Origin of the sequence: Methylophilus sp. 'Pure River' (genome assembly GCF_046765995.1) — a bacterium.
Classification (GTDB): domain Bacteria; phylum Pseudomonadota; class Gammaproteobacteria; order Burkholderiales; family Methylophilaceae; genus Methylophilus.
The window spans coordinates 392,892-450,562 of the sequence record NZ_JBKOUE010000001.1; the positions used below are offsets into that span (position 1 = coordinate 392,892).

Genomic DNA, 57,671 nt, shown 5'->3' on the forward strand with positions numbered 1-57,671 from the left:
TTTAAGGAATCGTCATGACTCAAATCATCATCGACCATAACCCATCAGAAGAGAAGTTGAAAGAACTGGGCGTAAAAAGCTGGAACACATGGGATTGCGCACCTTCAAAATTCCCTTTGGATTTCACAGCAACTGAAAAAGCCTACGTGTTAGAAGGCGAATTCAAAGTGACTCCACAAGGTGGCGACACTGTAACGATCAAGGCTGGTGACTATGTTGAGTTTCCAAAAGGCCTGAAATCCCAGTGGGAAGTGGTTAAACAATTGAAAAAACACTACAAACATTTCTAATTGATTTGTTGTAGCCAGTATTCAATAAAAAACCCTGCAATGCAGGGTTTTTTGTTTTTAGAACACTGGGATTTAAAGCTGGAATCATTAAACTTTGCAAATTGTGCTTTAAATTCAAACATCATTCAACATCGCTCTCTAGCCAAGTTGTTGATATTAAAATACAATCTCACCCTGATTGAAAAATCAAAACGCCTTGGGGTGGCTACCGCCTGAGATCTCGCGCAAGTGAGAAACCCAATGAACCTGACCCAGATAATGCTGGCGTAGGGACAGGCAGAGCCTCTACAACGCAAATGTTTTTGGTTTGTTGTTTCATCAACACACCTACTCACGTCATTGTCACTCTCACCCTGTCCTTTTTATGTTTCTTATAGAAAGGATTACCTTGAAACCGATTACAAAGCCATTACCCCTCATCGGGCTGTTACTGGCCATGCCTGCGCTTGGCGCAGAAGAAGAAAACAAAACAGTCGAGCTCTCTGAAGTTGTTGTCAGTGCTGACTATCGACCAAAAACAGCACAAAAAACCGCTGTCAGTTTGACTGAAATTGACAAAGACACCATCGAAGCACGTGGTGCGCAACACTTGGAAGAAGTGCTTAACTTGGCACCTAACGTTAGTTTTGCCAGTGGTGCTTCTCGGGGGCAGTTTTTTCAAATACGCGGCATGGGTGAAGACAGTCAGTATTCATCTCCAATAAATCCTTCAGTTGGCCTCATTATCGATGGAATAGACTTTAGTCGTATTGGCGGTGCCGCAACGCTGTTTGATATTGACTCGGTAGAGATTTTACGTGGTCCACAGGGAACCAAGTTTGGTAACAATGGCTTAGCAGGCACTATTAATTTGCGTAGTAAAGAGCCCACCAAAGACTTTAAGATGCACTTTGAGTCTGCCGCAGGTAACTATGATACGCAAAATGTTGGTTTTGCTGTTGGCGGCACTATAAAAGATGATACCTTGCTGGGACGACTTGCTGTTTACAACCACAAATCAGATGGGTATGTTAAAAATGCATATTTAGGCCGGAATGATACTCAAGACCAAAACGAGCTGACTTTACGTGGCAAGTTAAAATGGCTTGCTACAGAAAATTTAACTGTAGATTTGACCTATCTACATTTGAATATTCACAATGGCTATGATGCTTTTACATTGGATAATAGCGGCAAAACAAGATCGAATCAGCCAGGTTCTGATAACCAAGAAACGAATGCGCTAGCGTTAAAAGCTAATTGGCAAGCGTCTGATGCAGTGATTATTCAATCACAAGTCAATTACCTGCATTCAGACGTACTATACAGCTACGATGCAGATTGGACCGCTGTACCGCCGGATTATTTTGAGAGTTTTAACCGAAAACGTGAGAACTACTCTTTTGATGTTCGTGCGCTCTCTGATAAACCAGGTCGAATCTTTGGCGGGACCACAGATTGGACAGTCGGTTTATTTCATTATAACCAAAAAGAAAACTTTCAAATCAATTCCAATTATTATGCTGACCCCAACTCCGGCGGCCATTATGAAACCAACAATACTGCGCTATATGGTCAACTAGATACTTATTTGACTGAAAAATTAACGTTAACTAATGGTCTGCGTCTTGAGCATTTCAAGGCCACTTTATCTGATGCAACAGGTTACGATGATGCCTATAACCTAGTGAATATCGATAACACTTCTGTTGCTGAAAATCTATTCGGTGGGAAAATTGGATTGAACTATCAAGCCAATCAAGACCATTTGCTTTACACAACATTGTCGCGTGGCTTTAAAGCTGGTGGTGTTAATAATGATGGCCGACTGAACAGTGAGCAACGCAATATCAAGCAGGAATACAACATCAGTCTCGAGACGGGTATTAAATCCAGTTGGTTTAACAAAACGTTGATTACAACATTATCTGTGTTTCGCACAGAGCGAAATGATGCCCAGATCAAGTCTTCCAAGGCTCTTGGTAGTGGCCCATTCCTAGAATATATTAACAATGCTTCAAATGCGACTCATCAAGGCTTGGAAGCGAGTTTCGATTGGTTTGCAACTGACAAATTGCGCATCCTGGGATCATTGGGTCTACTGGATGCCAAGTTTAGAAACCATATCGCAAACGGAGTGAGTTTCGATGGTCGCCAAGTATCCAACGCTCCCAGATACACATTTAACTTGGGTTCTGAGTTCTATGCGAATGAAAACTTGACGTTGCGCGCGAATGTAGAAGGTAAAGATGAGTTTTATTTTTCAGACAGTCATAATGCCAAATCTAATGCTTATGCGCTTGTGAATGCAAGTCTCGATTATAAGCATGACAAACATTGGAAGGTCAGCGGTTGGGTACGGAATTTATTTGACAAAGAGTATGCTACTCGAGGATTTTACTTTCCTAACAACCCAGCGAATAACTACACGGTTAATGAAAAATATATTCAATACGGTCAACCACGCGTAGCCGGAATTACCGTCAGTTATGATTACTAAAATGTTGCCAGAGCAAGAGCTCGCCTGATGAAAGGAGCGCTAAATGCGTATTTCAGTCGATATTAGTTTGTACCCTTTAACCGAAGGCTATGTAGAGCCCATTCTTGAGTTCATCAATAAGCTCGAAGCCAATCAAAATCTGGTCGTCAAGCGCAATAGCCTGGCGACCCAAGTATTTGGCGAGTATCGCGACGTGATGGATTGCCTGGATGCTGAAATGGAGGCGGTGTTTAATGCGCTGCCGCACAGCGTATTTGTGATGAAGTTTATTGGTACAGACAGGGCCGATGTTGTCGATGTATAAGATTTTTTCCTTCACTTATTTCGTGCTTATCGACCATGAATCAAGATAATTTTCAGCCTATCCTGTCAGCATTTCAGCAAATGTCGTTATGGGAAATCGCCGCAGCTTTGATGGGTGTCGCTTATATTCTGTTAGCCGCCAAAGAGTCTCAATGGTGCTGGTTGTTCGCATTTTTTAGCACGCTGGTGTATACCATCCTGTTTTGGAATGATCAGCTACCCATGCAGGCGCTCTTGAATTTTTATTATATGGGGATGGCGTTTTACGGTTTTTGGGCTTGGCATCAACATGACAAGCAAGCCGATACATTGCAGATTAGCCGTTGGCCTTGGCCTTGGCATATGACATTTGTTGCAGTAGGGGTTGCTGTGAGTGCGATGGTCAGTGCCTATTTGCAAAAAACCGGACAATCGCAAAGCCCGGTATTAGACGCCTATACCACGGTCTTTTCTGTCATGAACACCTGGCTGATCGCCAGGAAGGTATTGGAAAACTGGCTATATTGGGCGGTGATCGATGGGGCTGCCACGCTTTTGTATGTGCAAACAGGCTATTACGCTACGGCGGCTTTATTTGTGCTGAATACGATTCTGGCGATTGTCGGCTTTATCAGCTGGGTGAAGCTTTACCGGCAACAAAAAGCTTAAACAACTCAACATGATGGTGAGCGGAATGCAGCGTTTATATTTGCTGCATCCATTTTGCCAAATCAGTCTCACCTAATATATTCATCAAAAACAACAGCAACTGATAGCAGGATTTGTATGCTCCATGCTCGGGCCAGTTGTGTGTTTGAATATAGTGCTGTTTGAATAAAGCCAATTGCGTGGGTGTTAATACATATTCAAGCAGCACTAGATCCAGCGCACGTGGTGCGATGAAAAATGCATCCAGATCAATCAAAGCCAAATCATTGGAGCCTAAACGGAATTGATCCCAACGTAAATCCAGCATCATCGGCACGAATTCGGTTTCGCGGATATTTTCTGCGTTCGCTAGTACTTCAGCCAATAACGTTTTATCAATCGGCGTGCCTTGTTGTTTGGCCAGAAAAGTAATTGTTTCGTGCAAGCGGCCGGACCATTCAATGGCAGGCCGCTTTGGCGCATGCAGTTGGCCCCAGCTGGCGTAAGTGCATTGATGCAGTTTTACAATATGCTCGGCTAACTGTGTTACCCAATCATCAGCAATAAGTTCAGCATCTAAGTCCTTGCCCGCTAAAAAACGGGTAAGCACAAATCGTTGAGGATTGGCGGCGACAAAACCAGGCACTGTCAGTGCACCGTTTTTCTGCAAAAAATGATGCGTTAGATCGATATCGCCTAGGCTGTCAGGGAAGTTGGCTGCAAATAAATGGTTTGCACCTAGCCAGAAGTGAGAGCTTCTAATGGTCGCTTCATTGCACACTTTCAGCACCATTTCGCCATCCGTCGTTTGGCAATAAAACAGCTGGTGCGTGCTATCCTCAAACTTGGCTTGGATGGGATTAGGCTCGGCAACCAGTGTAGGCAAACTGGCTTGTTCGGCGGGAGTGAGTAGGGGATAGGTAAACATTTAAGCGAGTCATTTTAAATCATCAGACGGTTTAAATCATCTTACTCATCGTGACACGTCAGGCCGTTAGCCTAAATCAATCAGTAACTTCTCGAATGCATCTGCTGGCATTGGTTTGGCAAATAAATAGCCTTGCCCAAAGTCGCAATGTATTTCTTTCAGTAAACGCAGTTGTGTTTCCGTTTCTATGCCTTCCGCGATGACTTTAATGTTGAGTTTATGCGCCATTTCAATAATCGCTTCACAAATCGCGAGTTCGCTGGAATCTAGCGCCAGGTTGGCCGTGAATGAGCGATCAATTTTCAAATAGTCTACGTTGAATTTTTTCAGGTATGACAGTGACGAATAGCCGGTGCCAAAATCATCAATGGCAATATGCATACCGGCATTGTGAAATCCCGTCAGCTTTTCTTCAATATTGCCGACCACATCCATCAGCACGCCCTCGGTAATTTCAATCACTACGCACTTGGTTGGGAAATGAATGTGGTCCAGCAGGTTGATCCAGCTATGCATCATTTCTTCATTCGTCTTAAATTGTACTGGTGATTTATTGACGGCAATTTCAAAGTCACGCCCCAGCAGTTGTTTAAACCTGGCGCCTTGCTTAACGGCTTCAATAAATACCCAGTTACCAATCTCATGAATGGTGCCGTAGTGTTCGCAAATGGGGATGAAAATATCAGGGCTGATATACCCTAGCTCTGGATGTTTCCAGCGTAGCAAGGCTTCTGCTTTATTGATGCGGCCGCTGGATAGCTCAATAATCGGTTGATAATGCACGGAAAATTGTTTGAGCGTCAGCGCTTGCCGCAAGTCGGTAGACAGACGGATGCGGAAATCGGATTCCTGCTGCATGAGCTTGGTGAAAAAACGGTAACAGCCACGCCCGGCATTTTTGGCCACATACATGGCCTGGTCTGCGACTTTGAGCAGCTCTTGTGCATCGGTAGCGTCTTCAGGGTAAATGGCAATGCCGATGCTGGCTGAGATAAATGCCTCTTTTTTCGCGGTGATAAACGGTTCAGACAAGTGATCAATAATATTCTGTGCAATATGCGCAATCATCATATTGTCGTGGGTATCACTCAGAATCACGGTGAACTCATCGCCACCGAGGCGGGCGACGGTATCGGATTTGCGCACACAACTGACGATGCGGGCTGCAGCTTCAATCAGCAAGGTATCGCCGACATTGTGGCCGTGCGTATCATTAATTTCTTTAAAGCGGTCGAGGTCGATAAACAGCAGGGCGCATTTCTGGTGTTCCCGTTGCGTCAGTTTGAGGGTTTGTTCCAGTCTGTCCTGAAATAGTTGCCGGTTAGGCAGCTTGGTTAATTGGTCAAAGTTGGCCTGCTTGAGTATCAGCGCCTCTGCTTCTTTGATCGCTGAGATATCAGAAAACAGGCCGACGCGCCTATGCACCGTACCGTCTGCCTGGTAAGAGGTGTTGATCGTTAGCCAGGTAGGGAAAATAGCGCCATTCTTACGTTTGCTCCAGACTTCACCTTGCCATTGCCCACGGGCCTGAATGGCCTGGCTTTGCGCGGCATAAAAAGGGGCATCGTGCTGATCGGAGCGCAAGAGGGTGATGGATTGCCCCTTGATTTCCTCCAGCGCATAGCCCGTCATTTTAGTAAATGCGGGGTTGATTGCCAAAACCGCGCCATAGGCATCTGTGATGGCCATGGCTTCGCTGCTGTTGTTATATACCAGCCCCGCCAGCTTCAACTCCTCTTCGGCCAGTTTACGTTCGCTGATATCTTGCACCGCGCTGATGTAATACAGGGGCTGTTGTAAATGGTCGCGCAATAAATGCACTGACAGACTCACCCAGACTACTTGCCCCATTTTATGCAGGTAGCGTTTCTCTACAATATATTGGTCAATGTCACCGTTTAACAAATGCGCAATGGTTTCCGCTTCCTTGATCAGGTCATCGGGCAGCGTAATTTGCTGGTAAGTCATGTGGTGCAACAGGATGTCGTCCTGGCTATAACCGATGATGCGGCAAAATTCGCGGTTGATTTGCAAAAAGCGGCCAGATAAATCCACTTGTGCAATGCCAATCGCAGCGTGTTCAAACACCGCCCGGAATAAGGCCTCGCTATCCCGCAGGGCTTCCCTGGCCTGGTCTCTTTGCTCGGTGGCCAGGCTGGAGTGGTAAATATGGTAGAGGCTGAGCTGGATGCTGTCGCGGAACTGCCCAAGCAGATCTATCACCAGGTGGTCATAGTGGTTTTCCTTGGTGTCCAGAATACAAATGGTGCCAAACACCTCGCCATTCGGCCAGTTGAGCGGTAATCCGTAATAGGAAATCATGCCCAGGGCAACATCAGGATTCTGTTCCCAGCCAGGGCTGGTCAATGCATTCGGAATTAATAGGGCTTGGCGATTGCTGATGACATTTTCGCAATAGAGGCCAGTATTTAAACGGGCATGCTCCCCTTGATGATAGACATTGCCTTCGCTATGGCTGGCAACAAATACCTCAATTTCTTCCGCATGCGCACGCATGATGAGTGCGGCCGGAATATGGGCAATATAGGCAAGCAAGTCTGTGGTGATTTGCCAGCTTTGCAGCACTTTCTCTGGCACATCGATGTCGTCGAGGACGGAATATTTGGGCAATGCCCCAGCTAGCTGATTGATCATAACTACCCCCAATACTGTTCGTAGTCATTTTTGTATGGCATGACACACGTCTTTATTCTTTTTCGGCAAGAAACAGGAATTTCTTTACGTATGTTAATGTCATTATGTGCCTTAAAAATCGCATAATCAATGTCGATCAAGGCGTGGGTATGAAAAGATTTGATAAGAAACAGTGCCTTGCGCTGACATGCAAATATCACTGAAAAAGATTGAACTGTGAGACAGAATCCGCAAAAATAACGCATGCATGTTATTGTAAACAGGATGCTTTTTTAGCATCGCCTGGTTTTTTGACGCCATGACAAAGGAGTTGCGATGAGCCAGATCAAAGTAGAAAAGCCCAGTGCGGTGACCTTGGCCGCCTTGGGGGTGAAGCAATGGCCAACCTGGTCGAAAGACGTGTCGACGTTTACATGGCAATACAGCAGCACTGAGATTGCTTACATTATTGAAGGGGAGGTCACTGTTACCCCTAAAGATGGTGCGCCGGTGAGCTTTGCAGCCGGTGACCTGGTCACCTTCGCCAGCGGCCTGGATTGTGTTTGGGAAGTCAAAAAGCCGCTACGCAAACACTATCATTTTGAGTAGTGTTTAAAGCGCAGACAGTGCCTGCTTGAGTGCGTCGGTTTGCGTGTCGTCCATGGCCTGACCATTGCATGATGAGATCAGGAAACTGTCTTCTACGCGGTTACCCAGCGTATTGATTTTGGCGTTATGTAATTCAATACCATGCGTGAGAAACACCAGTGCCATGCTAGCCAGCAGGCCTGGCCTGTCATTGGCAACCACATCCAGTTGCTGGAACACTGCCGAGGTCTCCAACTGGTGAGCGACTGGGCGCAGGTTGACCTGGGTTGGAATCGGCATGTGCTTGACCTGGCGGCTGACGCGTCCGCGTATAGGCGTAGGGATCGCCTGCGCACTGAGCAACTGGTCGTTCAGGCCTTGTTCTATGTGTTTGAGCAGGCCGTTATAACTGATCTGGCGGGTTTCCGGTTCCAGCACAATAAAGTTATCCAGCGCGTAGCCATGCGCAGTGGTGTAAATCTTAGCCTGCACAATGTTGTATTGCATGCTGTCAAAAAAGTGGCAGATGCGGGCAAAAATCTCTTTCTGGTCGCGGCTGTAAATCATGACCTGTATGCCGTCACCTTTGGGGCTCAGGCGCGCGCGTACAATCGGTTTTTCCGAACGCAGGTGCGGGATCAGCAAGCGGCTCTGCCAGGCAATCTCGTCACTCTCAAAACGGCTGAAATAACCCGTGCCAAAGGCTTGCCATAACGGCTGTACTGACGCCTCTTTCAGGTTGAAACTGCTGAGTTTTTGTAGCACTTCCTGCTTGCGCAAACTCAGCTGTGCTTCGGTGTTAAGTGATTGCTGTAACACGCGGCGTGTCTGCAAAAACAGGCTTTCCAGTAGCTTGGCTTTCCAGGCGTTCCACACGTTGGGGCTGGTGCCGCGAATGTCTGCCACGGTTAATAAATATAAGGCGGTCAGGCGGTATTCAGAGCCTACCAGTTGCGCAAATGCTTCAATCACATCCGGGTCTGATAAGTCGCTTTTCTGTGCCGTACTCGATAATTTCAAATGTGCTTCAACCAGCCAGGCGACCAGATCGGTATCCGCTTTGGGCAAGCCCAGTGTTTGGCAAAATCGTCTGGCATCAATGGTGCCTAGCTGTGAGTGATCGCCGCCACGGCCTTTGGCAATATCGTGAAAAATCGCGGCCAGGTAGAGTAAATGCGGCTGGCTAAATTCATTAAACAGCTGGCTGCATAGCGGAAACTCATGGCGCAGGTCTGGCTTGGCAAAACGGCGCAAATTGCGCAACACATTTAAGGTGTGTTCATCTACCGTGTAGACATGAAACAGGTCGTGCTGCATTTGCGCAATGACGCGGCCAAACACCGGGATATAACGCCCAAGGATGCCATAACGGTTCATGCGGCGAAGGCTGCGGTGCACGCCTTCACGGCTTTGCAGTATCTGCAGGAACAGCGCTTTGTGTGCAGCATTCTGCCTGAATTGACGATCAATCAGTGGCTGGGCTGTTTGTAACGCCCGGACCAGCGGCGCACTGAACCCGGTAATGGCGGGGTGCTGTTGTAGTAGCTGGAAGCAGCGCAGGATGGCTTCTGGTTTGCGCTGAAAAAGATCTTCAGTCTGCGTGCTCAGCAGGCCTTGTGATAGCGTAAAGTCCTGGTCAAGGACGCTGGGTGCTTCTGTGGCAGGGCTGACGCGGGCATGCATCAGTTTGAGCAGCACTTCATTTTCAATGATGACGGCCCTGGCACTGCGGTAAAAGCCTTGCATTAATTGTTCGCTGGCACGTTTTTGCGGTGTGGTTTGATAACCCATTTGTTCGGCCAGCGTATTTTGAAAGTCAAATACCAGGCGATCTTCGCGGCGTTTGGACAATAGGTGCAGGCGGATACGCAGGTTTTGCAGCAGGCGTTCATGGCGCTTTAGTTGGCTGGCCTGGCTGCGGTTAAGCAGGCCTGCTTGCACCAGGGCATTCCAGTCATGACCCAAGCCCTGGCTTTGGGCTATCCATAACACCATATGCAAGTCACGCAGCCCGCCTGGGCTTTCCTTGATATTAGGCTCCAGGTTGTAGGCGGTATCGTGAAACTTGGCGTGACGGATTTGTTGTTCACGCAGTTTCTCGGCAAAAAAACGGGCACTGTCTAGTTCTGCGTGTAATGTGTGCGTGAGGCTTTTAAAACTGATTTTGTCACCGGTGAGCCAACGTGCTTCCAGCAGGTTGGTCATGATGGTGACGTCGAGCTTGGCTTCGTCCAGGCACTCTTGTAAGGTGCGCACGCTGTGGCCTATGTTGAGGCCAATGTCCCATAAAGTGCCGATCAGGGATTCGACAGTCGCTTGCAAGGCGCTGTCACTGTTTTCAGGCATCAGAATCAGCAGGTCGATGTCTGAGTGCGGGAACATATCGCCCCGGCCATAACCGCCGACGGCAATCAGGCTGGCGGTCGGTGGCAGTTCATAATTCCGCCAGAGGTCTTTAAGCAGTTGGTCAAGCACACGGGTGTGTTGCTGTAGCAGTGTTTTGGCTTGCGGATTCGCGAGGTAAGCGTCTGCCATCTGCTGGCGTGCCAGTTGTAACGACTCCCGCCAGTGCTTGAGTTGTTCTTTGGCAATCACCATCATGATTCTGTCGCCTAGAGAACGGGGCGCGGCGGCGTACCGGCAGATAGCGTCATGATTTCAAAACCCTCTTCGGTGACCAGTACCGTATGCTCCCATTGGGCTGACAAACTGCGGTCTTTGGTGACCACTGTCCAGCCATCGGACATGAATTTAATGTCGCGACGACCGGCATTAATCATGGGCTCAATCGTGAAGATCATGCCTGCCTTGAGCGGCAGGCCTGCGCCTGGCCTGCCGTAATGCAGCACTTGTGGTTCACAATGGAATTTTTTGCCTATGCCATGCCCGCAAAATTCACGCACGATGCTGTAGCCATTTTTTTCGGCAAACGATTGAATGGCGTAGCCGATATCGCCGAGCGTATTGCCAGGTTTCACTTTTTCAATGCCACGCCACATGGCCTGGTAGGTCAGTTCGCACAGGCGTTTTGCCTGTGGCGTGACGCTGCCGACCATAAACATGCGCGAGGTGTCGCCGTGATAACCATCTTTGATCACGGTAATATCGAGATTGACGATATCACCGTTTTTCAGCTCTTTTTCGCTGGGCACGCCGTGGCAAATTTGCTGGTTGATTGAGGTGCAAATAGACTTGGGATAAGGCGTATGGCCATCTGGCGCATAATTAAGCGGTGCGGGAATCGCCTGTTGCACATTGACGATATAGTCATGGCATAACTGGTCCAGCTTGTTGGTGGTGACGCCAGCCACGACAAACGGCGTGATGTAGTCCAGCACCTCTGAGGCCAGGCGACCGGCGATGCGCATTTTTTCGATGTCTTCGGGGGTGTGCAGAATGATTGCCATATGCTGATGACCTTACAAAACCAGATTTTTCAGGATCTGGCTTGGGAATCAATAACTAAAATGTCATTCTAACATAGGCATTTATCAGTCATGACTAAAGAAACACGCCTTTTGTGGCGTTAAAACAGATATGCCCTAAAAAGAAACAGGCGCTGATTTGTGCGATTGATTGCGACATCGCATGCGGTACCAATGTTTTATACTCGGGCGCATAATCAAGCTGGAGCGAATACATGGTGACACTCACCGAAGCAAGGCAACACCGGACTGTGAATGACTGGGTGGCCTTTTTTAAACAGGCCGATATCCCGGTATTGCGGCAAACCGCCAGAGAGTTGGCTGCGCTGCGTGAACATGAAGACGATACGGGTGCGCGTGACATTACCCGCGTGGTCATCAATGACCCGCTGATGATGTTCAAAGTGCTGACTTATGCCAACAATCATCGTAGCCGTCATCAGTTACAAGACCTGGTGCAGGTCGAGCAGGCAATTATTATGATGGGCACCAGTACTTTCTTTGCCGAGATTCCTGCTGTGCCGCATGTTGAAGATGTATTAAACCAGCATGTGCCAGCGCTGGTGGATTTACTGAAACTGATGATACGTGCCCACCGTGCTGGTTATTTTGCGGCCGAATTTGCCTCACACCTGATGGATTTGCACGCAGAAGAGCTGCGTGTGGCGGCTTCATTATATGATTTTGCCGAAATGTTGATGTGGTGTTTTAACCCGGAGGCCATGGGGGAAATTAGCAAGCGCCAGGCTGCCGATAAGACCTTGCGCAGTCGTGTCGTACAGCAGGAAGTGCTTGGTTTCCGTGTGGTGGAATTACAGGCCGAGCTGGTCAGGGTGTTTAATCTGCCATCGTTGTTGACCGACCTCATGGATGAGCAGCGTGCCCATTTGCCACGTGTGCGCAATGTACAGTTAGCGGTGAATCTGGCCCGGCATTCTGCCGAGGGCTGGCATAACGCGGCTTTGCCGGACGATTATAAGGATATCGCCCAGTTACTGCATGTGGATGTGGAACGCGTGATGCATATTGTCGGCGTGCCGCACTAGTCCCTTAAAATATTGCTCAGGTTTCGCCAGGCCGGTTTGCCAACAGGTCGGTAATCGCATGGTGTACTTGGTCAATCACATTTTCCCAAGGCTCTTCAGCCCCTTGCCTGAATAGCCGCATGCCCGGATACCACGGGCTATCTTGCCGATGTTGCAACCAGCGGAAATGCGCCTGGTGCGGCAGCAATAACCAGACCGTTTTGCCTAATGCTGCTGCCAGATGGGCGACGGCGGTATCCACTGAAATCACCAGGTCCATTTGCATGATCAGTCCGGCAGTTTCCGTCAAGTCTGTCAGGGCCGGATGGTGGCATTCCAGCATGGGGAAGCGTTTGAGCATGATGTGGTCTTCACGGCGGAACTCCTTTTGCATGCTATGCCATTCGACTTCCATTTGCAGCAGCGGTGCCATCACGTAGAGCGGAATGCTGCGTAAACGGTCATATTTGTTGCCTGCATCCCCGCACCAGTTGAGACCGATACGCAACCGGCGCGCAGGGCCTAACAGCTGCTGCCAGGGCAACTGGTGCCGGTCAGCAATCTGCAGATAGGGCAGGCTGGATGGAATCGTGTCCAGTCGTGTGTTAAACGCCGAGGGCAAACTAAGCATGGGGCAATGCACATCAAAATGCGGCAGTGGTCGTCCGTCCTGGCGAATCACCAAAATGCCTGCATCTTGTGCCCAAAGGGCATTCATTAAATCAAACAAAGCCTCGGGTACCGCAACAATCATCTGGTTGGGCTTAAAGGCTTTAATGAGCGGAATATAGCGGCAATACTGCAAGGTATCGCTCAGTGTTTGCTCAGCCTGGATGAGGATGGTTTTGCCGACCAGCGAGCCGGATTCACGCCACAATAAGCCAGGGTCCGGCCGTTGCGGGTCTGGCAATAGCTGAAAACGCGAGCCATACATTGGCCAACCGTCTTCATATTCGCCCCTGGCCAGCTTGAGCATGCTCAGGTAGTAACGGGCTTGTGCGTGCTGCGGCGCATGTTGCAGGGCCGTGCTGAGGCAGGAGTATGCCTCGTCGGTGTCGCCGTTCTCATACAGCGCAAGCCCCAGGTTGCAATAGGCCGAGGCGTAGCCAGGGTTGAGTTGCAGCGCCTGCCTGAAATCGGTAATGGCTGCCGGATATTGGCCGAGCTGGCAGAGCACCACCCCTCGGTTGTTATACGGCACCGGCAAATTGGGTTGATAGTGAATGGCACCGTTAAAGCTGTCCAGCGCGGCTTGTGTTTGCCCCTGGAGTTGTAACATCAGGGCGCGTTGGTGGTAAGCCTCAGCAAAGTCCGGCTGGATATTGATCGCCTGTTGCATGCATTGCAGGGCTTCATCGGTCGCCTGTAATTGCTGGCATAACACGCCCAGGCGGTAGTGAAAGTGCGCATGTTCGGGATGCGCAGCCACCGCTTGCCTGAGCATATTGGCCGCTTGTTCTGGCTGTTGGGCTTGCAGCATCAGGTCTACACATTCGCTGAATGCCTGCGATTGCTGTGGGTCGAATTTGGTCGCGGTGCGCAGGCGCAAAATCGCCTCTTGCGTGCGCCCCATGTTTTTCAGCGCACGGGCATCCAGGTAATACAGTTGCGCCTGTTTGGCATCCAGGGCAATCGCTTTTTTATAACATTCGTGCGCGGCTTTAAATTGCTGCGTGCGCATATGCAGGTTAGCCAGTTGCACATGCAGCTCAAGTATGTTGGGCTGCAGGCTGATCGCCTGCAGTAAATACTGTTCGGCGGCATGAAACTCCTGATTTTTTAACATCAGGCCAGCCAGCTTCTGGTAGGCATCCCAGCGCGACGGGTCATCGGCAATCAGTTTGAGCAGTTTTGCAATGGCTTCATTATTCATGGGAGAGACTGCAACACTTCAAACGTTTGCGTATGACCTTAAAATGACAGATGGCGGATTAAGGTACAATAAGCAGCTTAAAGCGTCAACGGCCAAACGGTCATCAGGCCCACTTTAAAGTCACTTCACGTCTACAGGGGGAATCAAGCAATGCTCATCAAACTGATCATGTACGGACTGGTATTATGGCTGGCTATTTGGGGTTATCGCCAGTATCAACAGCCCTCGAACCGCGTCAGTGTTGGCATGAAAGCCCCCGATTTCAAGTTGCCGGATGCGCAAGGCCATACACGCCACCTGGCTGACTGGCAAGGCAAGTGGCTGATCCTGTATTTTTACCCCAGGGATGATACGCCGGGTTGTACGCGCGAAGCCTGTCATTTTCGCGACGATATCCAGCAAATCCACGCCCTTGGGGCAGAGGTTGTTGGCGTGAGTGTAGACAGCGTCGCCAGCCATGCTGACTTTGCACAAAAACACCGTTTATCGTTCCCCTTGCTGGCAGACACTAATGGCCAGGTGGCCGATGCCTATGGCGCTTTGTTAAATCTCGGCATATTGCAGGCCGCCAAACGCATGACCTTTATCATTGATCCGCAAGGCATGATTGCGCAGACCTACAGCAACGTCAATCCAGACGGCCATAGCCAGGCCATTATTGATGACCTCAAACGCTTATCCGCTTTTTAAGAGATCTCTATGCAAGCACTTTCCCTCATCGTTGCCCACGCCGACAACCGGGTGATTGGCCACAACAACCAATTACCCTGGCACTTGCCAGAAGACCTCAAACGCTTCAAACAACTCACCATGGGCCACCACATCATCATGGGCCGTAAAACCTATGAATCGCTGGGGCGCTTGCTGCCAGGACGCACCACCGTGATTGTGACGCGCGATACTGAGTATGCCGTTGAAGGTGCGAAAGTAGTTCACTCGTTGCCGGAAGCATTGGCAGCGTGCGCAGGGGATAATGAGCCATTTTTGATTGGTGGTGCAGAGATGTATGCGCAAGGCTTGCCTTATGTCACGCGGCTATACATCACGCGTGTGTATGCGCATGTCGGCGGGGATGCGTTTTTTCCTGAGATGGAGATGCATGATTGGGTGTTGATGAGCGAGGAGGGGCATACCTCGGTGAATGGTTTGCATTATAGTGATATGGTTTATCAGCGCCGCTGATTTGGATGAGTTGACTAAGGAAGTCTTTGGGAAGGTCATTCTTTCATCGTAAGGTTGGGGGATTGCTTTTCGCCCTTTAGGCGAGTTACTTTTCTTTGCTTGCACAAAGAACAAGTAACCAAAAGAAATGCACCCCAGCTTCCGCTTGTTTCCTGCGCTACTCGGTTTGCCGGGCGTCCATCGAAACTCGCCCTGACAAGCCACACACTTCGTGGCTTGTTGTGGAGCTCGAACAGCCGATGGCCGAATACTCCCGCCAACCCTGCGTTGCTCGGCGCGGCAGATGGGGACCCCGAAAACCAAGTGAGCGCCAACGTTAGTAGTCATCATCAATAAACCAGAAGAATTATGCTTCTTACCAGTCTGCACTAGTAGTTGTTTGGCGAGATAAATCCCATTCCACCACGCTGAGTAGCGGAGACAAAATAAGAGTAGAGGGAGCGACTGTCCGAATCCCGCAGCAGCTCACGTTTTGTGTGAGCTGCCAGGTTGAGTTTCGTGACCGGCTTATGCCTAAGTCCAGCAAAGCATCGGACGAAAGTCCTAAGCTGAGCAACGCAAGGGAGCCGAAGGCCGTGATGGCTGGGTGTCTTCCTCTTTGGTTACTTTCTGGGGGACAAGCACCAGAAAGTGACTCGCCAACAAGGCGAAAAGCAACAATGCATACAACCACAATATCCATCTATGTCGCAATGGCCCTAAAAACAAAAAAGGAAACGCTTTGGCGTTTCCCTTATGCAGCATTACTAGAAACTAGTCTTCCTGCTTCACGCAATCCACGTAATACACCGCTTTACCATCCACTATTTGTTTCACCAAACCATGGTTGTCAGTTTCAAAGCCCGGGAATTTCTCGTTAAACTCACGCGCAAATTTGAGGTAATTCACAATCACTTTATTAAAGCGTTCGCCAGGAATCAGTAATGGAATACCTGGCGGGTAGGGCGTTAGCAGTACGGCCGTGACGCGACCTTCCAGTTCATCAATCGCGACACGTTCAATCTTGCGATGCGCCATTTTTGAGAAGGCATCGGTTGGCTTCATCGCCGGCACCATGTCTGACAGGTACATTTCAGTTGTCAGACGCGCGACGTCATTGGCTTTATACACTTCATGGATTTGTGTAGACAAATCTTTGAGGCCTATGCGTTCATAGCGCGGGTGTTTCTGCACAAACTCTGGCAAGACTTTCCACAATGGCTGGTTCTTGTCGTAGTCGTCTTTAAACTGCTGCAAAGCCGCTACCATGGTGTTCCAGCGGCCTTTGGTAATGCCGATGGTGAACATGATAAAGAATGAGTAGAGGCCGGTTTTCTCAACGATCACGCCGTGCTCGGCCAGGTACTTGGTGACGATGGCCGCCGGGATACCAAACTCATCGGAGAATTCACCGTCCACATCCAGCCCTGGTGTGATGATGGTGGCTTTAATCGGGTCCAGCATGTTAAAGCCTTCGGCCAGGTTGCCGAAACCGTGCCAGCGTTCATTGGCTTTGAGCATCCAGGCATCGCGCTCTTCCAGGCCGTCTTCGGACAAGTCAGTCGGGCCCCAGACTTTAAACCACCAGTCGGTGCCCCATTCTTCGTCCACCTTGCGCATGGCGCGGCGGAAGTCGAGGGCTTCTTTTAAGGACTCTTCTACCAATGCAGTACCACCTGGCGCTTCCATCATGGCCGCGGCCACGTCGCAGCTGGCAATAATCGAATATTGCGGGCTGGTGGAGGTGTGCATCAAATAGGCTTCGTTGAACAGGTCGCGGTCAAGGTGGTTATCCTGCGCATCCTGCACCAGAATCTGTGAGGCCTGGCTCAAGCCAGCAAGCAGTTTATGGGTGGACTGGGTGGAGAACACCATGGATTCTTTACAACGCGGACGGTCTGCGCCAATGGCGTGATAGTCGCCATAGAAGTCGTGGAAGGTGGCGTGCGGCAACCAGGCTTCGTCAAAGTGCAGCGTGTCTATCTTGCCATCCAGCATTTCCTTGATTTCTTCGACGTTATACAGCACGCCATCATAAGTGGATTGCGTGATGGTCAGTACGCGTGGTTTGGCGTTTTTGTCGCTGGCAAACGGGTTGCGTTCAATTTTTTTCTGGATATTTTCCCAGGCAAACTCGCTCTTAGGAATCGGTCCGATAATGCCGAAGTGGTTGCGTGTCGGCATCAGGAAAACAGGAATCGCACCGGTCATGATGATGGAGTGCAACACGGATTTATGGCAGTTACGGTCAACGACGACGATGTCACCGGGCGCCACTGTGGAGTTCCAGACGATCTTGTTGGAAGTCGAGGTGCCGTTGGTGACAAAGTACAAGTGATCGCAGTTATAAATGCGGGCTGCGTTACGCTCAGAGGCGGCTACCGGGCCGGTATGGTCAAGTAATTGGCCTAATTCATCCACAGCGTTACAGACGTCTGCACGCAGCATGTTTTCACCAAAAAACTGGTGGAACATCTGGCCTACTGGCGATTTCAGAAAGGCGACGCCGCCGGAATGGCCAGGGCAGTGCCAGGAGTAGGAGCCGTCCGCTGCATAATGTGTCAGTGCCTTGAAGAATGGTGGTGGCAGGCTGTCCAGGTAAGCTTTTGCTTCACGGATAATCAGGCGTGCCACAAACTCAGGCGTGTCTTCATTCATGTGGATAAAGCCGTGCAGCTCGCGCAAGACATCATTAGGAATATGGCGGCTAGTGCGGGTTTCACCGTGAAGGAAAATCGGGATTTCCTCATTGCGATAGCGGATTTCGGCGACAAAGTTGCGCAATTGCTCGATGGCTTCTGGTTTCTCTTCGACGATTTCTTCATCATCAATGGATAAGATAAACGCAGAAGCGCGGCTTTGCTGTTGCGCAAAGGAGGTCAGGTCGCCATAGCTGGTCACGCCTAGTACTTCAACGCCTTCATCTTCGATGGCTTTCGCCAATACACGGATGCCGAGACCGGAGGAGTTTTCGGAGCGGAAGTCTTCGTCAATAATGACGACGGGAAATCTAAATTTCATTCAATGAATCCTTAACTTGTCACTGAAACGTGTAACTCAAAGTACAAAGGCACTGAGCAAGCCATGCTTTTACTCGGTGCCTTTGTGGTGAATATGGGTTGTTCTTCAATGTTGGGTGAGGCTATATTTTTGGCAGCGTCACGCCAACCTGCCCCTGATATTTGCCGCCACGGTCTTTGTAGCTGGTTTCGCAAATTTCATCAGATTCAAAAAACAGGACCTGGGCACAGCCTTCGCCGGCGTAAATTTTGGCAGGCAGTGGTGTCGTGTTGCTGAATTCCAGTGTGACATAACCTTCCCACTCTGGTTCAAACGGCGTGACGTTCACAATGATGCCGCAACGCGCGTAAGTGGATTTGCCCAGGCAAACGGTCAGGACCGAGCGTGGGATACGGAAATATTCTACCGTACGTGCCAACGCAAACGAGTTCGGTGGAATCACGCAATAACCTTTGCCAGAGACTTCAACAAATGACTGCGGATCGAACTGTTTGGGGTCGACAATGGTGCTGTTGATATTGGTAAACACGCGGAATTCGTCAGCGCAGCGGATATCGTAACCGTAAGAAGATGTGCCGTAGGACACAATTTTCTCACCGTTCGCTTCACGCACCAAGGTCGGTGAAAACGGCTCAATCATGCCGTGTTGTTCAGCCATTCTGCGTATCCATTTGTCCGACTTAATGCTCATTCCGATATCCAGTCTCAGCGTATTGATTTACTTGTCTTAAAGAGAAAAAAGCGGAGTTTAAACTCCGCTTTTAGTAGGTGCAAATAATAACAACAAAAGCTGTCAAATTTGCAAATTTTTTGTGAATTTTTGGCGATTTTTTCAGCCAGTGGCCAGAAGGCCACTGATACTTATTTGTCGCCGCCTAATTCAATGCTGTAACGCCAGAACTGGTCTTCAGCTTCAAAGATGACTTTGGACGCTTCAGGGTCACGGCTGCCAGCAGGGTACTGATGTACCGGCTTTTTGTCTTCAGCCCAGGCTTTAACAACTGGATCCACCAGGCGCCATTGTGCTTCGGCTTCAGAAATATGCAGGTAGTTGGAGTTGTCACCTTGCATCAGGTTGAGCAACAGGGCTTCGTAGGCATCTACGGAGTCATCGCTATCCCAACGGTTGGCGGCATCCAGTTGAATGGTGCGTGTTTGCACATCCAGGCCAGGAATCTTGGACTGTACTTCCAGCTTGATACACTCGCGTGGCTGGATACCAATGATAAGCCAGTTTTGGTCCTGGTCATTGATTTGCAGCGGCGCTTTTTTGAAGCGGATAGAAATGCGGGTATCGGCTTCGTGCAGACGTTTAGCCGTGCGGATATAGAACGGCACACCTTTCCAGCGAGGATTGTCGATAAACAATTTCAGAGCAGCATAGGTTTCAACCACGCTGTCATTGTTGCCCAGCTCTTCCAGGTAACCAGGGACCTTTTCGCCGTTGATTTCACCAGCAGCATATTGCGCACGGAAAGCATGTTTTTCCAGTTCGTTGACTGGAATAGGGCGAATTTCTTCCAGCAGTTTGATCTTGGCATCACGCACGCCTTCTGGGGACAGGTCTTTCGGCTGTTCCATGGCAGTCAGTGCCAATGTTTGCAGGATGTGGCTTTGCAACATGTCGCGCAATGCGCCAGTGCTGTCATAGAACTGCGTACGGTCGCCTACACCCAGCATTTCGGTGTTGGTGATTTGTACGTGATCAATGTACTGGTTGTTCCAGATTGGCTCTAACACGGTGTTGGTAAAGCGTTGCAGCAAAATGTTTTGCAGTGCTGATTTACCCAGGTAGTGGTCGATACGGTAGATCTGGCTTTCCTTGAGGTGCTTGGTAATCGCAGCTTGCAATTCTTTGGCAGAAGGCAGATCGGTACCAAATGGCTTCTCGATCACCACACGGCGCCAGTATTTGTCTTCCTGAGTCAGGCCAACATTTGCCAAAGACTCAACCACTGGGGCGAAATCAACAGGGCGCACAGACAGGAAGTAAGCCAGGTTTTGCGGGAAAACGCTTTCGTCGCTGAGGGTGGCTTTCAGTTTGCTAAATGCATCTGGATCTGTTGGCGGGTTGGCATGGTAGAAGTTACGGGCAATAAAGCGTTCAAACACCTTTTGGTCGTAACCTTTTTTAAATTTGGTATCCAGCATGGATTTGATGTCTGCACGCCACGCGTCCAGATCAACCACTTGACGGCCAACGCCGATAATTTTCATGTCATCAGGCAAACGGCCCAGCAGGTCGAGCCTGAACAAACCAGGGTACAGTTTAACGCGGGCCAGGTTGCCGCTTGCGCCAAACAATACCAAGGTGCATGGATCAATTTTATTCGTCATTTCTAACCTTAAGATAAAAATGTAAACGGGAAAGGGCAAGCCTTTCCCATATCAAAAAAACAGCAGTAATCAGCAAAAAGCCTCCCATGGAGAGAGGCTTGTTTGATTACTTGGTTTTTACTGAGTGACCACCAAATGCATTACGCATCAGTGACAGCAGTTTGTAGCTGTAGCCTTCGGAGTCCTGGCTACGGAAGCGTGCTTGCAATGCTGTTGTCAGCACTGGCGCTGCCACGCCTTGCTCAACCGCTTCAACCACTGTCCAGCGGCCTTCACCGGAGTCAGCTACGTATGGAGCGATTGCCTGCAGGCTTTGGTCTTCTTTCAGTGCTTCAGCCGTCAAGTCCAGCAACCAGCTACGAACAACAGAGCCATGACGCCACAACTCTGTGATCTGCGCCAAGTTCAGGTTGAAGTCTTCTTTACCTTTGATCAGGTCCAAACCTTCAGCAAATGCTTGCATCATGCCGTATTCGATACCGTTATGGATCATTTTGGTGAAGTGACCGGAACCAACTGGACCCACGTGCGCCCAACCGCGGTCAGCGTGTGTCAATGCTTGTGCATAAGGAGCCAATACGTCTGCGTATTGTTTGTCGCCGCCGTACATCAGGCAGTAACCGTTGTCCAGGCCCCAAACACCACCGGAAGTACCACAGTCGATAAAGCCGATACCATGTTCAGCTAACATTGCGCCACGGCGCTGACTGTGTTTGTAGTTTGAGTTACCGCCGTCAACGATGATGTCGCCTTTGTTCAGCAGTGGGATCAGGTCTTTGATTTGATTTTCGGTGATTTCACCCGCTGGTAACATCAACCAGACAATTTTTTGGCCTTCGAGTTTGCTGACTGCATCAGCGACTGAGGTTGCTGCTTCCAGACCTTCTTCTTTGACGAGTCTGTTAACGAATTCGGTATTGAAGTCAAAACCAACCACGTTAATTTTGTGACGCAGCAAGCGTGCAGCCATGTTGCCGCCCATTTTGCCCAAGCCAATCATTGCTAATTTCATTCGGATTTTCCTATGGTGTGAGGATAGTTTTAAGAGACACCCATCTTTTGGATGGCATGAACTCGATCAGTGCTTCGGATAATTTTGCAGAATTATCATGTCGAGTCGGATATAATTATAGCAAATGCAGTCACGCACTAAAAGGCTGCGCACGCTTTTTTGTATTGTTTTTTACAGGTTTTCTATGTCTTTGAATGTTCAAACTCGTTGGCACTCGTTTCAATCCCAGGAAGAAATTAACCAGGCAGCACTCAATAGAGTCCTGGCAGCAGCGGATGCAGCCATCGCCAAACACGGTAGTTTTCTGATTGTGTTGGCGGGTGGCAGCACCCCAAAAGCCGTTTACCAATTATTAGCCAAGGCAGATGCCGACTGGGCGAACTGGCACGTGTATCACAATGATGATCGCTGCTTGCCCGTGGATCATGCCGAGCGCAACAGCAAGATGGCGCGCGATGCCTGGTTAAGTCATGTGGCCATTCCCGCCAGCCAGATTCATGATATTCCTGCTGAGTTGGGCAATATTGAAGGTGCGAAAGCGTATGCGGAAACACTGAAGGGTGTGCGTACGTTTGACCTGGTGATTTTAGGTCTGGGTGAAGATGGTCATACTGCCAGCCTGTTCCCGGGCCAGGTGGTGAATAACACGGCTGATGCCGTGCCGGTATTCAATTCGCCCAAGCCGCCGGCAGATCGCATTACCATTAGCCAGGATAGACTGAATAATACGCATGAAGTCATGTTTTTGGTGACAGGGGCAGGCAAACAAGAGGCGGTGGACAACTGGCGTAACGGCGTCGCCATTCCAGCGACCTTGATTCAGTCGCCTAATGGTGTGGACGTGTATTGCTTCGGGGTTGTACTGAATTAATATTTCTTCAAGCCGCACATAAATAAAAAAGCCACAGAGAAAAATCTTTGTGGCTTTTTTTATTTATGCAATTGGAATTACTTCTCGTTTTTGTCGGCTAATAACTTTTCAAGCAAGCTGATTTGCTGTTGTTGTAAGTGAATCAGTTCCTGCCACTGCTGCTCACGCAAGCCATCCAGTTTTTCATGGAGCAGTAAAATCTCTAATTCTGCTTTTAAATTCACTTCGTAGTCATGTTCTGCCTGGCGGCGGTCAATTTCCGACTGCCGGTTTTGCGACATCAGGATAATCGGTGCCTGGATCGATGCCAGCATGGATAAAAACAGGTTGAGCAGAATGTAAGGATAGGGGTCGAACGCACTGTTGCTACGCAGCAGGATTACGGAATTCAGGATCACCCAGCTAATCAGGATCAGAACGAAGATGAAAATAAAGGTCCAGGAGCCGCCAAACCGCGCCATGGCATCGGCAGCGCGCTGGCCGCGGCTGGGTGTTTCGTGAGTGTGATGCGCGGCCAGGTTGCGTGACATCGGATGACGCTCGGTCATGTGCCGGGCGACGCGTTGCATATGCTCATCCATGGCCTCGTACTGCGCGCCTATCAGGCCTTCTGCAATATGATGCTTGCGGAGTGTCATACGTAACGTCCTTAATGCTTATGTTTTTTGAATCACGATATTAGGGAATTTGGCGCTGTGATCGAGGCTGGCAATGGCGATCTTGCTTGCGGCTTTGCGCGCGATTTCTTTATAGCTTTGCGCCACTGCACTGTCGGGGGAAGCAACCACGGTAGGCTGGCCGCCATCGGCTTGCATGCGGATATTGATATCCAAAGGCAAGCTGCCTAGTAAATCGACCTTGTAATCGCTGGCCATCAAAGCGCCACCGCCCGCGCCGAAGATATGTTCTTCATGGCCGCAGTTGGAGCAGATGTGCGTACTCATGTTTTCGACGATGCCCAAAATAGGGATGCCGACTTTCTCAAACATTTTCAGGCCTTTGCGCGCATCGAGCAGGGCAATGTCTTGTGGCGTGGTGACAATAATGGCGCCAGTGACTGGGATTTTTTGCGCTAATGTCAGCTGGATATCGCCAGTGCCTGGTGGCAGGTCAATCACCAGGTAGTCCAGGTCTTGCCAGCGCGTGTCACGCAGTAGTTGCTCCAATGCGCCGGTGACCATAGGGCCGCGCCATACCATGGGGGTATCGGTGTCGACCAGAAAGCCTATGCTCATGGCCTGGATGCCGTGCGCACGCATAGGTTCTATGCTTTTGCCATCGGCGCTATCCGGGCGGCCGGAAATACCCAGCATCTGTGGCTGGCTAGGGCCGTAAATATCAGCATCCAGCAAGCCCACAGTAGCCCCTTCGGCGGCCAGCGCTAGCGCCAGGTTGACTGAAGTGGTGGATTTGCCGACGCCACCTTTGCCTGAAGCCACTGCAATCACGTTTTTGACGTTAGGCAATAAATTGACGCCACGTTGCACACCATGTGCCACGATACGGCTACCAACATTGACGGTGATCCTGGCAATGCCATCTATGGCTTTCAGCGCGTCAGTCACTTGCTGGCGAATTGGTTCCAGCTGGCTTTGCGCTGGGTAGCCCAGCACCACATCGAGGCTGACATCATTGCCATTGATCTGAATGTTCTTGACCGACTTTGCACTGACAAAGTCTTTACCGGTATTGGGGTCTATGCAAAGTTTTAATGTGCTTTGAATGATAAGTTCGCTAATGGCCATGCTTGAGGTTCCTGCGGTAATGCCTGAGTAATTAGATCGGGTATTTTACCGCATTGGTGTGCATTCGTCATGCCGCGCCGGAAGCTGCATATCGACTGCTTGTGTACCTGGCTTTTGATAGTGGTGATGAAAGGTATCAAAGCAATGTGCCCAGCTCCACAGGCTGCGGGCTGTTTGGCGAATCGCCTGCTTATCCAGCATCTGGCAGCGGATGATGGCTTGTTTGAGGTCGTGATGCAGAATGCCTGAAAATCCTTGTTCAACCACGTCTCTGGGACCGGTGACATCAAAAGCGGCGACGGGCAAGCCGTTGCACATGGCCTCTATCATGACCAGACCAAAGGTGTCGGTACGGGAGGGGAAGGCAAATACATCCTGTTGTGCATAAAGCTCGGCTAGCTGCTGGCCATATTGGTAACCAACAAAATGCACGCGTGGATATTTTTGCCGGAGCGCTTCTAAATAAGGGCCGTTACCCGCAATCGTGATGTCAAACACATCCTGGTATATACATAAGGCATCCAGGTTTTTCTCTTTGCTGACACGGCCCACATTGAGAACCCGCAGTTTATCCGCGGGGAGTGGCGTCTGTGAGGGGCTGATTAATTGTTCTGATACACCACGTGACCAGATCACCAGGTGATGGAAACCCTGGTTGAGCAATGTCTGGCGCATGCTTTCTGTCGTGACAAACGTAGTGAGCGCACCCCGGTGAAACCAGCGTAAATAGGCGTAGGTCCAGCGCGGCGGGATGCGCCACATCAACGCCAGATACTCCGGAAAGCGTGTGTGGTAAGCCGTGGTGTACGGCTTTTGATTTAATTTGCACCAGTGCCGCGCCACCAGGCCCATCAGTCCTTCAGTCGCGATGTGCAACTGGTTGGGTTGCAGGCGGTTAAGGGTGCGCCAAAGGCGGAACGGCTGCAAGTTGAGCTGGATCTCCGGGTAAAACGGCAATGGCATCCAGCGGTATAAGCTGGGATGCAGCACCCGGAAGCGGATGTTACGTGACCTGGCAATCCGGCGCAGGTTTTTATAGGTGGTCGAAACGCCATTGGTCTGCTGGAAGGTATCCGTCACAATCAACATTGTTCACTGCGCTCCAGGGCTGGGGATGCTGCTATCTTGCCGAGCTTGCGTGACGGGATTATGACTGTCTGTGTTTAACCGGTCATGGCGAATATGATAACGCGCCGGTTTGAGGGGCTGTTGTCAGCCCGGTGTAAGTTTAATGGGAGCGCGGGTAAGCGCTATGTAAGAAAGGATGGGTAAGGTGGTTCGTGTCGACGACAGTAAACGTTTTTGGTTTTAATATTTGGAGAATACTCATGAACAAACTCTTTGTACTCACTCTTCTTGCGCTTAGCTACACCAACCATGCCAGTGCTGACACCCTGTTGCAAACCGCAGAGCAAGAGGGCGACTTTAAAACTTTTTTGCAAGCAGTCAAAACCGCTGGTTTGGAGGGCGCGCTGAATGATAAGGGGCCGATCACCTTATTTGCTCCTAACGACGCCGCGTTTGCCAAGCTACCCAAGGCTAAACTCAAGGCGCTGATGTCCAACCCGGATCAGCTCAAGAAAGTGCTTTCCTATCATGTGTACCCCGGCAAAGTCACGCAGGCCGATGTGAGTGCCGGTAAAATTAAGTCCCTCGAAGGCGCCGATTTGCAGCTGTCAGTGACGGATGGCGTGAAAGTGAATAACGTGAAAGTTGTTGGCGATGAAATCAATGCGGATAATGGTGTGATTCATACAGTGAGTGCTGTGCTGATGCCTAAAAGTTAACTGTTTAGCAAAGGATTGAGTCAAAATGCCTCGCTTAGCGAGGCATTTTTCTAGTCGGGGACGAAGTGACGGTTCAGGTTGAGCCAGACACTGCGCGGGGCGCCAGGGGCAACAAAATTGGTACTTTCAAAGGAGTCTGACCCCTTGGTCTGATAAGTGTTTGATTTTGTTGTAATGGGTGAGAGGTGGTATTGGAAAAGTATCTGATTACATTAAAAATTTGGTTGCAATCAGCTTTTATTACAATCTTAGGTGCTTGAATTGCTTCAGTTGTTTAGAGAAGGGCTACTCTATCAACCCATCCAGCTTTTTAGGCTGAAACTCATAGCTCAAAGTCACAAAAGCCGACCTTGGGGCCCCCGTTCCAAGAAAGCTTGTTCCTTGCCAGTCAGCACTGTTGTAGTTGAATCCGCTCTCGCCAATCACACCACGAATAGAAGGTGAGAAGGCGTTTAGACCTAGTCGCCCAGCGCTAGCATATTGTTTGTCTAACAGATTGTTAATACGCAACCCCAACGTCCATTCGGGGCTAAGCCTGTAGGTTGTATTGAAATTAACGACGGCATAACCATCGGTTTTACCTTCACCAAATTCGGCACGCTGTACGGTACAAGTGGTGGTGCCACCATTACAAAACGGACCTGTAATAGGAGAAGCGGGGCCCGCTCTATGTTTATTGTTTTCATTACCGCGAATAAATGCATCAGAATGTGCGACTACATTTAAGCCAACACGCCAAGCATTGGTAATGTCATAGGTAAAATTTGCATTAAGGTTATGCAACGCAACCCCAGGCATACGATCTCCTGGGGTTACTGTAATCTGCTGATAGTTACCCTCGCCTGTCTGGGTCACAATATCGTAGACATTCCCTGCACTACTGTTACTAGGACTAGCAAGCTTGAACTTGGACTGGAAGGTTGCGTCTGTTAGTGCATAGTTAACACCCCAGCCTGCTTTGCCCCATGTCCCTTTAAGTCCCATTTCAAGACCTCGTCTGCGAGTGTCTCCCACATTCTGAAAATAACTACTGGTAGCATTAATTGCTACAAAATAGATATCATCGGTCAGATCGGTTTGATACAACGCTGCGTTCCATTGAATACTGTCCGTCAGTTGACCACGCCCACCGATTTCATAGCTGGTCGAGCGTACTTGTTTTAAATAAGGGTCTCCTGATAGTGCACCTGGCAAATTACATACACGCTGCTCACTTGTAGATCTTGGTCGATACAACGGATTTCCATTGGCATCATTACCTTGGAAAACCGGTGTTGGGTCATAGGCACAACCTAATTCAATGACTGTCGGAGTCCTGGCCCCACGTCCTAGATTGGCATAGAGGTTCAAATCTTCTGTAGCTTGCCAAGTCACACCAAGCGAGGGATTGAACGAACGGTATTTAAATTTTTCTTTTTCGGGAGGACGCAAGGTGGCAATATTTTGCCCATTAGCGTCAAGTGGAAAAGTGCTAGGGTCAAAGGGAATAATGGTACCAAGGCCATTGGGGCATTCTGACGCCTCTATCGTGCCGTCATTATTGTTGTCGGTACATAATGTGATTAGGTTTATATAATTCAGTATTGAGTTCACATCAGTGAATGAAGACAATCTCGCTACTGCGAGCTGATTATCGACATAACTACGGTTATAGCGAGCAGAAAACGTAAAATTTAGCGCCTTTGTAGGCGACCATGTTTCACTAAAGTAAATGCTTTTTGTTAGGCTATTTCCTTTAAAGTCATTTAAACCATACCCACGCTCAGGACTATTTGCGTAATACTCCCAACCTAAAAGCTCAGGCGCAACATACGCTCGTCTATTCGCATCAAGCATTCCCAGATATTGCTTACTTTCATAGGTGGTATCAGCTTTATCAATAGAGCTACCAATCATGAACTTATGTTTATCAAGGTTCCAGTTAAATTGTAATGACGCTCCCTTTCCTAATTGATCGACCTCTGTATCAGTGAATATTGCCGTTGGAGTACCATTTATATAACCAGTTGTAGCAAAAGGACCACTTGCATACCTACCGTCTCTAAAAATCGCATTGCCATTAGAGTCTAGTACCAACGGCCCTCGAGTTGACTGCTGAGATAACCCGCCAACACTGCCAGAAGAGTTTGAAATAGTCGCTTCATTAATTGGGGTAACCAACTCCCAATAGTCATGATAGAAACCATTAGTGTCTGTATAACCGCTTAATGTGCCTGTAAGACCTTGACCAGTTGGAATGTCATAAAAATAAAGCTTGTTTCCTGTACCAGGATGAAGAGTATCTGTCGACAGTCCGTAATTGTTATTAATACCCGCCAGAATTTTTCCATAATTCTCAAAACCAAAGCGAACTCTACCTTCATAATCTGAGGTAACTGGAGCATTAAATGCATTCGGGATCGTTGAAGGTTGGTTAATATCGTCATTATTTCTTCTTGGATCATACGTCCAATTCCACACAGTATTACCTGACCCGTCAGCAGCGGGAACTTGAGCCTGATTGGCGTTAGCTTGCGTATTAAAATTCGCCCCATAAGCTAAGTTATTTACATCAAAACCAGGATCACCATCGGCAATCCCATTTACATCCAATGCTCTTCCTGATGCATCTGCCGCGACGTTATAAGCATAGTTGTTATAATCTGGCAGACCGTCACGGTTGATATCTGGCAAGCCATAAAGTAACTGTCGACTAGGATCATTTTCTGTTGCACTATTCGGTCGCCCACTCGTCCCCCCAAAGTTCTCATTCACATCTGACATGTGTGACTTGCGCTTACTGTTACGGTTATACACCTGTGCAGTGATGTTGAAGGTATCTGTCACATCCCAGATACCTGATAGCTGGAATTGAAATAGGTTGTTTTTGCTCTCATCAGGTGAGGTGTAAACCTGCTTGGGGTTTTGATCGACCATTTGCTGTGGCAACAAACCGTTACCCGTCAACTTGTTACCTGCATACAAACCTGAAAAACTCACCCTGACTCGTTCACTTTGCCATTCAGCTTTACCAAAAACTTGATTGACCTTACTCGGTGAGTTATCGCGCCAACCATCTTCCAGAAAGAAGTTCCCTGATAAGAAACCTGCTACCACACCGTTGTTATCACCTGCCGATATTTGCAACTGTTTGCGCCCGAATGAGCCTGTGAGCACTTCGGCATCCAGTGTTTTTCCATCAAAACCACTTTTGGTACGCATCGTTAATGCGCCACCTAATGTGCCCAATCCATAAACGGGGTTGGAGCCTGGAATGATTTCGAGACTGGAGAGCGCATTCATCGGAATCATGTCCCAGTTCACTACATCACCAAAAGGCTCGTTCACACGGATGCCATCAAGAAATACTGAGATACCTTGTGCCGTACCCAGTTGGGGCGAAGCTGTAAAGCCACGATACTGCAAGTCCATCTGAAATGGGTTGCTTTGATAATCATTGACAGTGACTGACTGCAGTTTCTGATTCATTAAGTCGGTGATCGTTAAGGTGTGCGCCTCTTTAATATCTTTGGCAGAGAGTGATTGCACGTTGCCAGGAATTTCCTCTTTAGTCAGTGCCAAGCCAGGCATCGGCCCTACCTCATAAAACTTTTTGGCACGCACCTCAACTTTATCCAGCTCAAGGCTGGTTTTTTCATCTCTTAATTCTTTGGATGTTTTGGTTGCGGGTTGAATATAAAGCGTAGACTGGTTGAGCTTGGCCTCAAGACCCGCGCTGGCGAGTAGCTTTTTGAAAAGCTCTCTGGTGAGCATGGTGCCGCGAATTGCGGGGGCATTTTTACCACTGACGAGAGCATCGTTAAAGGTGATGTTGATCCCTAGTTTTGAGCTAATTGATTTTAAAGAAGTAGCGAGTGGTTGGCTGGGTAGTTCAATGGAGATCGTACGTGTGAAGAGGATCTCTTCCTCTGGCTGAGGTAGTGTTGTGTTTAACTCAGCGGCCTGTACAAGAGGCATCAATCCTGCTTGGTTGAAAAAGCAGGCTGCAATCGCTGCGCTTAGGATCAACTTTTTTGGTGCATGCATCTGACTTCCCCGTTATTTTTATGGCTTGTTATTGCCTTAATGCATGGGGAATTGAAACCCTGATGTGTTGTTTGCAAAAAAATGTAATGAATTAGGGTGGGCGTTATTTTGAGGGTGGGTCGGTTTCAAGCAAGGTGCCTGTTGTTGTTTGCTTGATATGGATATTGGCGATACGCGGTAGGGTAGAGATGAAGTTGTTACTGTCTTTAATGGCGACGACTGCGCTGATCTTTTCTTTGGATAAGCCATCCGTTGTGACAGGTGTCGGCCGATAGCGCGAGAGGGTTTCGGCGATTTCTGCGAGCTCAGCCTGGTTGAAGACCAAGGTGCCACTGATGAACTTGAAGTAGTCTTGTGCCGTGACGTTGGTGCGTGGTTGTAAGCCTGCCGCGGTTAGTTCTGCGACTTGGTTGTTGTGCAGGATGATCTTTGTACCACCGGTTTTGCTGATGACTTCTACTTTGCCGTGATCAACGCTGATGCGTTCAAGCTGTTGGAGTTTGTTGATAGCAAATCGAGTGCCCAGTACGGCGACCTTGAGGCGATTGGTTTCAACCACAAAAGGCCTGTCAGGGTCGTGTTGCACTTCAAATACGGCTTCTCCCTGCAGCAGGTCAATATGACGCTGATGGCGGTAAAACTTGATTTCAATATGCGAATTGGCATTGAGCGTCACGCGGCTGCCGTCATCTAATGTTTGCGTCATAAGTTGTGCGCGCGCGGTTGTTGATGCTAATTGCAGCGTAGGGGTGTTTTGCCAAACCTGATATTGATGAAAGCCTGCCCAGCCAATGCAGATGGCAGCCACCACGCCAGCCACGGTCCCCGCCAGTTTTTGCCTGGTTTTCTTGCGCTCGTTTTGTTTGAGAAATACATCTGTTTGTTTAGCTTGTGCCAAACTTTGCAATTCACTCACTGAGTCTATGCCTTGCCAGGCATGGCTGATGCTCAGGTATTCCTGCTGATGTAATGGGCTTTGCATGAGCCAGGCTTCAAACTGGCTGCGCTCGGGGGCATCAGGCGAGGCCTCTTGCATGCGGATAAACCAGCGTGCGGCCGTTTCTGAAATTTTGTTGTGCGTGCTCATGCGCTTATTTGAGAAACTTTTCGCGTGCAGCGCGGAGATCCAGCAAGGCGCGGATCAGGTGACGCTCAACCATATTCAAGCTGATCTGCATTTGCTCGGCGATGTCTTTTTGTGCATGCCCCTCAATGCGATACATGATAAAGACCTGACGGCAGCGCGGCGGTAAGTCCTGGATGATTTGTGTGACTAGTGCCAGCCTTTGTTTGATGTCTGCTAGGTGTTCAGTTGACACTGAGGCAGGTTCTTCAGGGTCTGCCTGTTGCTGGTAGTCGGCAAAGTAGCTGTCTTTGCGGTATTGCTCCAGTAGCAGGTTTTGCACAATGGTTCGCAGGTAGGCATGTGGCTCCTCGTTGCGATGCGGGCTGGTGGTCAGCGCAAAGCGTAAAAAGCCATCGTGCAAAATATCTTTTGCTTGATGTGGGCAAGCGGTTTTGCGACGTATGCCTGGTAGCAGTGTCGTATATGCCCAATGTAGGTTGATGCCATGCCAAAACATGCCGTGTGCGTTGTGAGGTAATATTAAATGGCAAACCATACGCAAGGATTGTTCCCGCGCCTGTGCTTTATATAGTGATTGATAACTGTTTGTTTAGTCAGCTTTTTTAATAACTGATTTGGATAAATGGAAATAATGCGATTGGTTGTAATCAGCCAGGTTGGCTTAAATTAGCCAAACCTGAATTAGACAAACCATGTGGAATACATCTGGCTTGATCAAGAATATCTGCCTTTGCCATCGCTCAACTGTGGATGGTTTGCTAAAATGATCGTTTTTATCTTGGTCCTGTTTTCATGACACGCAAACTTCTGGTGACGTCCGCTTTGCCATATGCCAACGGCAGTATTCATTTAGGGCATCTGGTTGAGTATATTCAAACCGATATCTGGGTGCGTTTTCAAAAGATGCAGGGCCATACGGTGCATTATGTGTGTGCGGACGATACCCACGGCACACCAATTATGCTGCGCGCAGAAAAAGAGGGCATCACGCCGGAAGCGCTGATTGAAAAGGTCCATGCTGAACATAGTCAGGATTTTGCTGAATTTCTGGTGCAGTTTGATAACTATTACTCCACCAACTCGGAAGAAAACCGCCAGTTGTCCGGCAATATTTATCGTGCGCTCAAAGCCAACGGCAAAATCGCGACCAAAACCATAGAACAATATTTTGACCCGGTCAAAAACATGTTCTTGCCGGATCGCTTTATCAAAGGCGAGTGCCCCAAGTGCCATGCCAAAGACCAGTATGGCGATAACTGCGAAGTCTGTGGCACGACTTATAGTCCGACGGAGTTGATTAACCCATTCTCGGCCGTGTCTGGTGCGACGCCGGTGCGCAAAGAGACCGAGCATTACTTTTTTAAACTGAGCGAGTGCGCAGACTTTTTGCGTGACTGGACGCGCTCTGGTACCTTGCAAGCCGAAGCCGCCAATAAAATGAGTGAATGGGTGGGCGAAGTTGGCGAGAATAAACTCTCTGACTGGGATATTTCGCGCGATGCGCCTTATTTCGGTTTCGAAATCCCGGATGCGCCAGGCAAGTATTTTTACGTCTGGCTGGATGCGCCGATTGGGTACATGGCCAGCTTTAAAAATCTGGCTAGCAAGGCCGGCTTGGATTTTGACGAGTACTGGAAAAAGGATTCGACGACCGAGTTGTATCATTTCATCGGCAAAGATATCTTGTACTTCCATGCCTTGTTCTGGCCCGCAACGCTGGAATACTCTGGCCACCGTACGCCAACACAGGTATTCGCGCATGGCTTTTTGACGGTGAATGGCGAGAAAATGTCCAAGTCGCGCGGTACGTTTATCACGGCGCGCAGCTACCTTGAGCATGTGAAAAATCCTGAGTATTTACGTTATTACTATGCCGCCAAATTGAATGGCAGCATGGAAGATATTGACCTGAACCTGGAAGACTTTGTCGCCCGCGTCAACAGTGACTTGGTCGGTAAATACATTAATATTGCCAGCCGTACCGCCGGTTTTGTGGCTAAAAAGTTTGATAACAAGCTGATCACTGCCCAACATGCGGTGATTGATGACATGCGCGCTGCGGCACCTGCAATTGCCGAAGCGTATGCTGCCCGCGACTTTGCACGTGCGCTGCGTGAGATCATGAAGTTGACCGATGCTGCCAATGCTTATGTCGCAGAAGCTGCGCCTTGGGTGGTTGCCAAGGATGACAGTAAAGCGGCTGAGTTGCATACGATTTGCAGCAATGCATTGGAAATGTTCCGTTTGCTGACGATCTACCTGAAACCGGTCTTGCCGAATATTGCAGCTGCCGTTGAAGCGTTTCTCAGTGTGCAGCCATTGCAATGGGCGGATGTCGGCCAAGGCTTGGGGGCGCAAACGATTCAGCCTTATAATCACATGGTGACACGCTTGGAAGGTAAGCAGATCGAGGCCATGGTCGAAGCCAATAAAGACAGTTTGCAAGCGGCATCTGCGCCTGCAAAAACAGAAGCGGTTGCCAAGACGACAGTCAAGGCTGAAGCGCCAGCGGCCGAAGAGGGTGCTCATATTTCGATTGATGATTTTACCAAGGTCGATTTGCGTATTGCCAAGATCGTCAGTGCCGAGCATGTGGAAGGGGCTGAAAAGCTGCTCAAATTGCTGCTGGATATTGGTGAGGAAAAGCCACGCCAGGTATTCGCCGGGATCAAGTCTGCCTATGACCCGGCCACGCTGGTAGGGCGTTTGACCGTGATGGTCGCCAACCTGGCACCGCGCAAAATGAAGTTTGGCATGAGCGAGGGCATGGTGCTGGCGGCCAGTGATGAGCGTGGCGGCCCTTATATTCTGTCGCCAGACAGTGGGGCGCAAGCAGGCATGCGCGTGAAGTAGGGCGAATGTAAAAAGTGAGTGGTGTTGGTCTTGTACTGGCGCCTCTCATATTTGTGCACGGTTGATTGTGCTACATCAAAGCTTTACCGGCCGTTGGCTGTTCTAATGATGTCTAAGAAATCGTAATTTCTAAGAAAAGTGTGCCACCTTGAGCGCGCGTGACACTTTCAAAAAATGGCTAACACATTGTTTTATATTATATTCAATAATATAATATAAAGTTGTATATTGTTTGACGGATGGTCCATCACCCAATGGCAAACCCTTTAGCAGCAAGCAGTGCAAACCCCTGGCAAGGGCTGGATATCCAGTCTGAATGGGAGCGATTTAGTCAACGCGATGCATCCTCTGCTGAGGTGTGGACCTCTCATGTCTGGGTGGATAATATGCACTGCGCCGCTTGCAGCGGGCGTATTGAACAAGCCATCAAACAACAGCGTGGCGTGCTTGCTGTACAAGCCAGCGCTGCTTCCAAACGTGTCCGCGTGGTCTGGGATGCGAAACAAACTTCCCCTTCTCACTGGTTTGCCAATTTAAACGAGATTGGTTACCCGGCATTACCGCTTAACGAATACAGCGCTATTTCGGATCGTACTGTCCAGCAACGCAAGATGCTATGGCGTCTGGTCGTTGCCGTGTTCTGCATGATGCAGGTCATGATGTACGCCTATCCTACTTACTGGTCTGATAGCAATGATATGGCGCCAGATATGGTGCAACTCATGAAATGGGCATCGTGGGTGCTGACCCTGCCGGTGATGCTGTTTTCTGCCACGCCGTTTTTATCCCAGGCTTGGGCCAGCATCAAGCAGCGCCAGTTAGGCATGGATGTGCCGGTGTCATTGGGCATCCTGGCAGCCTTTATCATGAGCACACTGGCGACCTTTGCCCCTGGCGGCTGGTGGGGTGACGTGGTTTATTATGACTCGCTGACCATGTTTGTCAGCTTTTTGCTGATTGGCCGCTGGCTGGATGTCAAATTGCGCAACCGCACGGCCGGTGCGCTGGAAAACATGATGCGTCGCTTGCCGCACGCTGTGCTTAAGAAAGATGCTGCCGGTGAGTGGGTGCAAATCGCCGCGACCAATATCAATGTGGGTGATGTGTTATATGTACGCCCAGGGGAAGTATTCGCGGCGGATGGCCTGGTGTTAGTTGGCAGCACAAGCGCCGACGAGTCTATGCTCACGGGTGAATCTGAGCCTGTGCTGAAACCGGCAGGTGCCAAAGTCATTGCCGGTGCCGGTAATTTAACCTCTGCCATTGAAATGCAGGTCGAGCAGGTGGGCGAGGGTACGCAGTACCATGCGCTGGTTAACCTCATGGCTTCGGCCTCTACCGAAAAGCCTGGCATCGCCTTGCTGGCAGATAAAGTTGCGCAGCCTTTCTTGTGGGCGGTATTGCTGGCAGCTGTCTATGCGGTGTTTTTCTGGTGGAGTACCGATCCTGCCAAAGCCATTATGTCAGCCGTGGCCGTACTTGTCGTGACTTGTCCATGTGCATTATCCCTGGCAACGCCTGCAGCGATGCTCGCCAGTGCCGGTACGTTTGCCAAAGGCGGGGTGTTGATTCGCCGTTTGCAGGCGATTCAGGCGATCAGTGAAATTGACACGATCGTGTTTGATAAAACCGGCACTTTGACCGAAAACTTGCAGCAAGTTGCCTTGGCCGAAAGCCATGCAGCCTGGGATAGGCAGTGGTTGCTGGACGTGATTGCCAGCATGAGTCGCGATTCTTTACATCCGGTGGCTCAAGCGCTACATGGTTTTGCTTTGCAGCATGATGCACAAGATCAATTGGTGGTGCAGGATTGGCAAGAGATTGTGGGTGGCGGTATGTCTGCTACATTTTATGCGCCAAATGGGGCATTACTACCGGTGAAGCTAGGCAATGCAGAATTTTGTGGCATCAGCGACGAACTCGAGAGTGATGCGCTGCGTCAGGTCTATGTCACGACTGGCGAAATCCTGCTGGCGAGACTGACTTTGTCCGAGCAGGTAAAACCACATGCCAAAGCGGCTATTTCACAATTAATTGCACATGGGCTTGATATTCAACTGTTATCTGGTGATAGAATAGCGCCCGTTAAAAACCTTGCAGCGCAACTGGGAATAGCGCGCGCATTTGGGTTACAAAAAGCAGCAGATAAGCTGCAGCATGTAAAGTTGTTGCAACAACAGGGGCGGAAAGTATTAATGGTTGGTGATGGTTTGAATGACGGCCCTGTCATTGCAGCAGCGCATACTTCTATTGCAATGGGTTCCGGCGTCCCTTTGACGCAGGCACAGGCCGATATGGTGGTGTTGGGTAATGATATCGGTGTGCTGGTTTCGCTCATTTCGCATTGTCAAAAAACCATCCTCATCGTAAAACAGAATTTGTTGTGGGCTGCGTTGTATAACGCAGCTGGCGTACCATTAGCGATTATGGGCTTGTTGCCCGCCTGGCTGGCCGGGCTGGGGATGGCGGCCAGTTCGCTATTGGTGTTGCTCAATGCATTACGTTTGACCGACTGGGATAAGTCGGGCTGGCAGAAAGGTCAGGCATAGCGTTATGGAAATTGCATTTTTATTGATCCCACTGGCAGTGTTGCTGGTGTTTGTGATTCTGGGTGGCCTATGGTGGGCAATCCAGACCGGGCAGTTTGAAGACCTGGAAGAAGAAGGTTCGCGAATTCTTGAGCAGGACTAATGCTTTTAGGAATTTCTGAACGGGATTGATGTGTGTCAAATCAGATTTGTGACAATCTGAGATGATCAGGTTGAACAACTAAAATTTTTTAGAATTTTTTTAGTGTTGGGTGTTTGTTTTAATCATTGGGAGAAATCCATGCAAAATGCAACCGTGAAGGCTGCGACCTATAACGATACAGTGGTCCGCCAGTTCGCAATCATGGCAGTGGTTTGGGGAGTTGTGGGCACACTGATGGGCGTGATTATCGCGTCTCAGCTAGTGTGGCCGGAGCTTAACCTGGGCCTGCCGTTTACCTCTTTTGGCCGTTTACGACCACTGCATACCAACGCAGTGATTTTCGCATTTGGTGGCTGTGCTTTATTTGCTACCTCATACTATGTCGTGCAACGTACCTGCCAAACCCGTTTGTTTAGCGACAAACTGGCAAGTTTCACTTTCTGGGGCTGGCAAGCAGTGATTGTCGCCGCAGCCATCTCCTTGCCATTGGGTTATACCCAGGGTAAAGAGTACGGCGAACTGGAATGGCCAATTGATATCCTGATTGCGATCGTATGGATTTCTTATGCCATCGTGTTCTTCGGTACCATCGGTATCCGTAAGGTTAAGCATATCTATGTGGCTAACTGGTTCTACGGTGCGTTCATTCTGGCGGTGGCTTTGTTGCACATCGTTGAGAGTGCTGCTATTCCGGCTGGCTGGTTCAAGTCTTACTCTGCTTACGCAGGTGTGCAAGATGCGATGGTGCAGTGGTGGTATGGTCACAACGCGGTAGGTTTCTTCTTGACAGCGGGCTTCCTGGGCATGATGTACTACTTTGTGCCTAAACAAGCTGAGCGTCCAGTTTACTCTTACAGCTTGTCTATCGTGCACTTCTGGGCACTGATTTTCACTTACATGTGGGCGGGTCCGCACCACCTGCATTACACCGCTTTGCCTGACTGGACTCAGTCCCTGGGTATGGTGTTGTCTTTAATCCTGTTTGCACCAAGCTGGGGCGGTATGATCAACGGTATCATGACCTTGTCCGGCGCATGGCACAAACTGCGCACTGACCCTATCTTGCGCTTCCTGATCGTTTCCTTGTCTTTCTACGGTATGAGTACCTTTGAAGGCCCGATGATGGCGATCAAGACTGTGAACGCTTTGTCTCACTACACTGACTGGACCGTGGGCCACGTGCACTCTGGTGCTCTGGGCTGGGTTGGTTTCATTTCTATCGGTTCCCTGTACTTCCTGATTCCACGTTTGTTCGGTCAAAAAACCATGTACAGCGTGAAAGCGATTGAAGTGCACTTCTGGATGGCAACCATTGGCGTGGTGTTGTATATCGCTGCGTTGTGGATCTCTGGCGTGATGGAAGGCTTGATGTGGCGTGCGATGAACGCTGACGGCACATTGGCATATACCTTCGTTGAGAGTGTGAAAGCCAAGTTCCCTTACTACTTCACACGTGCATTGGGTGGTTTCCTGTATATGAGCGGTTTGGTGATCATGTTGTGGAACACATATAAAACAGCCACTAATGGCAAACCAGCAACGGTAGAAGTACCAGCTGTTGTTGCACACGCTTAAGGAGCTCACTATGGCAACTCATCAAAACAATAGTGGCAATCTGCACGAAAAGATTGAAACCAATAACTTCCTGTTGATCGTGCTGACTTTCATCACGATCTCCTTTGGTGGCCTGGTTGAAATCGTGCCTTTGTTTTTCCAAAAATCCCTGACTGAACCTATCCGTGGGTTGCAGCCATACACTGCATTGCAATTGGCTGGTCGTGACATTTACCTGCGTGAAGGTTGCTACAACTGTCACTCACAGATGATCCGTCCGTTCCATGCTGAAACACTGCGTTATGGTCACTACTCTGTAGCGGGTGAATATGTGTATGACCACCCGTTCCAGTGGGGCAGTAAGCGTACCGGTCCTGACTTGCACCGTGTAGGCGGTAAATACAGTGACGACTGGCATCGTGTGCACTTGAACCAGCCACGTGACGTTGTGCCGGAATCCATCATGCCAGCATACCCATGGTTGAATGAAAACCTGGTGAACGATGAAACGATTGGTGACCATATGATTGCGCTGCGTAAAGTGGGCGTGCCTTACACCGACGAGCAGATCAAGGCTGCTGGCGCAGAAATCAAAGGCAAAACCGAGATGGATGCACTGGTTTCATACCTGCAAGTATTGGGTACACACCTGAAATAAGGAGACGCGCCATGGATATGATCAATGTATTACGCATCGTGTTTACAGTACTGAGTTTTGTGCTGTTTATAGCAATCCTGGTCTGGGCATGGCGCAATCGTCACTCTGCACAGTTCAAGGACGCGCAAAACCTGCCGTTCGATCAAGACTAATTATCTGTGCGGAAAGCTTAAGGAAAACATCATGAATGATTTTGTAAACGGATTTTGGCCGATCTGGATTTCGACCATCACCTTGGGTGGGATCGCTTTTTGTGTCGGTTTGCTGATTTTCGCAAGCCGCGTCAAAGTGCCGCTGGATAGCGACAATACCAATGGTCACGAGTGGGACGGCATTAAAGAAATGAACAATCCGCTGCCAATGTGGTGGGTAGGTTTGTTTATCATCACCGTTATTTTTGGCCTGACTTACTTGTACCTGTTCCCAGGTTTGGGTACTTACAATGGTAAGTTTGGCTGGACCGGCGTGAAGCAGTACGAAGTCGAAGTGGCCAAAAACAACGAAAAAATTGCACCGCTGTATGCTAAATACGCCGCGATGCCAGTAGAAGACGTAGCCAAGATCCCGGAAGCCCGTGATATTGGTAAGCGTATTTTCCTCAACAACTGTGCCGCTTGCCATGGTTCAGATGCCAAAGGTAGCCGTGGTTTCCCTAACCTGACGGATACTGACTGGTTGTATGGCGGTAGCCCAGAGCGTATTAAAGAAACCATTACTGGTGGCCGTATCGGCATGATGCCGCCGATGGCCGCAGCTGTTGGTAGCGAAGAAGACGTGAAAAACGTGGCTAACTACGTATTGAGCTTGTCAGGCAGTATTCATGACTCTGGTCGTGCCAATGCCGGTAAAGACAAATTCGTGGTATGTGCTGCTTGCCATGGTCCTGAAGGTAAAGGTAACCAGATGATTGGTGCACCTAACCTGTCAGACAACACCTGGTTGCATGGCCAGGGTGAAGCCGCGATTATCAAGCGTATTCACGAAGGTAAAACCAACCAGATGCCTGCCTGGCAAGAGAAATTCAGTCCAGAGCAAATTCATTTGCTGACCGCTTATGTTTGGGGTCTCTCCAACAAGTAAGCGAATGCAGATAAATACATGAGCGATATTAAACAAAGCGCTGTGACCAAAACCACCATCCGTGAACAGGAGGTGGTTTTGTCACTTTATAAGTCCGAAGATAAGATTTATGCCCGTCATGTCTCCGGTTTCTTTAATAACTGGCGTTGGGTCATGGTGTGGGCGACGCAGCTGTTCTTCTACGGTGTGCCGTGGTTGCAATGGGATGGCCGACAGGCCATGTTGTTTGACCTGGAAGGCATGCGCTTTTATGTGTTTGGCCTGATCTTCCATCCGCAGGATTTGATTTACCTGGCGTTCCTGTTGATTGTCTCCGCGCTTTCCCTGTTCTTATTTACGGCGATTGCCGGGCGCTTGTGGTGCGGGTATACCTGTCCGCAAACGGTCTATACCGAAATCTATATGTGGATGGAGCAGAAGATAGAAGGTGACCGTATTGCTCGCATGCGTCTTGATGATAGCAAGTGGAGCTTCAACAAAATCACACGCAAGTCCTTAAAGCAGTTTGCCTGGATTGGGTTTGGTTTATGGACCGGTGTGACCTTTGTCGGCTACTTTACGCCCATGCGTGAACTGGTGCCTAGCTTGCTGCAATTCCAGGCCGGTGGCTGGGAAACATTTTGGGTCTGTTTTTATGGGTTTGCCACCTATGGCAACGCCGGTTACATGCGTGAGCAGGTGTGTAAATACATGTGCCCATACGCACGCTTCCAGAGCGCGATGTTTGATGGCGACACCATGACGGTGACTTACGATGAAGCACGTGGTGAGCCACGTGGTTCACGCTCCAAAAAAGCAGGTGAGAATGCCAATGGGTTGGGTAGTTGCATTGATTGCAGTATTTGCGTGCAGGTATGCCCGACCGGTATCGATATCCGTAACGGCTTGCAATATGAATGCATCGGTTGTGGCGCCTGTATTGATGCCTGTGATGACGTGATGGATAAAATGGGCTACGCCAAAGGCCTGATTAAGTATACGACGCAAAACGGCATGGACAATCGTTGGAACCGCCAGCAGATGTTTGCGCGTTTACTCCGGCCGCGCGTGCTGATTTATTCGACGATTTTGTTGATCATGGTGGTTGGCATGGGCGTCGGTATCTACTATAAACCTGATTTCAGGCTGGATGTGTTGCGTGACCGCTCAGTGATGGCGCGTTACACCAACGATGGCAAGATTGAGAATGTCTACAATCTCAAGCTGGAAAATGAGACTGAATCTGTGCGGGATTATGAGCTGAAGGTCACTGGTTTACCCGCGCTTGCGATCCATTTCTCAGACAATAACAGTCAGCAGCTCAAAGCACTTAAACCTTTTGAGAAGCGTAATGTCATTGTTGAGGTGCAGGTGCCTGACGGTGAGACCCGTGCTGGATCGCACAAGATTTTCTTTGAGTTAACCGACATTGAAGCAAAGGAAACGGTTAAGGAAAAATCTGTCTTTATTGTCCCCAGCAATTAGCGGCTAAGGCGTGACGTCGAGTCGGCTGGCACAAAGCAACATAGATAAAGGAACACTGATGGTTGAAACACAAAAATGGTACCAGAATGCGTATGTCTGGCTGATTATTGGCGGTCCGTCCCTGGTCGTGGTGGCGTCTTTTATCACCTTGTACCTGGCCATTACGCATCCGGATCCGGCCATTGACGACTATTACCGCAAGGGCATAGAAATCAATAAAACGCTGGATGCGCAAGGCTATGATGTGCAGGATGAAGCCATGGCGCCTGCCATTCAGGCCCGCAATCATGCGCAAACCGGCCTTAAACCAGCCGAAGAATAGCGCTAACGTTATCCGTCTAGACAAACATGCGCACGCGGAATCCCTGCGTGCGCAATGTGCTGGCATATTTCTCTAATATCTTCTCTGAAGTAGCCTGGATGCAGCCGCATAGGTCTTGCTGGCTGGGTCTGGCAATGCCGTACAACAAGATGCCGCTGATACGCTGTTTTAATGGCAATAAAGCCTCCATGTAGCCTGGCAATGTTGGCGTGGTCACGGTTTCCCCGTGCAGTGATCTACTGAAAATCGCAGTCTGTACCCAGGTTGTACAAAGTGTGCAGCAAGTTTGCAGGCGCTGCAAATGCAATGCCAGCGGCAAATGCGTATCGTTGACTGCCAGCATCTCGCCATCGTTGCCTGCATCCAGTTTGAACCATACCTCTCCGCCCATCTCGTGTAAGCGTTTGAGTGCATGTTGTATATGCGCATGCTGCAACTGGCTGCCATTGGTAATGAGCCGTAAATTGGCTGGGCGGTCATGTGGTTTGCGTTGCTGCATCAGGTGGGCAACCATGTCGAGGATTTCTGCGAACTGCGGTGACGTTGTTGGCTCGCCATCACCAGCAAATGCAATATCCTGCACGCAATCGCGCAGCGTCAACGTGGTGTAGTGGATATGCAGGGTTAACCAATTCAGGCAGTCAGTGAGCCCCTGCTGCAGACGGTGAGTGTCTATCGTTGGTGAGGGGCCACGCTGCAGGCCTGGCACCTGGCAATACACGCAATGCCAGTTACAACAATGATTGGGGTGCAGGTTGATGCCGATAGAAAGGCCTTGTGCCCGGCGTGACCACACCGGGTAAATATACTGCCAGTGGCGCGTGGATGCATAAGACATCAACGCGTCAAAAAGGGCAGAGGGCTCCATCGGGCGTCAGTAATGATGACGGCGAGGCCGCTGCTTAACACGTGCTGGCGTTAAAGATCGCCTTCAGTTTTTCGTGGTCCAGGATGCGGATGTTTTTCTGTTTAACTTCAATAATGCCATCGTCGCTAAACTTGGAGAAGGTACGGCTCACGGTTTCCAGTTTCATGCCCAGGTAGCTGCCGATTTCTTCACGTGTCATGCGTAAAATCAATTCGCTTTTCGAGTAGCCACGGGCGTGCAAACGTTGCAGCAAATTGAGCAGGAAAGCCGCCAGCCGCTCTTCGGCACGCATATTGGCCAGCAACATCATGACGCCATTCTCGCGCACAATCTCGCGGCTCATGATTTTGTGCACATGGCGTTGCAGCATAGGGATTTCACGTGACAGGTCTTCAACGTGGTTAAACGGCATCACGCAGACTTCGGCATCTTCCAGCGCAATGGCGTTGCAATTGTGCTTGTCACTGACAATACCATCCAGCCCCATGATTTCCCCCGCCATCTGGAAGCCGGTGACTTGTTCGCGGCCATCTTCAGATACTACACAGGTCTTAAAGAAGCCGGTACGGATTGCATACAAAGTGGTAAACGGGTCGCCACTGCTGAACAGGTGACCACCTTGCTTCACTTTTTTGCGGGTGGCGACCATGCCATCCAATTTGCTCATCTCGTCCGTGCTTAAACCTATGGGCAGGCACAGCTCGCGCAGGTTGCAGTTAGAGCAGGCGACCTTGAAGCTGGATTCGGCTTGCATGGGGGAGGTCCTTGGCAGTCGTTGATCTTGCGACTGATTATACGCTTCATGCGCATTGATTTCATGTGTGGCGATTTCATCTGCTGCAATGGCATTTAACATGATGCTTTTTACTCTTCCCTATTATAGTGAGTTGCATTATGCACGCGTCACGCATCGGACTATTTGATATGCATCAAGAAGTCATGGTTTGCTTTATGGCAAAGTGGCTGTCAATGACTTTGGGGACGCGATGTCTCACTCGTGCCGACAGGAAAGAATTTGCTAGATACCATGAAACAACCGTTGATGATTACTCAAGAGCACATCGAACGCTATGATGTTTCGGGGCCGCGTTATACCTCTTACCCCACGGCAGACCGCTTTGTCGAGGCGTTTGATGCAGCGGCCTATGTCAAGGCGGCAGAGCAACGCAATATCAGCAACTGGACGCAACCGCTGTCTGTTTATGTGCATATCCCGTTTTGTGCCTCCCTGTGTTTTTATTGTGCCTGCAATAAAATCGTTACCAAGCGTTATGAGCAGGGCGCCATTTACCTCAACTACCTGCAACGCGAACTCAATCTGCACCTGAACAAGTTTTCTCAAGCGCAGGCGGTGAACCAATTGCACCTGGGCGGCGGTACGCCGACCTTTCTCAATGATGACGAGTTAACCAGCCTGGTCGACATGCTGAAAAAAGCCTTTGTGTTTAACCAAGAGGGTGAATACTCCATCGAAATCGATCCACGCACGGTGAACCAGCAGCGCTTGCAGCATCTGCGTACCCTGGGCTTTAACCGCCTGAGTTTTGGTGTGCAAGACTTTGACGCTGAGGTACAGCAGGCCGTGCATAGAGTGCAGTCTTATGCGCAAGTGGAAACGCTGATGCAACAGGCGCGCGAGATGGGGTATCAGTCGATTAATGCTGATTTGATCTATGGCTTGCCCAAACAAACCCCAGCGACGTTTCGCGAGACGATTAACAAAATAACGACCTTGCGCCCGGACCGCATTGCTTTATATGGCTATGCGCATTTGCCATCAAGATTCAAACCGCAACGACGTATTTTGCAAGATGAGTTACCCAATGCGGTCGATAAGATTCAAATGCTGTCGGAGGCAATTCAGCAATTAATGCAGGCAGGTTATGTGTATATTGGTATGGACCACTTCGCCTTACCTGATGATTCGCTCGCCATCGCCAAACAGCAGGGCAGGCTGCACCGTAATTTCCAGGGTTACAGCACCATGGCTGACCAGGACATCCTGGCGCTGGGTGTGTCTGCCATTGGTAAAATGGGCGCGACTTATAGCCAGAATGCCAAAACGCTGGAAGAGTATTACGACTTTCTCGACCAGGGCCAGTTGCCGATTGTGCGTGGATTGGCACTCAGCCGCGATGACCTGATCCGGCGTGCGGTAATTATGGCGATCATGTGCCATGGCGAGCTCAGCTATGAGTCGATCGAGCTTTCCTATATGGTGAATTTCAGGGATTACTTTAAGTCGGAGATTCAACAGCTGGCAGATAAACAGAAGCAAGGCCTGGTGGTGCTGGAGGACGATGGCTTGAAAGTGACTGAAATGGGCTGGTACTTTGTGCGTGCCATCGCCATGGTGTTTGACCGCTATTTGCAGCACGATGCCAATCGTGCAAGGTTCTCCAAAATCCTTTAAACTCTCGGCATGTTAGCCAGCTTACTCCTGACCGCCTTTGTCATGGGGCTGGCAGGCGGCCCGCATTGCATTGCCATGTGTGGTGCAGCTTGCGGCGCCATGCAGTCTTCTCCTCAAACCACCAGCCAGTTTCGTTCGATTCCGCTACGCGTCATCAAGACCATTCCCTGGAGTTTCTACCTGGGGCGCATGCTGGGTTACGGCATGTTGGGCGCGATTGCGGCAGAAACCCTGCGTGGCCTGGCCTGGCTATCTAACCAGAGTCATGTGTTCCAGCCCTTGTGGACGTTCTCTCATACGCTGATTTTTGCCTGGGGCGTGTTATTGCTGGTCACCGGTCAACAGCCACAATGGGCTGTGCAGCGGGCACAGCAGGTCTGGGCGTGGATTAAGCAGCGCACCGAACATGCCAAATTCGGCTATTTGCTCACGGGCATGATCTGGGCCTTGTTGCCGTGTGGTTTGCTCTATTCAGCGGTGATGCTGGCCTCGTTGCAATCGCAATGGTTACAAGGGGCATTGGTCATGATGGCCTTTGCCTGTGGTTCAGCTACCGTACTGGCGCTGGCACCTATCGTATGGCGCGCCAGCCAGCAATCCATGCCCGGCTGGTTTAAAGAGTCGACAGGGATGCGCCTGAGTGGCGTATTGCTCATCGCCCTCAGCGTAGTCGCTTTATGGATGGACGTCATGCATCATGATAAATTGTGGTGCCAATTGCTCTAAACATTGCTTTTATTGCCTGCGCCCTGTAACTTTCAATTGTTAATTTAAATTAACAATTGGGGGCGTTATGCTTGGGCCAACGCGATATCTACTGTTTATTTTCTTGTCCTTATGGGTTGCGCACAGCTATGCACAACCGCCTGCCATTTTGCTGGCGCAGATTTACCATGACGATATCCAGGTGCAGGAATACCTGGTCAGTGAAAAACTGGATGGCATCCGTGCCATCTGGGATGGCCAGCAATTCACCAGCCGCCAGGGTCATCCTATTCATGTGCCAGCCTGGTTTACCCAAGACTTTCCGCCACGGCCACTGGATGGCGAATTATGGATAGGCCGTGGTCAATTCGAGACGCTTTCATCCACGGTCAGACAAACGCAACCAAGTGATGCTGCCTGGCGGCAAGTTGCCTATTATGTGTTTGAGTTGCCAGACGCCAGCGGTGATTTCGCCCACAGAGCGCAGACAATTGTGCAAATTGCCCGGCAAGCACACAGTCCTTATCTTAAAAGCATGCCGCAGTTCCGGATTAAAGACCGGCAAGTGCTTAAAAGAACGCTGGATCACATTGTGGCCCAGCGTGGCGAAGGCCTGATGCTGCACCGCGCTGACGCGCCATATCTCACAGGCCGTAGCCATGTCTTGCTCAAGCTCAAGCCACAACTTGATGCCGAAGCCAAAGTGATCGCCTATGTGCCCGGTAAAGGCAAATACCAAGGTAAAATGGGCGCGTTACTGGTAGAAACCCCGGCAGGTATCCAATTTAAACTGGGCACCGGATTCAGCGACGCCGAGCGTGCGCATCCGCCGCCCATCGGCTGCCAGGTTACTTATACTTACCGTGATGTGACCAAAACAGGTAAACCCAAATTTGCCAGTTTTTTGCGCATACGCCCCTCTGAATAGTTAAAGGAAATCATATGAAGTGGTTCGCAGGATTATTAAGTTGCTGGATGGCAGCAAACGCTTACGCGCTTGATTTAAGCGGTGTTTACGCCTGCACGGGCGATGATGCGCATGAAGGAAAGTACACGGGTACAGTGACCATGAAATTACGTCCGGAACATAGCAAAGGCGCCGATGCCAGTTATGACTTCCAGCTCGAAGTGCCTGATTATGGCGTTTATAAAGGCCACGCTGCGGCGCATGGCATGCATGCCGCTATGCATTTTGCCTTGCCAACAGAGAATGGCGAATATGGTGGCAAGACGCATGATTATGGCACGGGCATTGCCGAGTTTAAGAAAAATGCCAAAGGGCAGTTGAGCTTCAGGAAGTTTTATTTTGAACCTGGGTTTAAGGGTGGGAATACAGGGGTGGAGGAGTGTGTTAGAAAGTAATTCTTAGATTTCTTTGCCATACTTGATTGCGTATTCGTTACTCTTTCATTTTTCTACTTCGATATTGATAACCTATTGACGTCATTCTGGCGTAGGGTGGGCATTGATGCCCACGCGGTTGTGGTTGTTTGTAAGGTTGCCTTTCGCTTTTTCAGCGAGTTACTTTTCTTTGCTTGCACAAAGCGAAGACTATTCTATGATCGATCTATTTCGCCTTTACGGCGACCATTCTTTCTTATGCTTGTCCATAAGAAAGAAGGCAAAGAACAAGACACCCCAACTTCCGCTTATTTCCTGCGCTACTCGGCTTGCCGGGCAACGCAAGGGAGCCGTCAGGCCGTGATGGCTGGGTGTCTTCCTCTTTGGTTACTTTCTGGGGGACAAGCACCAGAAAGTGACTCGCCAACAAGGCGAAAAACAACGTATCAAGCAAGACAAACTTAAGCTATATGTAAGCTGCGAGAATGCATGTCATTTCGCCTGCCATGTTAAAATCTCCTCCCTATGACTGCCGTCTCTCCCACACAACTCATCAGCCAACTCGAAAAACAACTTGCCCAGTGCATGCTGGCAGATCGCTTTCCGTTTAAACGCCGTTTGCAGCAGTTGCGCGATGCCTTGAAACAAAACAAGCCGGTTGATAAAGCGCTGGTTGATATTGCCCATAAAGTCCAAGCATCCCAGCAGCGTTTGCAAGCCAGATTAGCTGCATTACCCAAGCCACAATATCCTGAAGAGTTGCCCGTTAGCGGCAAAAAAGACGAGATTGCAGCGGCGATTGCCAAGCATCAGGTGGTGATTGTCTGTGGTGAAACAGGCTCTGGTAAAACGACGCAGTTACCCAAGATTTGCCTGGAGTTGGGCCGTGGTGTCAGTGGCTTGATTGGCCACACGCAGCCGAGGCGAATTGCCGCGCGGTCGGTGGCGTCACGTATTGCGCAGGAGTTGAATAGCCCGGTGGGTGAAGCTGTGGGTTACAAGGTGCGCTTTAATGACAAGTTGTCCGAGAGTAGCTATGTCAAACTGATGACGGACGGCATTCTGTTGGCGGAGACGCAAAGCGATAAATTCCTCAATGGCTATGACACCATCATTATTGATGAGGCGCATGAGCGCAGCCTGAATATTGATTTCCTGTTGGGTTATCTCAAGCAGCTGTTACCAAAACGGCCGGATTTGAAAATCATCGTCACCTCGGCGACGATTGATGCGGATCGATTCTCTAACCATTTCAATGGTGCGCCGGTGATTGAAGTGTCTGGCCGCACTTATCCTGTTGAAATCCGTTACCGCCCACTGGGCAATAAAACCACGATGGTGGCAGTTGAGGTGCCGGTGGACGACGGGCTGGACGATATAGACCGTTTTGCGCAGGACCTGATGGGCATCAAGCGTAAGCCACCGCGAACAGAAACACGCTGGTTGGAAGAAGATGACGAAGAAGAGGTGATGGAGGATGCCATCCTCGATACGGCTGAGGATTTGTTGCGGTTAGGTGATGGCGATATTCTGGTGTTCCTGCCCGGTGAGCGCGAAATCCGTGACACCGCAGATCATTTGCGTAAATACCAGGGCCGTTCGCCCAAGTTGAAATCGATTGAGATTTTGCCGCTGTTTGCGCGGCTGAGTATTGAAGACCAGCAAAAGATTTTCCGCCCAGGTGGTCAGCGCCGCATCGTGCTAGCGACCAACGTGGCAGAGACGTCGCTGACGGTGCCAGGCATTAAGTATGTGATTGATGCCGGTTTGGCGCGCGTGAACCGCTACAGCCCCCGCGCCAAGGTGGAGCAGTTGCAGATTGAGAAGATCTCACAGGCGGCCGCCAAGCAGCGGGCAGGGCGTTGCGGCCGCGTGTCTAACGGTATCTGTGTGCGCTTGTACTCAGAAGAAGATTTTAACCAGCGTCCAGCATTTACCGACCCGGAAATTTTGCGTAGCTCGCTCGCCAGCGTGATTTTGCGCATGGCCGATTTGCGCTTGGGCGATGTGGCCGAGTTCCCGTTTATTGAGGCGCCTTCATCACGGCTGATCAGTGACGGTTATCAATTGCTGCAGGAGCTGGGCGCGGTGACCGAGCGTCGAGAAATCACCGAGCTGGGCCGCCAGATGGCGCGCTTGCCGCTGGACCCGCGCGTGGCGCGCATGATTATTGCGGCGAAAAAAGAAGGCTGTTTGCGCGAAATCCTGATTATTGCCAGCGTCCTGAGCATGCAGGATCCGCGCGAGCGCCCCATGGACAAGCGCGAAGCGGCAGATAGTGCCCATGCCAAGTTCAAAGCCGATGATTCCGACTTTATGAGTTATCTCAAGCTGTGGGAGTGGTATGAGCAGGCGTTAAAAACCAAAAAATCCAACCGCGATTTGCTCAACCAGTGCCATCAAAACTTCCTGTCCTTTTTGCGCCTGAAAGAGTGGCGCGAGTTGCATGCGCAGTTGCTGGATATGGTCGAAGAAATGGACTTTAAACGCAGTGATAAGGAAGCCAGTTATGAGCAAGTACATCGCGCATTGCTATCCGGTTTGCTGGGCAATATCGGCTTTAAGGATGGCGACAGTGAGACCTATGCTGGCGCGCGCGGTATCCGTTTTACCATAGCGCCGGGCTCAGCCCTGAAGAAGAATCGTCCTAAATGGGTGATGGCGGCCGAGCTGGTGGATACCACCAAGTTGTATGCGCGCGTCGTTGCAAAAATTGACCCGGATTGGATAGAGCCGATTGCCAATGAAGGCGGTAGCCGTGACCTGACGCAAAGCGACTATACCGACCCGCGCTGGGATAGAAAAACCGCACAAGTGGTGGCGTGGGAGCGCGTGAGTTTATATGGGCTGACCATAGTACCGAAGCGCCGTGTGCATTACGGGCCGATCAATCCGACCGAAGCGCGTGAGATTTTTATCCGCGAAGCGTTGGCGAATATGGAATTCGATACGCGCGCGCCATTTTTTGAAGCGAATCGCCGCTTGATCGCCGAAGTTGAGGCCTTGGAGCACAAGGCGCGCCGCCAGGATGTGTTGGTGGATGAGTACCAGTTGTTTGTGTTTTACGACAAAGTGGTGCCACAGATTGCGGAGCCTGGTCATCAACAGCCTTACCGCATTTATAACGGTGCCGCGTTTGAAAAATGGCGCCAGGATGCGGAAAAAGTAAATCCAAAAGTGCTGCATCTCACGCGCGAGTCACTGATGCGCCATGGTGCCAGTGCGATTACCGAGGTGCAATTCCCCGAGCAAATGACCATCGATGGCGAGACGGTGCCGCTCAAATACCGTTTTGAGCCAGGCCATGTGCTGGATGGTGTGACAGCGACGATTCCGTTAGCTTTGCTGAACCAGCTGGATGCCACGGTGACCGAGTGGCTGGTGCCTGGCATGGTGCGCGACAAGGTGACCGCGCTGATTAAAGCCTTGCCCAAGACCCTGCGCCGCGTCTGTGTGCCAGTGCCGGAATTTGTGACCGGCTTTCTAGAAGCGAAAAATGCGCAGCAGTCATTGTTGCCCGCACTGGCTGAGTTTATTCAACACAAGACCGGACTCAAGTTGAAGCCGGAAGAGTTTGACCTGGCTGGCCTGGATCCGCATCATTTAATGAATTTTAGCGTCGTCGACGAAAAAGGCCGTGAATTGGGCATGGGCCGGGACTGGCACCTGCTTAAAAAACAACTGGGCTCGGCGGCACAACTGACATTCCGGACAGGTTCGCCCGGCATTGAAAAATCTGGCCTCAAACAATGGGATTTTGGCGATTTGCCGCAAACGCTCACCTTTAGCAAAGATGGCCGCCAGCTGACAGGCTACCCTGGTCTTGAAGACAATAGCGATAGCATCGCCATCAAGCTGTTTGATACACCAGAAGCGGCAGCGGTTTCGCACCGCAAAGGCGTGTGTCGCCTCATGCGTTTTGAGCTGAAAGAGCAAATCAAGCAACTGGAAAAAGGCCTGCCGGGCTTTAACCAGTATGCCTTGTTGTTACGCGCCATCATGAACCCGGATCAGTTACGCGAAGATATGCTGCAAGCGATTGCCGACCGTGCGTTTATTGCCGAGGATGACTTGCCGCGCACCAATGCTGCTTTTATGCAACTCAAGGCACGGGCCCGCACGCGCTTGCCTGCCGTGACCGAGGCATTAACGCGACAGGCGCAACTGATTGCCAACGAATATCAGGTATTAGCGGCGTTGTTGCAGAAAATGACGCCGGTGACGCAGAAAATCAAACGCGAGTGCGAGCAGCAGTTACAAAGTTTGCTTTACCATGGCTTTTTCAGCCAGACGCCGTGGGAACAATTACCGCATCTGCCGCGCTACCTTAAGGCGATTAAAATGCGCATTGATAAATATCCCACCAGTATCGAACGCGATGGCCGCCATGCGCAGGCACTGGTACAACTAGAGCAGCGCTGGCAGCAAAAGGTCGAGCAGTTGCGCAAGGCGCATTTGCCTGTAACGAGCCAGTTACAAGACTTTACGTGGCAGTTGCAAGAGTTACGTGTATCATTATTTGCGCAGGAATTAAGGACGCCTTATCCTGTCTCAATCAAACGTCTTGAAAAACTCTGGCTAGAAATACAATCGTGATGCGTGACGTCCGCTATTTTTAATTCATTCAGTTGATGCAGCCTTCTCCTTTTGAACCCTTTAGTACGCCAAACTGGCTAAAGCCCAAGCAACGCGATCGTGTGTTGCATATTCCGGCACGCCTGATGTGGGCAGTACTGCTGTCGTTGCTGTTTCATGCGATTCTGTTCTGGGGATTTTTGCTCGACTTGCTCAAACCACTCGAAGAGCCTGCGCAAGAGCCGTTGAATATTGTGCTGGATCTTGGGGTGCCTGCGCCTAAAACACCTAAAGTGTCGCCACCGCCAGAAATGCCACCGGAGCCACCGCCTCAGCCGCAGCCAAGGCCTAAACAACAGCCCAAGGCTGAGCCAAAATTACCGAAAAAAGTCATTCAATCACAACGGCCAGATAGCCCGTTCAAATTGCCTGAGCCCAAGCCACAGAACCGGCCTGAGCCAACACCGCCTGTGCCACCGCCGCCGGTGGAGGATTTCTCGAGTATGATCAAACGCAGGCAGTCGGACCGTAATTCGGACGAAATGGCTGCCAAGCAGATCAACGATGCCGCCGCTGCCGCTGAGCGTGGCCCGTCAGAAGACGAGCGCCGTACCAAAAACATCATGAACAACCTCAAGTTTGGCACTAACGGTTTGTTCCAGATTCGTCGCATGGACCCGTTTACTGCCACCTTCAGCTTTAAGGGCTGGGTCAATGACTATACCTCGGCCAATACGCAGTATTACGATGTTGAAGCACGCAATGGCGAGGATATTCGCCTGGTGATGATGCGCCGTATGATTGCGATTATCCGCGAACACTACAACGGTGATTTTGACTGGATATCCAACCGCCTGGGACGTACGGTATCACTGTCTGCACGCCCTGCAGACAATGCGTTCCTCGAAGACTTCTTGATGAAGGAATTCTTCGGGCCCAATTATAAAAACCTGGATGTGTACGGGCGCTAGCCAGGCGCAACGATGATGCCAGGTGATTTCGATCATCCGCTGTTGACGAAACGGCCCTCCTGGCAAAGCTATTTAGTCTTGATGGCTAGCCTGGCCTTGGTTTCAGGCATGGGCGTGTATTATTTTGCTGCACTGGGTGTGGCCGTTATTACGCTGCTGTACCTGTTGTGTGTGCTGTGGGCGGCTTATTTCCTGCGCTTTTCCCACGCCTTGCTGACAGCGGTCGTCGCTGTTTTACTCATCAATTACTTTTTTATCGAGCCGCGTTATACCTTTGGGATCGCCAGCCTGCAATCCTGGCTGATGTTATCGGTGTTTGCGGTGCTGGCGCTGATGGTGAGCCGTGCCATGCAGCAACTCAAGCAACAAAGGCAACAGGCACAACAGGCGGCCTTACAGTCACGTTTTTTCCAGTCATTGGCCGAGTTGCTGGCCATGCAGTCCAGTGTTGAGGGTTTGTTGCAAGCTGCCTGCCAGCATGTGCAAGACGTGTTTGGTTGGCAGGTTAGCGTGGTGCAGTTGTCCGATGCCAATGCACTAACATATTTGGCGGGTGCGCCGGTGGCGACCCTTGAAGCCTCAAGTGTGCAATGGGCGCTGGATTACCAGCGTGCAATTGGTGCGGGTACCGCAGACTGGCCTGAACTGGGTGCCTGCCTGTTGCCGTTTGGTATTCCGCAACGCGAAGTGCTGGTGGTGGCGAGCCATGCAGCATCTGACCTACATTTTCTACGCTTGCTGACCCACCAGTGCGCGCAAGCGACCATTAAATTGCGCCAGCAAATTGCGCTGGCGCAAGCTGCGCGCGATGCCAGTGAAGCCAATTTCAAAAAGACGCTGCTAACCGCCTTGTCGCATGATATGCGCACGCCGCTGACTGCTATCCTTGGCGCAGCCAATGTGCTGGCAGATACACAGATTGTGCTGGCGCCAGCGCAGTCTGCACAATTGCTGCATAGCATACAAGCCGAAGCCAGCTATCTGACGCAGGCTACAGAGAATATCCTGACCCTGGTGAAGTTAGAGGCGGGTGCTAGCAGCTTGCACCTGGACTGGGAATCACCACAGGAAATCATGCAGCATGTCGCACAGCGCTATTTACAACGCACGCCAGCGGTGTTGTTGCAAGTGACATTGCCAGCGGCCGATTTACAGCAAGAAATACTGTTTAAAGCAGATGCGGTATTGGTGGCGCATGCGCTGGCCAACCTGATTGATAACGCCTTGCAATGGCGCGAGCCGGGCACCGCCATTGAAATCGCCATGCATATTGCATCATCTTCGTTGGCATTGACTGTGCGTAATCAGGGGCCGGGTTTCCCCCCAGGCTTTGTGATTTCCGCGTTTGAGTCACCAAAGCCTGCCGCCGCAGGCACGCGTGGTTTTGGGCTGGGTTTATCCATTGTGGATACTGTGATGCAACTGCATGGCGGTCAAGTACAGATAGGCACCAGCGCCGACCAGCGCACTGAAGTGCGCCTGCTGTTCCCCTTTGTATATGCCGCAGACTTGATCAAGGCCGACGCATGAGCCAGCAGGCAACCTTGTTATTGGTAGAAGACGACCCAGGCGTGTACCAGTTTCTGTTACCTGCATTGTCTGCGCACGGCTATCGCTTGCAACATGCGCGGGACCTCGCGCAAGCGCGTGAGGCCAGCGGATTTGCCCTGGTTATTCTCGACCTGGGGTTGCCGGACGGGCAGGGCGAGCAATTTATCCCGTATCTGCGCAGTTATTCTGATGTCCCCATTCTGGTGTTATCTGCCCGCCAGGATGAGCTGGATAAAGTGCATTGCCTGAACCTGGGCGCAGATGACTACCTGATGAAACCATTTGGCTTGCAGGAGCTGTTGGCGAGGATACAGGTGGCCTTGCGCCGCACGGCCATGATGCAGATGCGTGATCACGTTTATCAGCATCAGTCATTAGTGATTAACCGTGCCAGCGGCCTGGTGACAAAGCATGGCGAGCAATTGCATTTGAGCCCGATTGAACATGCCTTGCTGATGTTACTGGCCAGCAAGCCCGGCACCATTTTTACCCATAGCCAATTGCTGGCCCAAGTGTGGGGGCCGGATTATATCGACGACACACATTACCTGCGTATCCATATTGGCCGTTTACGCGCCAAGCTCGAAGACCAACCCTCTGCACCGCAAATCTTACTCACCGAGCTGGGTATAGGCTACCGCCTCGCCTAGCCCTTAAATATTTGTTTATGCGATTGATATATCGTTAGCTTCACACTGCCTCCATCAATCAACCATAAGGGGATGTGATGGACAATCTTTCCATACGAAAAAGCAGTTTGGCAGCACTCGCACTCGGGGCGATAGGCGTCGTGTACGGCGATATCGGCACCAGCCCGCTCTATACCGTACAAGTCATTTTCAGCGAAAGCACTGGCGTGCCACTCAACGAGGCCAATATTTTGGGCGCGATCTCGTCTATTTTCTGGCTGCTGATGTTTGTGGTGACGTTTAAATATGTGCTGCTGGTGTTACGCGCGCACAACAAAGGCGAGGGCGGTGTGATGGCCTTGCTGTCACTGGCGGTGTCCAGTTTGCGGCCGCAAGATAAGCGCACTGGTGGTTTGTTATTACTGGGCGTGCTCGGTGCCGCCTTGTTTTATGGTGATAGCGTGCTCACGCCCGCCATTTCCGTGCTATCTGCGGTCGAAGGTCTGCAAGTGGCTTCTCCTGCGCTGGCCGAACAGATTCTGCCGATTACGATCGGTATCCTGATCAGCCTGTTCTGGTTTCAGCGGCATGGCACACATGCCGTTGGCCGATTTTTTGGCCCGATTGTGATCGTCTGGTTTCTGGCGCTGGCGGCGATAGGCGTGTGGCAAATTGCACAAGCGCCACAAGTGGTGCAGGCACTCAATCCGCAATATGCCTGGCAGTTCTTACAGGCGCGTGGTGCTGGCGTATTTATTGCCATCGGCGCGATATTGCTGGCGGTGACCGGTGCCGAGGCGCTGTATGCCGACATGGGCCACTTTGGTCGCCGTGCGATACAGCTGGCCTGGCTGGGGCTGGTGTTCCCCTGTTTGGCGTTAAATTACCTGGGGCAGGGCGCGTTGTTGCTGCAACATCCTGAGGCGGTCAGCAATCCGTTCTATTTATCGTTCCCGCAACCTTTGCTCATCCCTGCCGTGATTCTGGCCACACTGGCGACCATTATTGCGTCGCAAGCGGTGATTTCCGGCGCATTCTCCATGACGCGCCAGGCAATTCAATTAGGCTTTTTGCCGCGCATGCGCATTATCCATACCTCTGCCAGCGAGTCCGGCCAGATTTATATCCCAGCTGTGAATTGGGCGTTGTTGCTGGCAGTGATCATCGTCTGTCTGGCGTTCCAAAGCTCGTCGGCCCTGGCATCTGCCTATGGGATTGCCGTCACCGGCACCATGTTCATCACGACTGTTTTGCTGTTTGTCGTCATGCGTCATCGCTGGCAGTTTCCGGCCTGGTTGGCCTGGCTGGTGACCGGCGCCTTGGGCGTGGTGGATGCCGTATTGTTTAGCTCAGCCTCCATGAAGTTTTTGCAGGGTGGCTGGTTTCCGATTGCGTTGAGCATACTGCTGATTGTGCTGATGACGACCTGGAAAAAAGGCCGCTATACACTGCTGAATAGCATGGCTGAGACAGATCCCAAACTGGCGCCATTGCTCGCCACGATCGCCAACAGCACACTGCCACAGGTGCAGAGAACGGCGGTGTATATGGTATCTAACCTCGACACAGTGCCACAGGCCTTGATGCATAACCTCAAGCATAACCAGGTGCTGCATCAGCGTAACTTGTTTGTGAATGTGTCGTTTGAAGACGTGCCATTTATGAATACCGCTGAACGTGTCACTACCAAACGCCTGGCCGATGGTTTTTGGCAAGTGCAATTGCGCTACGGTTTTATGCAGCATGCCGATATTCCGCAAGCCTTATTGCAACTGGAGTTAGATGGACAAAAACTGGATCCGTTTACCAATTCCTACTTCCTGAGCCGCGATATCATCGTGCCAGATGTCGGTGGCGCCATGCCACGCTGGCGTGATCAGTTGTTTTCCGTGATGTCACGCAATGCCAGCAGCGCGGTAGAGTACTTTAATATTCCGGCCAACAGCGTCATTGAACTGGGCAGCCGGGTGCAACTATAACCCTGTCTTCGCTGAAAAATAAAACCCGCCTATGTGCGGGTTTTATTTTTGGACCAGGCATGATGACTAGTAGTCGTGTGTACCAGTTCTGGCCGGTTGATAGCTTGCCGTGCCGTATGATGAGCCGCCAGCCGTATCAAGCAAACGATACTGGCTGACAGTGCTTTGCAGCGTTTCTGCCTGGTTCAGCAGCGACATCGCCGCAGCGGCTGCTTCTTCAACCAGCGCTGCATTCTGTTGCGTCACTTCGTCCATCTGTGACACTGCCAGGTTGATTTGCTCAATGCCGCTGCTTTGTTCAACAGAGGCGGCGGTAATTTCACCAATCAGCTGTGAAAACTTGCTGATCACGCTGACAAGTTCTTCCATCGTGCCACTGGCCTGCTCCACAAACTGTGAGCCGTTGGCCACTTTTTCGGCAGAGTCGTTAATCAACACCTTGATTTCCTTGGCAGCGCTGGCAGAGCGTTGTGCCAGGTTGCGCACTTCGCTGGCCACCACGGCAAAGCCACGGCCTTGTTCACCAGCACGCGCTGCTTCTACCGCAGCATTCAACGCCAGGATGTTAGTCTGGAAGGCAATACCGTCAATCACCGAAATAATCTCTTCAATACGTGCCGAGCTTTCGGTAATTTCACTCATGGTCGCCACTACTTTGCCAAACACTTCACCGCCTTTGGTGGCAATGTCGTTGGCCTGGTCGGTCATGCCATGCGCCAGTTTGGCATTTTCGGCATTGTTTTTCACATTGGTGGCAATTTGCTCCATGCTGGACGCAGTTTCCTCCAGTGAGCTGGC

Annotated in this window: 46 protein-coding genes and 1 riboswitch (1 of these 47 only partly in view); of the genes, 28 read left to right on the forward strand and 18 right to left on the reverse strand. The window is 50.4% G+C overall.

What is annotated here, in order from left to right:
- The first annotated feature begins 14 nt into the window (after positions 1-14).
- From ACIDE9_RS02075 to pnuC, 4 genes are all read left to right on the forward strand, one after another.
- Positions 15-290 carry a cupin domain-containing protein gene (locus tag ACIDE9_RS02075; protein WP_019881932.1) on the forward strand — a complete coding sequence of 92 codons (276 nt, stop codon included), beginning with the start codon at positions 15-17 and terminating at the stop codon, positions 288-290.
- A gap of 187 nt (positions 291-477) precedes the next feature.
- Positions 478-581: riboswitch (TPP riboswitch) on the forward strand.
- A 97-nt stretch (positions 582-678) separates the two neighbouring features.
- A complete protein-coding gene (locus ACIDE9_RS02080) occupies positions 679-2,769 on the forward strand; it encodes a TonB-dependent receptor (protein WP_411992309.1) in 2,091 nt (696 codons plus the stop codon).
- 43 nt (positions 2,770-2,812) lie between these two features.
- A complete protein-coding gene (locus ACIDE9_RS02085; RefSeq protein WP_411992311.1) occupies positions 2,813-3,073 on the forward strand; it encodes a YkoF family thiamine/hydroxymethylpyrimidine-binding protein in 261 nt (86 codons plus the stop codon).
- 35 nt (positions 3,074-3,108) lie between these two features.
- Complete coding sequence (pnuC, locus tag ACIDE9_RS02090) at positions 3,109-3,720, forward strand: nicotinamide riboside transporter PnuC (RefSeq protein WP_411992313.1); 612 nt, start codon at positions 3,109-3,111, stop codon at positions 3,718-3,720.
- A gap of 34 nt (positions 3,721-3,754) precedes the next feature.
- On the opposite strand, the gene ACIDE9_RS02095 is transcribed toward pnuC, so the two are convergent.
- Positions 3,755-4,627, reverse strand: a complete 873-nt coding sequence (locus ACIDE9_RS02095) for a phosphotransferase (protein WP_411992315.1) — start codon at positions 4,625-4,627, stop codon at positions 3,755-3,757.
- A 66-nt stretch (positions 4,628-4,693) separates the two neighbouring features.
- Positions 4,694-7,282, reverse strand: coding sequence for a putative bifunctional diguanylate cyclase/phosphodiesterase (locus ACIDE9_RS02100; RefSeq protein ID WP_411992317.1), 2,589 nt, complete (start codon positions 7,280-7,282; stop codon positions 4,694-4,696).
- A gap of 315 nt (positions 7,283-7,597) precedes the next feature.
- Here ACIDE9_RS02100 and ACIDE9_RS02105 point away from each other — a divergent pair, with 315 nt between their 5' ends.
- Positions 7,598-7,870 carry a cupin domain-containing protein gene (locus ACIDE9_RS02105; protein WP_411992319.1) on the forward strand — a complete coding sequence of 91 codons (273 nt, stop codon included), beginning with the start codon at positions 7,598-7,600 and terminating at the stop codon, positions 7,868-7,870.
- A gap of 3 nt (positions 7,871-7,873) precedes the next feature.
- On the opposite strand, the gene ACIDE9_RS02110 is transcribed toward ACIDE9_RS02105, so the two are convergent.
- Positions 7,874-10,450: a [protein-PII] uridylyltransferase gene (locus tag ACIDE9_RS02110; protein WP_411992321.1), complete on the reverse strand. Its 2,577-nt coding sequence runs from the start codon at positions 10,448-10,450 to the stop codon at positions 7,874-7,876.
- A gap of 11 nt (positions 10,451-10,461) precedes the next feature.
- Positions 10,462-11,256, reverse strand: a complete 795-nt coding sequence (gene map, locus ACIDE9_RS02115; protein ID WP_194753274.1) for a type I methionyl aminopeptidase — start codon at positions 11,254-11,256, stop codon at positions 10,462-10,464.
- A 233-nt stretch (positions 11,257-11,489) separates the two neighbouring features.
- Here map and ACIDE9_RS02120 point away from each other — a divergent pair, with 233 nt between their 5' ends.
- Positions 11,490-12,320 carry an HDOD domain-containing protein gene (locus ACIDE9_RS02120; RefSeq protein WP_411992323.1) on the forward strand — a complete coding sequence of 277 codons (831 nt, stop codon included), beginning with the start codon at positions 11,490-11,492 and terminating at the stop codon, positions 12,318-12,320.
- Between the two features lie 16 nt (positions 12,321-12,336).
- Here ACIDE9_RS02120 and ACIDE9_RS02125 read toward each other — a convergent pair whose 3' ends face one another.
- Positions 12,337-14,172 carry a tetratricopeptide repeat protein gene (locus ACIDE9_RS02125; protein WP_411992325.1) on the reverse strand — a complete coding sequence of 612 codons (1,836 nt, stop codon included), beginning with the start codon at positions 14,170-14,172 and terminating at the stop codon, positions 12,337-12,339.
- 150 nt (positions 14,173-14,322) lie between these two features.
- Between ACIDE9_RS02125 and ACIDE9_RS02130 the strand changes: the two genes are divergently transcribed.
- Both ACIDE9_RS02130 and ACIDE9_RS02135 read left to right on the forward strand, forming a co-directional pair.
- Positions 14,323-14,862, forward strand: coding sequence for a peroxiredoxin (locus tag ACIDE9_RS02130; protein WP_411992327.1), 540 nt, complete (start codon positions 14,323-14,325; stop codon positions 14,860-14,862).
- A 9-nt stretch (positions 14,863-14,871) separates the two neighbouring features.
- Complete coding sequence (locus ACIDE9_RS02135) at positions 14,872-15,354, forward strand: dihydrofolate reductase (protein ID WP_411992329.1); 483 nt, start codon at positions 14,872-14,874, stop codon at positions 15,352-15,354.
- Between the two features lie 753 nt (positions 15,355-16,107).
- Here ACIDE9_RS02135 and ACIDE9_RS02140 read toward each other — a convergent pair.
- From ACIDE9_RS02140 to gnd, 4 genes are all read right to left on the reverse strand, one after another.
- Positions 16,108-18,354, reverse strand: a complete 2,247-nt coding sequence (locus ACIDE9_RS02140; RefSeq protein WP_194753279.1) for an arginine/lysine/ornithine decarboxylase — start codon at positions 18,352-18,354, stop codon at positions 16,108-16,110.
- A gap of 121 nt (positions 18,355-18,475) precedes the next feature.
- On the reverse strand, positions 18,476-19,045 hold the full coding sequence (gene dcd, locus ACIDE9_RS02145; protein WP_194740956.1) for a dCTP deaminase: 570 nt from the start codon (positions 19,043-19,045) through the stop codon (positions 18,476-18,478).
- A gap of 170 nt (positions 19,046-19,215) precedes the next feature.
- A complete protein-coding gene (gene zwf, locus ACIDE9_RS02150) occupies positions 19,216-20,691 on the reverse strand; it encodes a glucose-6-phosphate dehydrogenase (protein ID WP_194753280.1) in 1,476 nt (491 codons plus the stop codon).
- Positions 20,692-20,797: 106 nt separating this feature from the next.
- Positions 20,798-21,703 (reverse strand): phosphogluconate dehydrogenase (NAD(+)-dependent, decarboxylating), encoded by a 906-nt coding sequence (gene gnd, locus ACIDE9_RS02155; RefSeq protein ID WP_194740958.1) that lies wholly within the window; start codon positions 21,701-21,703, stop codon positions 20,798-20,800.
- A 184-nt stretch (positions 21,704-21,887) separates the two neighbouring features.
- Here gnd and pgl point away from each other — a divergent pair, with 184 nt between their 5' ends.
- Complete coding sequence (gene pgl / locus ACIDE9_RS02160; RefSeq protein ID WP_411992333.1) at positions 21,888-22,574, forward strand: 6-phosphogluconolactonase; 687 nt, start codon at positions 21,888-21,890, stop codon at positions 22,572-22,574.
- 77 nt (positions 22,575-22,651) lie between these two features.
- On the opposite strand, the gene ACIDE9_RS02165 is transcribed toward pgl, so the two are convergent.
- The 3 genes from ACIDE9_RS02165 to ACIDE9_RS02175 are packed head-to-tail and all read right to left on the reverse strand — an operon-like array spanning position 22,652 to position 25,408.
- Positions 22,652-23,212: a DUF1003 domain-containing protein gene (locus tag ACIDE9_RS02165; RefSeq protein ID WP_411992335.1), complete on the reverse strand. Its 561-nt coding sequence runs from the start codon at positions 23,210-23,212 to the stop codon at positions 22,652-22,654.
- Between the two features lie 18 nt (positions 23,213-23,230).
- A complete protein-coding gene (gene apbC, locus ACIDE9_RS02170) occupies positions 23,231-24,319 on the reverse strand; it encodes an iron-sulfur cluster carrier protein ApbC (RefSeq protein WP_411992336.1) in 1,089 nt (362 codons plus the stop codon).
- Positions 24,320-24,364: 45 nt separating this feature from the next.
- Complete coding sequence (locus tag ACIDE9_RS02175) at positions 24,365-25,408, reverse strand: glycosyltransferase family 4 protein (protein ID WP_411992338.1); 1,044 nt, start codon at positions 25,406-25,408, stop codon at positions 24,365-24,367.
- 239 nt (positions 25,409-25,647) lie between these two features.
- On the opposite strand from ACIDE9_RS02175, the gene ACIDE9_RS02180 reads away from it, so the two are divergent.
- Positions 25,648-26,106, forward strand: a complete 459-nt coding sequence (locus ACIDE9_RS02180) for a fasciclin domain-containing protein (RefSeq protein ID WP_411992339.1) — start codon at positions 25,648-25,650, stop codon at positions 26,104-26,106.
- Between the two features lie 285 nt (positions 26,107-26,391).
- Here ACIDE9_RS02180 and ACIDE9_RS02185 read toward each other — a convergent pair whose 3' ends face one another.
- The 3 genes from ACIDE9_RS02185 to ACIDE9_RS02195 all read right to left on the reverse strand — a co-directional run bounded on the left by ACIDE9_RS02185 (position 26,392) and on the right by ACIDE9_RS02195 (position 31,715).
- Positions 26,392-30,132: a TonB-dependent receptor domain-containing protein gene (locus ACIDE9_RS02185; RefSeq protein WP_411992341.1), complete on the reverse strand. Its 3,741-nt coding sequence runs from the start codon at positions 30,130-30,132 to the stop codon at positions 26,392-26,394.
- Between the two features lie 103 nt (positions 30,133-30,235).
- Positions 30,236-31,219 (reverse strand): FecR family protein, encoded by a 984-nt coding sequence (locus ACIDE9_RS02190; RefSeq protein WP_411992342.1) that lies wholly within the window; start codon positions 31,217-31,219, stop codon positions 30,236-30,238.
- Between the two features lie 4 nt (positions 31,220-31,223).
- Positions 31,224-31,715 (reverse strand): RNA polymerase sigma factor, encoded by a 492-nt coding sequence (locus ACIDE9_RS02195; RefSeq protein ID WP_411992343.1) that lies wholly within the window; start codon positions 31,713-31,715, stop codon positions 31,224-31,226.
- Between the two features lie 296 nt (positions 31,716-32,011).
- On the opposite strand from ACIDE9_RS02195, the gene metG reads away from it, so the two are divergent.
- From metG to ACIDE9_RS02240, 9 genes are all read left to right on the forward strand, one after another.
- Positions 32,012-34,072, forward strand: a complete 2,061-nt coding sequence (metG, locus tag ACIDE9_RS02200) for a methionine--tRNA ligase (RefSeq protein WP_411992345.1) — start codon at positions 32,012-32,014, stop codon at positions 34,070-34,072.
- A 254-nt stretch (positions 34,073-34,326) separates the two neighbouring features.
- Entirely contained in the window at positions 34,327-36,621 is a 2,295-nt protein-coding gene (locus tag ACIDE9_RS02205) for a heavy metal translocating P-type ATPase (protein WP_411992347.1), read from the forward strand.
- A gap of 4 nt (positions 36,622-36,625) precedes the next feature.
- Positions 36,626-36,763 carry a cbb3-type cytochrome oxidase assembly protein CcoS gene (gene ccoS / locus ACIDE9_RS02210; protein ID WP_019881964.1) on the forward strand — a complete coding sequence of 46 codons (138 nt, stop codon included), beginning with the start codon at positions 36,626-36,628 and terminating at the stop codon, positions 36,761-36,763.
- 138 nt (positions 36,764-36,901) lie between these two features.
- Complete coding sequence (gene ccoN / locus ACIDE9_RS02215) at positions 36,902-38,338, forward strand: cytochrome-c oxidase, cbb3-type subunit I (protein ID WP_194753291.1); 1,437 nt, start codon at positions 36,902-36,904, stop codon at positions 38,336-38,338.
- A gap of 10 nt (positions 38,339-38,348) precedes the next feature.
- Positions 38,349-38,975 (forward strand): cytochrome-c oxidase, cbb3-type subunit II, encoded by a 627-nt coding sequence (gene ccoO / locus ACIDE9_RS02220; RefSeq protein WP_411992350.1) that lies wholly within the window; start codon positions 38,349-38,351, stop codon positions 38,973-38,975.
- A gap of 11 nt (positions 38,976-38,986) precedes the next feature.
- The gene (locus ACIDE9_RS02225) at positions 38,987-39,127 is read left to right on the forward strand and encodes a cbb3-type cytochrome oxidase subunit 3 (RefSeq protein ID WP_194740978.1); all 141 of its coding nucleotides are present in this window, start codon (positions 38,987-38,989) and stop codon (positions 39,125-39,127) included.
- Between the two features lie 31 nt (positions 39,128-39,158).
- Complete coding sequence (gene ccoP, locus ACIDE9_RS02230) at positions 39,159-40,055, forward strand: cytochrome-c oxidase, cbb3-type subunit III (protein WP_411992352.1); 897 nt, start codon at positions 39,159-39,161, stop codon at positions 40,053-40,055.
- 18 nt (positions 40,056-40,073) lie between these two features.
- Complete coding sequence (gene ccoG, locus ACIDE9_RS02235) at positions 40,074-41,519, forward strand: cytochrome c oxidase accessory protein CcoG (protein ID WP_411992354.1); 1,446 nt, start codon at positions 40,074-40,076, stop codon at positions 41,517-41,519.
- A gap of 58 nt (positions 41,520-41,577) precedes the next feature.
- On the forward strand, positions 41,578-41,841 hold the full coding sequence (locus ACIDE9_RS02240; RefSeq protein ID WP_411992356.1) for a FixH family protein: 264 nt from the start codon (positions 41,578-41,580) through the stop codon (positions 41,839-41,841).
- A gap of 16 nt (positions 41,842-41,857) precedes the next feature.
- On the opposite strand, the gene ACIDE9_RS02245 is transcribed toward ACIDE9_RS02240, so the two are convergent.
- Positions 41,858-42,679 carry a hypothetical protein gene (locus ACIDE9_RS02245; RefSeq protein WP_411992357.1) on the reverse strand — a complete coding sequence of 274 codons (822 nt, stop codon included), beginning with the start codon at positions 42,677-42,679 and terminating at the stop codon, positions 41,858-41,860.
- A gap of 64 nt (positions 42,680-42,743) precedes the next feature.
- A complete protein-coding gene (fnr, locus tag ACIDE9_RS02250; RefSeq protein WP_228519727.1) occupies positions 42,744-43,565 on the reverse strand; it encodes a fumarate/nitrate reduction transcriptional regulator Fnr in 822 nt (273 codons plus the stop codon).
- Positions 43,566-43,736: 171 nt separating this feature from the next.
- Here fnr and hemN point away from each other — a divergent pair, with 171 nt between their 5' ends.
- The 9 genes from hemN to ACIDE9_RS02295 all read left to right on the forward strand — a co-directional run bounded on the left by hemN (position 43,737) and on the right by ACIDE9_RS02295 (position 56,873).
- Positions 43,737-45,122 (forward strand): oxygen-independent coproporphyrinogen III oxidase, encoded by a 1,386-nt coding sequence (hemN, locus tag ACIDE9_RS02255; protein ID WP_411992360.1) that lies wholly within the window; start codon positions 43,737-43,739, stop codon positions 45,120-45,122.
- A gap of 9 nt (positions 45,123-45,131) precedes the next feature.
- The gene (locus ACIDE9_RS02260) at positions 45,132-45,848 is read left to right on the forward strand and encodes a sulfite exporter TauE/SafE family protein (protein WP_411992362.1); all 717 of its coding nucleotides are present in this window, start codon (positions 45,132-45,134) and stop codon (positions 45,846-45,848) included.
- A gap of 103 nt (positions 45,849-45,951) precedes the next feature.
- Positions 45,952-46,755 carry a DNA ligase gene (locus ACIDE9_RS02265; protein ID WP_411992364.1) on the forward strand — a complete coding sequence of 268 codons (804 nt, stop codon included), beginning with the start codon at positions 45,952-45,954 and terminating at the stop codon, positions 46,753-46,755.
- 14 nt (positions 46,756-46,769) lie between these two features.
- Positions 46,770-47,189, forward strand: a complete 420-nt coding sequence (locus ACIDE9_RS02270; RefSeq protein ID WP_411992366.1) for a hypothetical protein — start codon at positions 46,770-46,772, stop codon at positions 47,187-47,189.
- Positions 47,190-47,753: 564 nt separating this feature from the next.
- The gene (hrpA, locus tag ACIDE9_RS02275; RefSeq protein WP_411992407.1) at positions 47,754-51,764 is read left to right on the forward strand and encodes an ATP-dependent RNA helicase HrpA; all 4,011 of its coding nucleotides are present in this window, start codon (positions 47,754-47,756) and stop codon (positions 51,762-51,764) included.
- Positions 51,765-51,799: 35 nt separating this feature from the next.
- Complete coding sequence (locus tag ACIDE9_RS02280) at positions 51,800-52,714, forward strand: hypothetical protein (protein WP_411992368.1); 915 nt, start codon at positions 51,800-51,802, stop codon at positions 52,712-52,714.
- A gap of 12 nt (positions 52,715-52,726) precedes the next feature.
- Positions 52,727-54,244, forward strand: a complete 1,518-nt coding sequence (locus tag ACIDE9_RS02285; protein WP_411992370.1) for a DUF4118 domain-containing protein — start codon at positions 52,727-52,729, stop codon at positions 54,242-54,244.
- The gene (locus ACIDE9_RS02290; RefSeq protein ID WP_411992371.1) at positions 54,241-54,915 is read left to right on the forward strand and encodes a winged helix-turn-helix domain-containing protein; all 675 of its coding nucleotides are present in this window, start codon (positions 54,241-54,243) and stop codon (positions 54,913-54,915) included. Before ACIDE9_RS02285 ends, ACIDE9_RS02290 begins: the two co-directional genes overlap by 4 nt.
- A 77-nt stretch (positions 54,916-54,992) precedes the next feature.
- Complete coding sequence (locus tag ACIDE9_RS02295) at positions 54,993-56,873, forward strand: potassium transporter Kup (protein WP_411992373.1); 1,881 nt, start codon at positions 54,993-54,995, stop codon at positions 56,871-56,873.
- Between the two features lie 66 nt (positions 56,874-56,939).
- Here the strand turns inward: ACIDE9_RS02295 and ACIDE9_RS02300 are convergent, their stop codons facing one another.
- On the reverse strand, positions 56,940-57,671 hold the 3' end of the coding sequence (locus ACIDE9_RS02300; RefSeq protein ID WP_411992375.1) for a PAS domain S-box protein. The gene runs 1,779 nt beyond the window's last position; 732 of the gene's 2,511 nt are visible here — the last part of the coding sequence; its start codon lies beyond the right edge, outside the window; its stop codon occupies positions 56,940-56,942.

Excerpts from the sequence above, each read along its gene's own strand:
- ACIDE9_RS02075 (WP_019881932.1), top strand. The coding sequence starts at position 15 with ATGACTCAAATCATCATCGACCATAACCCATCAGAAGAGAAGTTGAAA.
- ACIDE9_RS02085 (WP_411992311.1), top strand. The coding sequence starts at position 2,813 with ATGCGTATTTCAGTCGATATTAGTTTGTACCCTTTAACCGAAGGCTAT.
- pnuC (WP_411992313.1), top strand. The coding sequence starts at position 3,109 with ATGAATCAAGATAATTTTCAGCCTATCCTGTCAGCATTTCAGCAAATG.
- ACIDE9_RS02095 (WP_411992315.1), bottom strand. The coding sequence starts at position 4,627 with ATGTTTACCTATCCCCTACTCACTCCCGCCGAACAAGCCAGTTTGCCT.
- ACIDE9_RS02100 (WP_411992317.1), bottom strand. The coding sequence starts at position 7,282 with ATGATCAATCAGCTAGCTGGGGCATTGCCCAAATATTCCGTCCTCGAC.
- ACIDE9_RS02105 (WP_411992319.1), top strand. The coding sequence starts at position 7,598 with ATGAGCCAGATCAAAGTAGAAAAGCCCAGTGCGGTGACCTTGGCCGCC.
- ACIDE9_RS02110 (WP_411992321.1), bottom strand. The coding sequence starts at position 10,450 with ATGATGGTGATTGCCAAAGAACAACTCAAGCACTGGCGGGAGTCGTTA.
- map (WP_194753274.1), bottom strand. The coding sequence starts at position 11,256 with ATGGCAATCATTCTGCACACCCCCGAAGACATCGAAAAAATGCGCATC.
- ACIDE9_RS02120 (WP_411992323.1), top strand. The coding sequence starts at position 11,490 with ATGGTGACACTCACCGAAGCAAGGCAACACCGGACTGTGAATGACTGG.
- ACIDE9_RS02125 (WP_411992325.1), bottom strand. The coding sequence starts at position 14,172 with ATGAATAATGAAGCCATTGCAAAACTGCTCAAACTGATTGCCGATGAC.
- ACIDE9_RS02130 (WP_411992327.1), top strand. The coding sequence starts at position 14,323 with ATGCTCATCAAACTGATCATGTACGGACTGGTATTATGGCTGGCTATT.
- ACIDE9_RS02135 (WP_411992329.1), top strand. The coding sequence starts at position 14,872 with ATGCAAGCACTTTCCCTCATCGTTGCCCACGCCGACAACCGGGTGATT.
- ACIDE9_RS02140 (WP_194753279.1), bottom strand. The coding sequence starts at position 18,354 with ATGAAATTTAGATTTCCCGTCGTCATTATTGACGAAGACTTCCGCTCC.
- dcd (WP_194740956.1), bottom strand. The coding sequence starts at position 19,045 with ATGAGCATTAAGTCGGACAAATGGATACGCAGAATGGCTGAACAACAC.
- zwf (WP_194753280.1), bottom strand. The coding sequence starts at position 20,691 with ATGACGAATAAAATTGATCCATGCACCTTGGTATTGTTTGGCGCAAGC.
- gnd (WP_194740958.1), bottom strand. The coding sequence starts at position 21,703 with ATGAAATTAGCAATGATTGGCTTGGGCAAAATGGGCGGCAACATGGCT.
- pgl (WP_411992333.1), top strand. The coding sequence starts at position 21,888 with ATGTCTTTGAATGTTCAAACTCGTTGGCACTCGTTTCAATCCCAGGAA.
- ACIDE9_RS02165 (WP_411992335.1), bottom strand. The coding sequence starts at position 23,212 with ATGACACTCCGCAAGCATCATATTGCAGAAGGCCTGATAGGCGCGCAG.
- apbC (WP_411992336.1), bottom strand. The coding sequence starts at position 24,319 with ATGGCCATTAGCGAACTTATCATTCAAAGCACATTAAAACTTTGCATA.
- ACIDE9_RS02175 (WP_411992338.1), bottom strand. The coding sequence starts at position 25,408 with ATGTTGATTGTGACGGATACCTTCCAGCAGACCAATGGCGTTTCGACC.
- ACIDE9_RS02180 (WP_411992339.1), top strand. The coding sequence starts at position 25,648 with ATGAACAAACTCTTTGTACTCACTCTTCTTGCGCTTAGCTACACCAAC.
- ACIDE9_RS02185 (WP_411992341.1), bottom strand. The coding sequence starts at position 30,132 with ATGCATGCACCAAAAAAGTTGATCCTAAGCGCAGCGATTGCAGCCTGC.
- ACIDE9_RS02190 (WP_411992342.1), bottom strand. The coding sequence starts at position 31,219 with ATGAGCACGCACAACAAAATTTCAGAAACGGCCGCACGCTGGTTTATC.
- ACIDE9_RS02195 (WP_411992343.1), bottom strand. The coding sequence starts at position 31,715 with ATGTTTTGGCATGGCATCAACCTACATTGGGCATATACGACACTGCTA.
- metG (WP_411992345.1), top strand. The coding sequence starts at position 32,012 with ATGACACGCAAACTTCTGGTGACGTCCGCTTTGCCATATGCCAACGGC.
- ACIDE9_RS02205 (WP_411992347.1), top strand. The coding sequence starts at position 34,327 with ATGGCAAACCCTTTAGCAGCAAGCAGTGCAAACCCCTGGCAAGGGCTG.
- ccoS (WP_019881964.1), top strand. The coding sequence starts at position 36,626 with ATGGAAATTGCATTTTTATTGATCCCACTGGCAGTGTTGCTGGTGTTT.
- ccoN (WP_194753291.1), top strand. The coding sequence starts at position 36,902 with ATGCAAAATGCAACCGTGAAGGCTGCGACCTATAACGATACAGTGGTC.
- ccoO (WP_411992350.1), top strand. The coding sequence starts at position 38,349 with ATGGCAACTCATCAAAACAATAGTGGCAATCTGCACGAAAAGATTGAA.
- ACIDE9_RS02225 (WP_194740978.1), top strand. The coding sequence starts at position 38,987 with ATGGATATGATCAATGTATTACGCATCGTGTTTACAGTACTGAGTTTT.
- ccoP (WP_411992352.1), top strand. The coding sequence starts at position 39,159 with ATGAATGATTTTGTAAACGGATTTTGGCCGATCTGGATTTCGACCATC.
- ccoG (WP_411992354.1), top strand. The coding sequence starts at position 40,074 with ATGAGCGATATTAAACAAAGCGCTGTGACCAAAACCACCATCCGTGAA.
- ACIDE9_RS02240 (WP_411992356.1), top strand. The coding sequence starts at position 41,578 with ATGGTTGAAACACAAAAATGGTACCAGAATGCGTATGTCTGGCTGATT.
- ACIDE9_RS02245 (WP_411992357.1), bottom strand. The coding sequence starts at position 42,679 with ATGTCTTATGCATCCACGCGCCACTGGCAGTATATTTACCCGGTGTGG.
- fnr (WP_228519727.1), bottom strand. The coding sequence starts at position 43,565 with ATGTTAAATGCCATTGCAGCAGATGAAATCGCCACACATGAAATCAAT.
- hemN (WP_411992360.1), top strand. The coding sequence starts at position 43,737 with ATGAAACAACCGTTGATGATTACTCAAGAGCACATCGAACGCTATGAT.
- ACIDE9_RS02260 (WP_411992362.1), top strand. The coding sequence starts at position 45,132 with ATGTTAGCCAGCTTACTCCTGACCGCCTTTGTCATGGGGCTGGCAGGC.
- ACIDE9_RS02270 (WP_411992366.1), top strand. The coding sequence starts at position 46,770 with ATGAAGTGGTTCGCAGGATTATTAAGTTGCTGGATGGCAGCAAACGCT.
- hrpA (WP_411992407.1), top strand. The coding sequence starts at position 47,754 with ATGCTGGCAGATCGCTTTCCGTTTAAACGCCGTTTGCAGCAGTTGCGC.
- ACIDE9_RS02280 (WP_411992368.1), top strand. The coding sequence starts at position 51,800 with ATGCAGCCTTCTCCTTTTGAACCCTTTAGTACGCCAAACTGGCTAAAG.
- ACIDE9_RS02285 (WP_411992370.1), top strand. The coding sequence starts at position 52,727 with ATGATGCCAGGTGATTTCGATCATCCGCTGTTGACGAAACGGCCCTCC.
- ACIDE9_RS02290 (WP_411992371.1), top strand. The coding sequence starts at position 54,241 with ATGAGCCAGCAGGCAACCTTGTTATTGGTAGAAGACGACCCAGGCGTG.
- ACIDE9_RS02295 (WP_411992373.1), top strand. The coding sequence starts at position 54,993 with ATGGACAATCTTTCCATACGAAAAAGCAGTTTGGCAGCACTCGCACTC.